The 57671-nt window shown below is 47.7% G+C and carries 50 protein-coding genes, 1 tRNA gene, 1 rRNA gene, 1 pseudogene and 1 riboswitch (1 of these 54 running past the window's edge); of the genes and pseudogenes, 31 read left to right on the forward strand and 22 right to left on the reverse strand.

Translation table 11 applies throughout. From position 1 onward, the window contains the following. From rrf to B9Y93_RS22910, 13 genes are all read left to right on the forward strand, one after another. A 5S ribosomal RNA gene (gene rrf, locus B9Y93_RS22850) occupies positions 1 to 95 on the forward strand; the annotation flags it as partial. A gap of 482 nt (positions 96 to 577) precedes the next feature. After that, positions 578 to 2041: an IMP dehydrogenase gene (guaB, locus tag B9Y93_RS22855; protein ID WP_085498634.1), complete on the forward strand. Its 1464-nt coding sequence runs from the start codon at positions 578 to 580 to the stop codon at positions 2039 to 2041. Between the two features lie 135 nt (positions 2042 to 2176). Beyond that, a complete protein-coding gene (locus B9Y93_RS22860; RefSeq protein ID WP_085498635.1) occupies positions 2177 to 3589 on the forward strand; it encodes a D-alanyl-D-alanine carboxypeptidase family protein in 1413 nt (470 codons plus the stop codon). 114 nt (positions 3590 to 3703) lie between these two features. Next, positions 3704 to 4585, forward strand: coding sequence for a pyridoxal 5'-phosphate synthase lyase subunit PdxS (pdxS, locus tag B9Y93_RS22865; RefSeq protein ID WP_085498636.1), 882 nt, complete (start codon positions 3704 to 3706; stop codon positions 4583 to 4585). A gap of 37 nt (positions 4586 to 4622) precedes the next feature. Beyond that, positions 4623 to 5219 (forward strand): pyridoxal 5'-phosphate synthase glutaminase subunit PdxT, encoded by a 597-nt coding sequence (gene pdxT / locus B9Y93_RS22870; RefSeq protein ID WP_085498637.1) that lies wholly within the window; start codon positions 4623 to 4625, stop codon positions 5217 to 5219. Positions 5220 to 5540: 321 nt separating this feature from the next. After that, positions 5541 to 6821, forward strand: coding sequence for a serine--tRNA ligase (serS, locus tag B9Y93_RS22875; RefSeq protein ID WP_085498639.1), 1281 nt, complete (start codon positions 5541 to 5543; stop codon positions 6819 to 6821). A gap of 77 nt (positions 6822 to 6898) precedes the next feature. Continuing rightward, positions 6899 to 6987: transfer RNA gene (locus B9Y93_RS22880), tRNA-Ser, on the forward strand. A 116-nt stretch (positions 6988 to 7103) separates the two neighbouring features. Next, positions 7104 to 7448 (forward strand): hypothetical protein, encoded by a 345-nt coding sequence (locus B9Y93_RS22885; protein WP_085498641.1) that lies wholly within the window; start codon positions 7104 to 7106, stop codon positions 7446 to 7448. A 23-nt stretch (positions 7449 to 7471) separates the two neighbouring features. Further along, the gene (locus B9Y93_RS24730) at positions 7472 to 7639 is read left to right on the forward strand and encodes a hypothetical protein (protein WP_170936664.1); all 168 of its coding nucleotides are present in this window, start codon (positions 7472 to 7474) and stop codon (positions 7637 to 7639) included. 30 nt (positions 7640 to 7669) lie between these two features. Continuing rightward, on the forward strand, positions 7670 to 7828 hold the full coding sequence (locus B9Y93_RS22890; protein WP_085498643.1) for a small acid-soluble spore protein P: 159 nt from the start codon (positions 7670 to 7672) through the stop codon (positions 7826 to 7828). A 249-nt stretch (positions 7829 to 8077) separates the two neighbouring features. Next, positions 8078 to 8923 (forward strand): YitT family protein, encoded by an 846-nt coding sequence (locus B9Y93_RS22895; protein ID WP_370739041.1) that lies wholly within the window; start codon positions 8078 to 8080, stop codon positions 8921 to 8923. 340 nt (positions 8924 to 9263) lie between these two features. Then, positions 9264 to 10361, forward strand: a complete 1098-nt coding sequence (locus tag B9Y93_RS22905; protein WP_085498648.1) for a hypothetical protein — start codon at positions 9264 to 9266, stop codon at positions 10359 to 10361. A 253-nt stretch (positions 10362 to 10614) separates the two neighbouring features. Continuing rightward, positions 10615 to 10791, forward strand: a complete 177-nt coding sequence (locus B9Y93_RS22910) for an aspartyl-phosphate phosphatase Spo0E family protein (protein WP_139829215.1) — start codon at positions 10615 to 10617, stop codon at positions 10789 to 10791. 19 nt (positions 10792 to 10810) lie between these two features. Here the strand turns inward: B9Y93_RS22910 and tadA are convergent, their stop codons facing one another. Next, complete coding sequence (gene tadA / locus B9Y93_RS22915) at positions 10811 to 11299, reverse strand: tRNA adenosine(34) deaminase TadA (RefSeq protein WP_085498652.1); 489 nt, start codon at positions 11297 to 11299, stop codon at positions 10811 to 10813. Between the two features lie 379 nt (positions 11300 to 11678). Between tadA and B9Y93_RS22920 the strand changes: the two genes are divergently transcribed. Continuing rightward, positions 11679 to 14003 carry an ATP-binding protein gene (locus B9Y93_RS22920; RefSeq protein ID WP_085498653.1) on the forward strand — a complete coding sequence of 775 codons (2325 nt, stop codon included), beginning with the start codon at positions 11679 to 11681 and terminating at the stop codon, positions 14001 to 14003. Positions 14004 to 14102: 99 nt separating this feature from the next. On the opposite strand, the gene B9Y93_RS22925 is transcribed toward B9Y93_RS22920, so the two are convergent. Beyond that, positions 14103 to 14936, reverse strand: a complete 834-nt coding sequence (locus tag B9Y93_RS22925) for a flagellar motor protein MotB (protein WP_085498655.1) — start codon at positions 14934 to 14936, stop codon at positions 14103 to 14105. Next, positions 14929 to 15720, reverse strand: coding sequence for a flagellar motor stator protein MotA (motA, locus tag B9Y93_RS22930; protein WP_085498657.1), 792 nt, complete (start codon positions 15718 to 15720; stop codon positions 14929 to 14931). Before motA ends, B9Y93_RS22925 begins: the two co-directional genes overlap by 8 nt. 236 nt (positions 15721 to 15956) lie before the next feature. Between motA and B9Y93_RS22935 the strand changes: the two genes are divergently transcribed. Then, the gene (locus B9Y93_RS22935) at positions 15957 to 16262 is read left to right on the forward strand and encodes a hypothetical protein (RefSeq protein WP_085498658.1); all 306 of its coding nucleotides are present in this window, start codon (positions 15957 to 15959) and stop codon (positions 16260 to 16262) included. A gap of 74 nt (positions 16263 to 16336) precedes the next feature. On the opposite strand, the gene B9Y93_RS22940 is transcribed toward B9Y93_RS22935, so the two are convergent. Next, entirely contained in the window at positions 16337 to 16873 is a 537-nt protein-coding gene (locus B9Y93_RS22940) for a GNAT family N-acetyltransferase (RefSeq protein WP_085498660.1), read from the reverse strand. A 388-nt stretch (positions 16874 to 17261) separates the two neighbouring features. Here B9Y93_RS22940 and B9Y93_RS22945 point away from each other — a divergent pair, with 388 nt between their 5' ends. Beyond that, a complete protein-coding gene (locus B9Y93_RS22945; RefSeq protein WP_425320365.1) occupies positions 17262 to 18170 on the forward strand; it encodes a sulfurtransferase in 909 nt (302 codons plus the stop codon). A gap of 281 nt (positions 18171 to 18451) precedes the next feature. After that, a complete protein-coding gene (locus B9Y93_RS22950) occupies positions 18452 to 19348 on the forward strand; it encodes an AraC family transcriptional regulator (RefSeq protein ID WP_085498661.1) in 897 nt (298 codons plus the stop codon). Between the two features lie 243 nt (positions 19349 to 19591). On the opposite strand, the gene B9Y93_RS22955 is transcribed toward B9Y93_RS22950, so the two are convergent. The 4 genes and pseudogenes from B9Y93_RS22955 to B9Y93_RS22970 all read right to left on the reverse strand — a co-directional run bounded on the left by B9Y93_RS22955 (position 19592) and on the right by B9Y93_RS22970 (position 22476). Further along, positions 19592 to 20272 carry a hypothetical protein gene (locus B9Y93_RS22955; protein ID WP_085498663.1) on the reverse strand — a complete coding sequence of 227 codons (681 nt, stop codon included), beginning with the start codon at positions 20270 to 20272 and terminating at the stop codon, positions 19592 to 19594. Between the two features lie 217 nt (positions 20273 to 20489). Then, entirely contained in the window at positions 20490 to 21170 is a 681-nt protein-coding gene (locus B9Y93_RS22960; protein ID WP_085498665.1) for a hypothetical protein, read from the reverse strand. Between the two features lie 20 nt (positions 21171 to 21190). Beyond that, positions 21191 to 21331, reverse strand: a pseudogene (locus B9Y93_RS25280) (matrixin family metalloprotease); the annotation flags it as partial. Between the two features lie 239 nt (positions 21332 to 21570). Next, positions 21571 to 22476, reverse strand: a complete 906-nt coding sequence (locus tag B9Y93_RS22970) for a phosphotransferase (RefSeq protein ID WP_085498668.1) — start codon at positions 22474 to 22476, stop codon at positions 21571 to 21573. Positions 22477 to 22820: 344 nt separating this feature from the next. Between B9Y93_RS22970 and B9Y93_RS22975 the strand changes: the two genes are divergently transcribed. Further along, complete coding sequence (locus B9Y93_RS22975; RefSeq protein ID WP_085498670.1) at positions 22821 to 24221, forward strand: cryptochrome/photolyase family protein; 1401 nt, start codon at positions 22821 to 22823, stop codon at positions 24219 to 24221. Positions 24222 to 24339: 118 nt separating this feature from the next. Here B9Y93_RS22975 and B9Y93_RS22980 read toward each other — a convergent pair whose 3' ends face one another. Continuing rightward, positions 24340 to 24774 (reverse strand): MarR family winged helix-turn-helix transcriptional regulator, encoded by a 435-nt coding sequence (locus B9Y93_RS22980; protein ID WP_085498672.1) that lies wholly within the window; start codon positions 24772 to 24774, stop codon positions 24340 to 24342. Positions 24775 to 24897: 123 nt separating this feature from the next. Here B9Y93_RS22980 and B9Y93_RS22985 point away from each other — a divergent pair, with 123 nt between their 5' ends. Further along, complete coding sequence (locus B9Y93_RS22985) at positions 24898 to 25485, forward strand: NAD(P)H-dependent oxidoreductase (protein WP_085498674.1); 588 nt, start codon at positions 24898 to 24900, stop codon at positions 25483 to 25485. A 215-nt stretch (positions 25486 to 25700) separates the two neighbouring features. Here the strand turns inward: B9Y93_RS22985 and B9Y93_RS22990 are convergent, their stop codons facing one another. Then, the gene (locus tag B9Y93_RS22990; protein WP_085498676.1) at positions 25701 to 26891 is read right to left on the reverse strand and encodes a coenzyme F420-0:L-glutamate ligase; all 1191 of its coding nucleotides are present in this window, start codon (positions 26889 to 26891) and stop codon (positions 25701 to 25703) included. Positions 26892 to 27176: 285 nt separating this feature from the next. On the opposite strand from B9Y93_RS22990, the gene B9Y93_RS22995 reads away from it, so the two are divergent. The 4 genes from B9Y93_RS22995 to B9Y93_RS23010 all read left to right on the forward strand — a co-directional run bounded on the left by B9Y93_RS22995 (position 27177) and on the right by B9Y93_RS23010 (position 35095). Next, positions 27177 to 28238 (forward strand): serine hydrolase domain-containing protein, encoded by a 1062-nt coding sequence (locus tag B9Y93_RS22995; protein WP_244903545.1) that lies wholly within the window; start codon positions 27177 to 27179, stop codon positions 28236 to 28238. 550 nt (positions 28239 to 28788) lie between these two features. After that, positions 28789 to 31269, forward strand: coding sequence for a GH39 family glycosyl hydrolase (locus B9Y93_RS23000; RefSeq protein ID WP_425320366.1), 2481 nt, complete (start codon positions 28789 to 28791; stop codon positions 31267 to 31269). Between the two features lie 266 nt (positions 31270 to 31535). Then, positions 31536 to 32765, forward strand: coding sequence for a PTS sugar transporter subunit IIC (locus B9Y93_RS23005; RefSeq protein WP_342351868.1), 1230 nt, complete (start codon positions 31536 to 31538; stop codon positions 32763 to 32765). Between the two features lie 17 nt (positions 32766 to 32782). Next, complete coding sequence (locus B9Y93_RS23010) at positions 32783 to 35095, forward strand: beta-glucosidase (RefSeq protein ID WP_085498680.1); 2313 nt, start codon at positions 32783 to 32785, stop codon at positions 35093 to 35095. A 160-nt stretch (positions 35096 to 35255) separates the two neighbouring features. On the opposite strand, the gene B9Y93_RS23015 is transcribed toward B9Y93_RS23010, so the two are convergent. Both B9Y93_RS23015 and B9Y93_RS23020 read right to left on the reverse strand, forming a co-directional pair. Then, a complete protein-coding gene (locus B9Y93_RS23015; RefSeq protein ID WP_085498683.1) occupies positions 35256 to 37031 on the reverse strand; it encodes a sensor histidine kinase in 1776 nt (591 codons plus the stop codon). Further along, a complete protein-coding gene (locus tag B9Y93_RS23020) occupies positions 37028 to 37786 on the reverse strand; it encodes a response regulator transcription factor (protein WP_085498685.1) in 759 nt (252 codons plus the stop codon). The genes B9Y93_RS23015 and B9Y93_RS23020 overlap by 4 nt, the downstream gene beginning before the upstream one ends. Before the next feature lie 226 nt (positions 37787 to 38012). Between B9Y93_RS23020 and B9Y93_RS23025 the strand changes: the two genes are divergently transcribed. Then, positions 38013 to 39047 (forward strand): M23 family metallopeptidase, encoded by a 1035-nt coding sequence (locus B9Y93_RS23025; protein ID WP_244903547.1) that lies wholly within the window; start codon positions 38013 to 38015, stop codon positions 39045 to 39047. Between the two features lie 131 nt (positions 39048 to 39178). On the opposite strand, the gene B9Y93_RS23030 is transcribed toward B9Y93_RS23025, so the two are convergent. Continuing rightward, complete coding sequence (locus tag B9Y93_RS23030) at positions 39179 to 40810, reverse strand: helix-turn-helix domain-containing protein (RefSeq protein ID WP_085498689.1); 1632 nt, start codon at positions 40808 to 40810, stop codon at positions 39179 to 39181. Positions 40811 to 41058: 248 nt separating this feature from the next. Here B9Y93_RS23030 and B9Y93_RS23035 point away from each other — a divergent pair, with 248 nt between their 5' ends. The 5 genes from B9Y93_RS23035 (at position 41059) to B9Y93_RS23055 (ending at position 45516) form a co-directional block, all read left to right on the forward strand. Beyond that, positions 41059 to 41541: a hypothetical protein gene (locus tag B9Y93_RS23035; protein WP_139829216.1), complete on the forward strand. Its 483-nt coding sequence runs from the start codon at positions 41059 to 41061 to the stop codon at positions 41539 to 41541. Between the two features lie 27 nt (positions 41542 to 41568). Further along, positions 41569 to 42855 carry a stalk domain-containing protein gene (locus B9Y93_RS23040; protein WP_085498693.1) on the forward strand — a complete coding sequence of 429 codons (1287 nt, stop codon included), beginning with the start codon at positions 41569 to 41571 and terminating at the stop codon, positions 42853 to 42855. A 111-nt stretch (positions 42856 to 42966) separates the two neighbouring features. Next, positions 42967 to 43980, forward strand: a complete 1014-nt coding sequence (locus B9Y93_RS23045) for a FecCD family ABC transporter permease (protein ID WP_085498695.1) — start codon at positions 42967 to 42969, stop codon at positions 43978 to 43980. Next, positions 43977 to 45014: a FecCD family ABC transporter permease gene (locus B9Y93_RS23050; RefSeq protein ID WP_085498697.1), complete on the forward strand. Its 1038-nt coding sequence runs from the start codon at positions 43977 to 43979 to the stop codon at positions 45012 to 45014. Before B9Y93_RS23045 ends, B9Y93_RS23050 begins: the two co-directional genes overlap by 4 nt. Positions 45015 to 45189: 175 nt before the next feature. After that, complete coding sequence (locus tag B9Y93_RS23055; protein WP_085498698.1) at positions 45190 to 45516, forward strand: ArsR/SmtB family transcription factor; 327 nt, start codon at positions 45190 to 45192, stop codon at positions 45514 to 45516. A 126-nt stretch (positions 45517 to 45642) separates the two neighbouring features. On the opposite strand, the gene hemH is transcribed toward B9Y93_RS23055, so the two are convergent. After that, the gene (hemH, locus tag B9Y93_RS23060; RefSeq protein ID WP_085498700.1) at positions 45643 to 46593 is read right to left on the reverse strand and encodes a ferrochelatase; all 951 of its coding nucleotides are present in this window, start codon (positions 46591 to 46593) and stop codon (positions 45643 to 45645) included. A gap of 386 nt (positions 46594 to 46979) precedes the next feature. Between hemH and B9Y93_RS23065 the strand changes: the two genes are divergently transcribed. Beyond that, the gene (locus tag B9Y93_RS23065; protein ID WP_280522914.1) at positions 46980 to 48761 is read left to right on the forward strand and encodes a SulP family inorganic anion transporter; all 1782 of its coding nucleotides are present in this window, start codon (positions 46980 to 46982) and stop codon (positions 48759 to 48761) included. A 309-nt stretch (positions 48762 to 49070) separates the two neighbouring features. Here the strand turns inward: B9Y93_RS23065 and B9Y93_RS23070 are convergent, their stop codons facing one another. The 4 genes from B9Y93_RS23070 to B9Y93_RS23085 all read right to left on the reverse strand — a co-directional run bounded on the left by B9Y93_RS23070 (position 49071) and on the right by B9Y93_RS23085 (position 54215). After that, entirely contained in the window at positions 49071 to 50480 is a 1410-nt protein-coding gene (locus B9Y93_RS23070; RefSeq protein ID WP_085498703.1) for a hypothetical protein, read from the reverse strand. A gap of 400 nt (positions 50481 to 50880) precedes the next feature. Next, a complete protein-coding gene (gene hmpA / locus B9Y93_RS23075) occupies positions 50881 to 52104 on the reverse strand; it encodes an NO-inducible flavohemoprotein (protein WP_085498705.1) in 1224 nt (407 codons plus the stop codon). Positions 52105 to 52374: 270 nt separating this feature from the next. After that, positions 52375 to 53253 carry a cation diffusion facilitator family transporter gene (locus tag B9Y93_RS23080; RefSeq protein ID WP_176229013.1) on the reverse strand — a complete coding sequence of 293 codons (879 nt, stop codon included), beginning with the start codon at positions 53251 to 53253 and terminating at the stop codon, positions 52375 to 52377. Positions 53254 to 53459: 206 nt separating this feature from the next. After that, positions 53460 to 54215, reverse strand: coding sequence for an exodeoxyribonuclease III (locus B9Y93_RS23085; protein ID WP_085498709.1), 756 nt, complete (start codon positions 54213 to 54215; stop codon positions 53460 to 53462). Between the two features lie 255 nt (positions 54216 to 54470). Between B9Y93_RS23085 and B9Y93_RS23090 the strand changes: the two genes are divergently transcribed. Beyond that, a complete protein-coding gene (locus B9Y93_RS23090; protein ID WP_085498711.1) occupies positions 54471 to 55037 on the forward strand; it encodes a hypothetical protein in 567 nt (188 codons plus the stop codon). A 71-nt stretch (positions 55038 to 55108) separates the two neighbouring features. Here the strand turns inward: B9Y93_RS23090 and B9Y93_RS24420 are convergent, their stop codons facing one another. The 4 genes from B9Y93_RS24420 to B9Y93_RS23105 all read right to left on the reverse strand — a co-directional run. After that, complete coding sequence (locus tag B9Y93_RS24420) at positions 55109 to 55369, reverse strand: hypothetical protein (protein WP_139829217.1); 261 nt, start codon at positions 55367 to 55369, stop codon at positions 55109 to 55111. A 338-nt stretch (positions 55370 to 55707) separates the two neighbouring features. Then, complete coding sequence (locus B9Y93_RS23095) at positions 55708 to 56172, reverse strand: C40 family peptidase (RefSeq protein WP_085498712.1); 465 nt, start codon at positions 56170 to 56172, stop codon at positions 55708 to 55710. Between the two features lie 5 nt (positions 56173 to 56177). Next, a riboswitch (cyclic di-AMP (ydaO/yuaA leader) is annotated at positions 56178 to 56323 on the reverse strand. Between the two features lie 252 nt (positions 56324 to 56575). Further along, positions 56576 to 57403, reverse strand: a complete 828-nt coding sequence (locus tag B9Y93_RS23100) for a carbamoyl transferase (protein WP_244903549.1) — start codon at positions 57401 to 57403, stop codon at positions 56576 to 56578. Between the two features lie 3 nt (positions 57404 to 57406). Next, positions 57407 to 57671: the end of a M1 family metallopeptidase gene (locus B9Y93_RS23105; RefSeq protein ID WP_085498714.1), read on the reverse strand. The gene runs 1727 nt beyond the window's last position; the window shows 265 of its 1992 coding nt (coding positions 1728–1992); its start codon lies off the right edge, out of view — the gene reads right to left on this strand; its stop codon occupies positions 57407 to 57409.

The raw sequence follows: 57671 nt of genomic DNA on the forward strand, positions 1-57671 counted from the left end.
TTCCACGCGTACCCATCTCGAACACGACCGTTAAGCCTTTCAGCGCCGATGGTACTTGGACCGCAGGGTCCTGGGAGAGTAGGACGTTGCCAAGCAAGAATTGCCCACTGACAACAGTCAGTGGGTTTTTCTTTATACCTCCATATGTCTCGCTTATTTTTGCTGCTGTGCTGAACTCATTGAATCTTTATTTTAAGTACCAGAATGCGGGCGATCTTATTCAAATTGGTGAAGTGTATGGTTATATACGATGGTTTAGTTCGTATCTTGAAACTGCTTAGTTATGAAGGGGATAACAATCAAGGAATCTTCATATCCTTATGGAGATGGTAGGACCCCAATATTGAATAAATGATGCATAACTATTCATGGATGAGATGAAGCTCCGCTGCGCATGGTATGAATGTGCAGAATGGCTCACTTTTCCCTTAAGGACAGCCTTGACACGCTTCATAGGCTTTGCTAAAATCGGCATAATATCATTCAGGGCTCAATAGACAAATCGCTTATTTTGTATTTGCTCACTAGACAGATATAACGAAATTTAAGAATGGATAAGTAAAGGGAGGAACTTCTTGTGTGGGAGTCTAAGTTCGCTAAAGAGGGTTTAACATTTGACGATGTATTGTTAGTACCTCGCAAATCCAGTGTATTGCCGCGTGAAACGGATGTTTCGACGCAATTAAGCAAAAATGTAAAGCTTAATATTCCAATCATTAGTGCAGGTATGGATACCGTCACAGAAGCACCTTTGGCGATCGCGATTGCGCGTGAAGGCGGCGTAGGTATTATTCATAAAAATATGCCGATCGAACAGCAGGCAGAGGAAGTCGATCGTGTTAAGCGCTCCGAGAGCGGCGTTATCACGAATCCATTCTCCTTGTCACCTGAGCACAGCGTTGCTGAAGCGGACAAGCTGATGGGCAAATTCCGTATTTCCGGTGTTCCTATCGTTGATGAGGATCAAAAGCTGGTAGGGATTCTGACGAACCGCGACCTTCGCTTCGTCCATGACTTCAGCATCCAGATCAAGGAAGTTATGACACACGAGAATTTGGTTACAGCAGCTGTGGGAACAACGCTTGCTGAAGCTGAAGTTATTCTTCAACAGCATAAGATTGAGAAGCTTCCTCTCGTAGATGACGATAATACATTAAAAGGTCTTATTACTATTAAAGATATAGAAAAAGCGATTCAATATCCTAACGCCGCCAAAGATGCGCAGGGACGCTTGCTGTGCGGTGCTGCAGTTGGTATCTCTAAGGATACAGCAGATCGCGTAGCTGCCCTTGTGGAAGCTGGAGTAGACCTCATCGTCGTTGACTCCGCTCATGGTCACCATATCAACATTATTAATGCGGTGCGCGAGATTCGCAATAACTATCCAGAGTTGACGATTATCGCGGGTAACGTAGCTACTGGGGAGGCAACTCGTGACCTAATCGAAGCTGGCGCTTCGATCATTAAGGTTGGTATTGGTCCAGGTTCTATTTGTACGACACGTGTTATTGCGGGTATCGGTGTTCCACAAATCACGGCGGTATACGATTGTGCTACAGCAGCACGTGAATACGGCATTCCGGTTATTGCAGATGGCGGCATCAAGTACTCTGGCGACATTACAAAGGCTATTGCAGCTGGCGCAAGTGCGGTTATGCTCGGCAGCTTGCTTGCAGGTACGGAAGAGAGCCCTGGAGACTCTGAGATCTACCAAGGCCGTCGCTACAAAGTGTACCGCGGAATGGGTTCCCTTGGCGCTATGAAGCATGGTTCCAAAGATCGTTACTTCCAAGAGAGCAGCAACGAGAAGAAGCTTGTTCCAGAAGGCATTGAAGGCCGTGTTGCTTATAAAGGACCATTGGCGGATACGATTCATCAATTGCTTGGCGGTTTGAAAGCAGGCATGGGCTATTGCGGCACTTCCAACTTGAACCAGCTCCAAAACGATACACACTTTGTGAAAATCTCTGGTGCAGGCTTGCGTGAAAGCCATCCGCATGATGTACAGATTACGAAGGAAGCACCAAACTATTCCTTGTAAGAAGAATTGGCGTACATCAAATTACCATATTTTCGACAGTAAAAGACAAGGATTGTATCCTTGTCTTTTTTTTGTCTGCTGGGCTATGTTAGAATAACTTCATGTGGTTTATTAGATGGGAGAGGAGTTGACGAGGTGTTTAAACACAGCGATACAACTAGAAAGACGAACAAACGTAAATGGAAGCGCGCGGTTGCCTTTGTAACTGCGGTTCAAATATTATCTTTTGCATTACTTCCAACGGCGGGAATGGTGGCAGCCTTGGGAGATCAAGTTCTTGTCGCGCAAGGGGAAAAGGCGACGGAGAATAAGCCGGCACCAGGTCAGAATGCTGCCGGACCGACCAAAGAGTCCTTAGGGCTTAATGTCAAATCGGCGATTCTGATGGAAGCAAGCACAGGGCAAATTGTTTTCAACTATAATGCTGACAATGCGCTTCCTCCAGCAAGTATGACAAAGATGATGTCCGAGTACATCGTGATGGAGAAAGTAAAGAGCGGTGAGATTACTTGGGAAACAGAGGTTACCGCGAGCGAGAACGCGTCTTTGACAGGGGGCTCTCGTATTTTCTTGGCTCAAGGAGACAAGCATACCGTCAAGGATCTGTATATTGCGATGGCGATCGGCTCAGCCAATGATGCGACCGTGGCGCTTGCAGAGCAAATTGCAGGCTCAGAGCAGGAATTTGTGAAGATCATGAATGACACAGCCAAGAAGCTTGGCATGGAGACTGCTCACTTTATTAATTCTACAGGCTTGGGACGCGATGATATGCCGGACAAGTTCAAGCCGCAATCCAAGGAAGAGACCGTTATGTCGGCAACAGACGTTGCAAAGCTGGTCCGTGCTATTGTGGTTGATCATCCTGAGTTCAACCAATTTACTACAATTCAAAATTATAAATTCCGTGAGCGCGATCAATCCCCTATCGTCAACCTGAACTGGATGCTAGAAGCGAATAAGGATGTGCCAAGCTTCAAGCGCTATGCTTATCAAGGCCTTGATGGCATGAAGACAGGCTTTACGGATGAAGCGATGTACTGCTTCGCAGGAACGGCAATGCGTGATAACATGCGCCTGATCTCCGTTGTAATGGGCACAGAATCCACAGGCGCGCGTTTTACCGAGACGGCTAAGCTGCTGGACTATGGATTTGGCAATGTAGAAGTCAAGCAAGCGGTCGCCTCTAAGCAGGCCGTTCAAGGGCATGAGACTGCTCCGATCAAGAAAGGGGTAGATACTGAGATTGCTGCAGTTACTGAAAGCAATGTCAGCTTCGTTACAGACAAGGGAACGAACTTTGATGATTCCAATCTGACGAAGGAAGTAAAGCTTATCCCAGAGGACGAGCTTGTGGCTCCAATCAAGAGCGGACAGAAGGTCGGTACGGTTACGTATACGTACAAGGCTAAAGGCGGCGAACAAAAGCAAACCGTCAATCTTGTTGCGGCTGAAGATATGGAAAAGGGCTCATGGTGGAGACTCTTCTTCCGCGCAATCAAATATTTCTTCGTGGATTTGTTTAAATCCATTGGAGATTTGTTCTAAAACGCACAATTCCGACAAAAGCAGTTGTGTATATGACATGCTTCATGTACAATTAGGGCGAAATCTTAGGCTAACCTGATCAATCAGGAATGTGATGGTAGGAGGCAGGCAAGAATGGAAACAGGAACTTCTCGTGTAAAACGTGGTATGGCAGAAATGCAAAAGGGCGGCGTCATCATGGACGTCATGAATGCAGAGCAAGCGAAGATTGCTGAAGCAGCAGGTGCGACAGCAGTTATGGCGCTTGAGCGCGTACCTTCTGATATTCGTGCAGCTGGCGGCGTAGCTCGTATGGCTGATCCGACGATCGTAGAAGAAGTAATGAAGGTTGTCAGCATCCCCGTAATGGCTAAAGCTCGTATCGGCCATTATGTTGAAGCAAAGGTATTGGAATCCCTTGGCGTAGACTACATTGATGAATCGGAAGTACTTACACCTGCGGATGAGGTGTACCATATTGACAAGAATGAGTTCACAATCCCATTCGTTTGCGGCGCCAAAGACCTTGGCGAAGCCCTCCGTCGTATTGGCGAAGGTGCGGCAATGCTTCGTACTAAGGGTGAGCCTGGAACAGGCAACATTGTGGAAGCGGTTCGTCATATGCGTCTTATTAACAGCCAAATTCGCAAAGTACAGAACTTGTCTAAAGATGAGCTCTATGCTGAAGCAAAGAATCTTGGCGTATCCTACGATATCCTCATCGGTGTGCATGAGACAGGCAAGCTTCCGGTTGTTAACTTTGCAGCTGGCGGTATCGCTACTCCTGCAGACGCTGCCTTGATGATGCATTTGGGCGCTGACGGCGTCTTTGTTGGTTCTGGTATCTTTAAGTCGGACAGCCCTGAAAAGTTCGCTAGAGCGATTGTAGAAGCAACGACACACTATACAGATTACACGCTCATTGCACAAATATCGAAGAACCTCGGTACGCCAATGAAGGGTATCGATATTGCGAAGCTCGATCCATCCGAGCGCATGCAGGATCGCGGCTGGTAATCTATCGCGATTGTGCCAGAAAGAAGGGTAATAAGCAATGAAGATAGGTGTATTAGCGCTGCAGGGAGCTGTAGCAGAGCATATTCGAAGCCTTGAGTCTGCTGGAGCGGAGGCTGTGGCCATTAAGTGGCCTGAACAGCTTCATGATCTGGATGGCCTCGTTATTCCAGGTGGAGAGAGCACAACTATTGGCAAGCTGATGCGCAAGTATCAATTTGTCGAGCCCATCCAAATGTTTGCGAAGCAAGGCAAACCTTTGTTTGGCACTTGTGCAGGCCTGATTATTTTGGCGAAGCACATCTTAGGCAACCAAGGACAGGAGGAGCCGCATCTTGGTCTTATGGACATTGAGGTGCGCCGCAATGCATTTGGCAGACAACGCGAGAGCTTTGAGGCAAGCCTGGCTGTCAAAGGAATTGATGAGCCTGTCACTGCGGTGTTTATACGTGCTCCATTAATTGAGGCCGTACATGGCGATGTAGAGGTGCTTAGCACGGTGAACGACGAGATCGTGCTGGCTCGTCAGGGTCATCTCCTAGCGTGTTCCTTCCATCCTGAGCTGACGGAAGATAAGCGCCTTCATCAATATTTTATCGAGATGGTAGAAGAGTCGAAAAAGCGTTTGTCGGTATAGTCGACTGACAAGGCTTTAACGGCGCAAGCGCAAGCTTATTTAGTTTGCAGCGTATCGCTTGGACTCTGCCTAATGAACTGGCAAAAAACACCTTGACCTTGTTTCCCTTTTTAGGGTAGGGTTAAGGTGTTTTTATTTGACACACACTTTATAATAAGAAGATATGAGTGTTGGGCGAGACAAGCCCTTTTTGTTACCATAATCGAATGTCTAAGGCCTAACATGGACAATGCTTCGATTTGGCGATAAAACCTACCTCTAATCGTGGGCAATGATATTTGAATGGCCGCGAAAGAAGTTTTTTCATAGGAGGGAATCCCTTTGTTAGATGTCAAATATTTGCGCACAGACTATGCGCGTGTGGAGCAAGCGTTGAAGAATCGCGGTAAATCTCCGGAGTTGATTGCTGAGTTCCCTGAACTCGATGCGAAGCGTCGTGAGATGCTTCAGGAGACTGAACAGCTGAAGAACCGCCGCAATACAGTGTCGCAAGAAGTGGCGAAGCTGAAAAAGGCTGGCGAGCCTGCAGATGATGTTATCGCTGAGATGAGACAAGTTGGCGATCGCATCAAGGAGCTAGATGAGCAGATTCGTGAAGTGGAACAGTCCATTAATGAATTGATGCTGTCCATTCCGAACATGCCGAGTGATTCTGTTCCAGTGGGACTATCCGAAGAGGAGAATGTCGAGCTTCGGAAGTGGAATGAACCGACAACATTTTCGTTTGATCCGAAGGCGCACTGGGATCTTGCCGCGGATTTGAACATGCTCGATTTCGAGCGTGCAGCCAAGGTAACGGGATCCAGATTTGTATTCTATAAAAATGCAGGAGCTCGTTTGGAGCGTGCATTGATTAATTTCATGCTGGATGTACATACGAATGAGCATGGCTATGAAGAAATGATGCCGCCATACATCGTCAATCAGGACAGCTTGTACGGCACAGGCCAGCTTCCGAAGTTTGAAGAGGATCTCTTTAAGCTCAAGGATACAGAATATTATCTGATTCCTACTGCTGAGGTTCCGATCACCAACTATCACCGCGATGAGATCTTGAATGGAGAGGAGCTCCCTCGCTATTATGCGGCATTCAGTGCATGCTTCCGTTCTGAAGCAGGTGCAGCAGGCCGTGATACACGCGGGTTGATTCGCCAGCACCAATTCAACAAGGTTGAGCTTGTGAAGATGGTTCGTCCTGAGGACTCCTACAATGAGCTTGAATCGCTTACGGCGCAAGCAGAGCGCATTCTGCAGCTTCTGAAGCTGCCATATCGCGTGATGTCCTTATGCTCGGGCGATATTGGATTTAGCTCTGCCAAGACGTATGATCTTGAAGTATGGCTGCCAAGCAGCGGCACCTATCGTGAGATTTCCTCCTGCTCCAACTTCGAGGACTTCCAGGCTCGCCGTGCCAATATTCGCTTCCGCCGCGATACGAAGTCGAAGCCTGAATTCGTGCATACCCTGAACGGTTCTGGCCTGGCTGTGGGCCGTACAGTTGCTGCGATTCTTGAGAATTATCAGCAAGAAGACGGCTCTATCGTGGTTCCAGAAGCGCTTCGCCCGTATATGGGCGGACTTGAGATTATCACCAAAAAATGATGCAGTAAACGACTTGCTATGAAAGTAACTGCGTGCTATAATATTGATTGTTCGACTCGTTCTTACAATCAATATATGGAGAGGTACCGAAGTGGTCATAACGGGGCGGTCTTGAAAACCGTTAGGGTGCAAGCCCACATGGGTTCGAATCCCATCCTCTCCGCCATACTTAAACCATTCAGCCACACTGTTCATAACAGTGTGGTTTTTTGCTGCATTTCGAGGTATAAAAGGCTTGCTACGTCCACACACTGTAACTGTGACCAATGGAGGTGTTTGCAGATGCATAGTGAGTTTGAACGATCAATTGAACAGACACAACTGGTGGCGGCTTGGCAGCAGACCTTGCCTACTACACTGGATCCAAGTGACCGAGCAACGGTGATGGCGGATGAGGCTATTCCCCAAGGCCTTCGCATTCATATTGATGCAGCTGGTCATCAAGCGTACTCGTTCGACTTCGAATGTGCTTATGTCGATCATCATGAGGTGCAAGTCAAGCTTGTTGATGTTGAGAAGGACGGCCGCCACATCGATGAGCGTACAGAAGTAATCCAAGAGCTAACGCAGAATTATATTCGCCATATCCACGAGTGTGCGCAAGCACTTCAGAACTTAACCCATTAATGCTAAGCGAGAGGAGCATCAAGATGACACGTGCAAAAGGAAATGTAGACAAAAATCTTAGCAACGTAGCAGCTGATCTTGAAGAAGCACCAGTGAACAGCCACCATGCTCAGCAGCTTCAGCAGGATCATAATGACCGCAGACATCAAGATGCGCTGAATCATGATCATCCTGCATCAGACAAGGTATAGCGTTGTTAAAGACCTGAAAGGAGGCCTATGATGAGCAAGCCAAGAGCTGTACCCGTTCCAGAAGCTGAGGCCAATGGTCAACAGCATCATGCAGGCAACGATCGTGGTGCTGCTGTGCAGGAGCCGCTGTCTGGCTCTAAGAAAGTAAAGAATCGCAATCATGTCGACCATAATAACCCTCAAGGTTAAGCCCATCTTAACTTGAATGCAACCTCGATGCATAACAGCAAGAAGCACACGATGCCTCTCGCTTATGCTCGGGGTTCTTTGTGCGCTGCGCCGTAATCATGCATACAGGGCAAGAATCCAGTATAATAAGTACATATGGATTATTTAGTGAAGGACGAGGTGATTACGGTGTCAGAACATTCAGGCGCAGCAGCACAGGTAGAACAGACGCCAATCATGACCGGTGCGAAAGTCATCAAGCACAAAGGCATGCACTGGACGGATATCATTCGAAGGGTCATTTTTATCTCGATCGGTGCAATGTTAATGGCGGTTGGCCTTGAGCTATTTTTAGTACCCAACCAGATGACGGACGGAGGCATAGCTGGGATCTCCATTATTTTATCTCATCTTACAGGCATTCCTCTTGGAGTCTTTCTTCTTGTACTTAATCTACCCTTTCTTATCATTGGGTATAAGCAGATCGGCAAGACGTTTGCATTATCCACGCTCCTAGGCATTGTGGTCATGTCAGTCGGAACCATAATGCTCCATCCGGTTGAGCCATTTGTGACAAACAGCTTTTTGGCCGTAGTCTATGGCGGCGTCATCCTTGGGATTGGGGTAGGGATTGTGATTCGCTTCGGGGGCTCCTTGGATGGGACAGAGATCGTCGCTATTCTTTTTAATAAAAAGACGCCGTTTTCTGTTGGTGAGATTGTCATGTTCTTCAACCTGTTTATCATGCTGGTAGCAGGCTTTGTATTCACTTTTGAAAAAGCGATGTACAGTTTAATTGCCTATTATATCGCCTTTAAGATGATTGATATTACGATAGAGGGGTTAAATGACTCCAAATCGGTCTGGATTATTAGCGATAATCATAAAGATATCGGGGATGCACTGTTAAGCCGCCTTGGACGTGGAGTTACGTATATGAGCGGTGAGGGTGGCTTCTCGGGTGATGAGAAGAAAGTGATCTTTACGATTATTACGCGGCTAGAGGAAGCGAAGCTCAAGTCTATTGTGGAAGAGCATGACCCGCAAGCTTTCCTTGCTATCGGTAATATCCATGATGTTAAGGGCGGACGATTCAAGAAGAAGAATATTCATTAATCATTCTGATGTGCATATAGTTAGGATTCTACACAAGCTCAAGTCCGACATCGAAATAGTGGTTTTGCAGCATGAATGTAAAGACGATGAGTATTTTCAATGAAGTTACAATTTCTTGTTTTATTAACATTTTAATCATTCTATAAGCATTTATAGCAGCATTCGACAAAAATCCTTGATTTGTGTCGAATATTATGGGTACAAATAGGAACAATGTTGTGAATTTTCTTTTCATTTTCATGACATATACCCAGATGAACTATTTTCAAATGCAGGAAATTGGGTTAGACTTTATAGGTATGTTTGTTTAAATAGAAAATACTGGTTAGGGGAGTGTAACATGCGTAAGAAGTGGTTAACGGGTTCTTTAGCAGTCTTGCTGGCATTTGTCCTTGTATTGACAGGTTGCGGCGCTAAAGAGACTCCTAAGAATGCGCTGGAAGGTGCATTTATCAAGTCGACTGAAATGAAATCATATGCTTTCAAATCATCTATTACAGTGAATGACCTGCAAATGGACGGAGCGGATCTTGGTGATCCTAGCGTTGCCATGGTTATCAATATGCTTAAAAATGCAGAGCTTACAATCGATGGCGTAGCACAGCTTGATCCAATGCAAGTTGAAGCTACATTGAATGTGGCTCTTAAGGGAGATATGGCGTTCAGCTTCTCCTTGCCAATGGTGATTACACCAGATAAGATGTACTACAAAATTCCGAACATCCCTATGCTCGGGCTTCCAGCAGATATTGTTGACAAGTACCTTGTCTTGGATATGAAAGAGCTAGCTGAGCAAGCAGGCGAGCCTATCCCAACCGTTGATGTTGTGAAGACTCAGAAGTTCAGCAATGAGTTCCTAAAAGAAGTAATGGGCAAATTCGACGAGAAGACATACTTCTCTGAGATTGCGGTGAAGGATGCGAACCTTCCTGAAGGCGTTGAAGCGAAGCAAGTGGTTAAAGTGGCGATTACGAAGGATAACTTCGATCAAGCTGTAACGACGATCGTCAAAGATGCGCTTCCAGCTCTTATCGATCTTATGTCCAAGGATGAGTACAAAGAGTTGTTCCAAATCGACCAAGCAGATCTTGATCAGCTGAAGTCCGAAATGACGGCAACTGACAGCGAGCTTAAAGAAGGCCTTGAGGAAATCAAGAAGTCCCTTACGGTTAATGAGCTTAGCATGACAACTGCCATCAACAAAGACGGCTACCCAGTATATCAAACGATTATCGGGAACGTAGACTTCAAAGATGAGACAGATCAAATGAAGCTTGTGGTTCATGTCAACACAACAACTTCGAATATCAATGAAAAAGCTGAATTCAAGATCGGCATTCCAACAGATACGATTACCATGGAGCAATTGCAGGAGTCTTACTTTGGAGCAATGTATGATCTTAGCGAGTATGACGAAGAGTTAGACGCGATTGAATAGAAAAAATATGTTATAATAACATAACATCAAGACCTGTCATCTAAAGACAGGTCTTTTTTTCTTAACCAAATTAGGTTATCTTTGTAATAAGGAGAATTTCTTTTCCAAGGTTTGTTAGAGGAAATGTTATTTTGTCTCAAAAATTTAAGCGCTTTACAGGGATAACGTATTATCCCAATACAACCGATATATATGATAAGGCTTGAGCATGTGCATGATGGGATTCAACAAATTGAGATGCAAAGGTGATCGTATGACAAGAGAAGGCGCACAACGCATTGATGAACTGCGGGTTAAGCTGTATGAAGCAGCTCTAAGCAGCAGTAAGTTGACAGATCCGCATGTATTGCGAATCAGTGAAGAAACCGATCGGGCTATTGTGGATTTTTTGCTTAAGCAGCAAGCAAATAAAAAAGCAGCCTGTGAATAACAGCCTGCTGAAGTGGGTCTTAAGATTTGTTTCGAAGACGCCTGAAAAAGGATGTGAGCAGTTCTGCACATTCTTCTTGCAGTACACCTTCCACGACATCTGCTCGATGATTGAAGCGAGGCTCCTGAAGAAGATTCATGAGGGTGCCCCCACAGCCTGCCTTGGGGTCTCTTGTCCCGTATACCACACGCGGTACTCTAGATTGGACAAGGGCCCCAGCGCACATGGGACATGGCTCTAGTGTTACGTACAGCGTGCAATCCAGAAGTCTCCACGCTTGAAGTTGACCGCTTGCTTCACGAATAGCGATCATTTCCGCATGCGCAGTGGAATCTAGCGTGCTTTCTCTTAGATTGTAGCCCCGGCCAACAATTTCATGCCCCCTAACGATAATGGCTCCAATCGGGACCTCACCGATCGCTTCCGCTTTTTTAGCCTCCGCTATCGCTAGACGCATCCAATCTTCATCTGTATATGTCAGTCGTTCATCTTCTTGATTGTTCAACATATGTTGTGCTTTTCTCCTTAATAGTGAGTTTGTACGTACGGGGTTTGGAGAAGATGGCTGTGGAATAACGCCTTGTTTATTCTCCGAACAAATATTCGTTGTTAACATGTTGTGCACAAAATTGTGGATAACTTTATTTTTGTGCACATCTTTATACACATTTTATCCATAACTAATCACAATTTGTGCATAACCTGTTTATAACTTCGATATTATTTTAGGGGAATCGCCATTTATTTTCAAGACAAGGACATCAAGCCTTTATAAATATGTACAGCTGGTAATGAATGCATTAGAAAATTTGCTTTCTTATGATATGATCATTAGTGATAAAGTTGGACGGGCGCTGGTGTCCACGACGATATCGGCGAGGTGAATCATGAAACTATCTATTAAGGGCAAGCTGTCATTATCCATATCAATCATCATGTTCGTCGTATTGCTCACTCATATGATCTTCAATTATTATTCCATGCGCACTCGCTTAATGAGCGAGATGGAGGAACGTGCAAAGATCATCTCAGAGCAGGTCTCGATCTCGATGATTCAAGCACAGCGTGCTGAGCAGGCGATTGGAGACCTGCTTGCCGAGCAATTGTACGCAGCATCGGTATACGCGGCGGAGAAGCTGCCTCCGAAGCTGAGTGATATAACTCCCTATGACCTTTACAAAATAACCGGGGAGCTCAATATCTCCGACCTGTCGCTCCTGCAGAGGACGACAGACGGTCAGGACATCGTCATTAGGCAGTCGACAGAACCAAGGGAAATTGGTCTATCCACCAAGGAATGGGGTTATTGGTATACTGCTTTTGAACAGCTGCTGAGCTACAATCGGGTATGGGTCCCCATTGGTCAAAAAATGAAAAATTTCTGGTCGGGTCCTATTGAGATGTCTACTTCCATCCCTTCTCATCGAATGAAATGGGGTTATTATTATGACGGCAAACGTGATTATATTATTAACCCTTATATAAAGGATTCCAAGTTCAAAAATTCCTTTCAAATGACCAATCCGGAGCGAATTATTGAACGGATTCTTCATTCACAGGCAAATGTGCTGGAGATTACGGCCTACCAGCCTGATCGCTTCAACGATGAATCCATGGCAACAGCGAATGAGTCGGAATTCCAGCTTATTGAGGTGCCGGATCGCCCCATCTTATATGGGACGTATCGTTATCGCCATGATCAGGATTCGGAAATGGTCGGGAAGGCCGCCTATGAGGGCATCCCGATCTTTAAGGAATTCAAGTTTAATGACGAGCAGATCATTAAGAGCTATATGCCGCTTCGAGAAGGCAACAATCATTATGTGTTAGGTATTGTGCTGAATGCAGAACCCTTGCAGGCTGCACTGAAGGAACAACTGCTGAACAACATCGGAATCGGCTTTATTCTGCTGGAGATTGTTATTATTGGCAGCTATATTTTCTCTGGGTGGATCATTCGTCCGATCCAGTATATTTTGCAGAAAGTCAGCATGATGGCCATTGGCCAGTTCAATACCAACCTTACAATTACACGTAATGATGAGCTCGGGCTCCTCGCACGGCGCATTAATATGCTGGGTGTGAATCTGCATGAATCGACCGAACGGCTAAGAACGTTATACGAAGAGAACCGTGCAATGAAATATCAATTGGAATCGTTTATTAATCAATCCTCGGATGCGATTCATGTTACCGACCTTGATGGCAAGGTTGAGCGGGTGAACGAGTCCTTCGTACAGCTATTTGGCTGGACGGAGCACGAATTAATTGGCAAGCCGCTGCCGATCTACCCTGAGGCACCATCCGAAGATGGCGAGGGTACCAGCTATGATCGCGAAGAGGCGCTTGTTGGTGTTAAGGAAACCGTACGTGTAACCAAGGATGGACGGCGCATTGAGGTCAGTGTGAGCCGCTCGCCTATCTATAACGAGAGCGGGCAATGTATTGGCTGGGCGGGAATTACGCGTGACATCACACAGCGCAATCGCATGGAAGAGCTGCTGAGACGATCTGAGAAGCTCACAACAGTCGGCCAGCTGGCTGCAGGTGTAGCTCATGAGATTCGCAACCCGCTCACGACAATTAAGGGCTTTGTGCAGCTGCAGGCACACACGCTGAAGGTGAATCCTAAGCATACGACGATGATGCTCTCTGAGCTTGATCGCATCAATCTCATTGTGAGTGAATTCCTGATCTTAGCGAAGCCGCAAGCTGTGCGCTTCCTAGAGAAGGATATCCGTCCTATTCTAGATGAGGTCGTGTCGCTGCTCAACAGCGAGGCGCATTTGCATAATGTGCAGGTAACGACAGCTTATGGAGCTGTGCCGATGATTCTATGTGAAGAGAATCAGATGAAGCAGGTCTTTATCAATCTGATTAAAAATGGGATCGAGGCTATGCCTAGCGGAGGCTCGCTCCAGATCAAGGTGAATGCGGTGAACGAGGATGGAGTTTCGATTACAGTCAAGGATCAGGGGATCGGCATCCCTCAGGAGAATCTGCCGAAGCTTGGAGACCCGTTCTTTACCAATAAGGAGAATGGTACAGGCTTGGGACTCATGGTCTGCCATCGAATTATCGATAGTCATCACGGTAATCTGTTCATCTCAAGCGAGGTTAACGTAGGTACCGAGGTGAAGATTGTGCTGCCAGCAGCACATGTATCTAAGGAGAAGATTGAGCAGGAAAAAGGATATATTTCCATACGTTAACGGCATAGCAGCATGAGAAAAGGGATCGTCCAAGGAAGCAAACGCTTCGCTAGGGTCGATCCCTTTATTCTTGCATGAATATGCTTCAGACAAGAGGTTCTACGGCTTAGGGTTGGCCTTAACCTCGTTCGAATTATTGTTGCTCGTATACTTGCGAATAATCGATACTTCTACCCGGCGATTGGCCGCCTTCCCCTTCTCCGTCTTATTGGAGGCGACAGGGTGATATTCACCCATCCCTACAGCTTGGAACTGCTTAGGATCAAGTCCAGATTGCTTAAGCACGATCTTCATAAAGCTTAAGGCACGAGCGGAGCTTAAGTCCCAGTTGGATTCAAAATTGCTGTTCTTGATGGGTACATTGTCAGTATGTCCCGTAATGACAATCTGATAGCCTTTATATTCCTTAATCATATCGCCAATCGTATAAGCCAACTGCTTGGAGTCCTCTTTAAGCTTAGCGCTCCCTGAAGCAAACAAGGCGCTGTCATGAATCGTAAGCTTCAGCTCCGAATGGTTAAGCTTGGTATTGAGCTGATCGGACAATCCGTTCTGGGCGATGTATTCATTAAGCTGGCCCTGAAGCTCTTCAAGCTGCTCTTGTTCCTTCTCCGCCTGCAGGGCGTAACGATCCTGCTGCTTATCGGCAGCTGAATCGTACTCGAAATCCTTCTCCGCCAGCTTGGATTCTTCACCCGTGGTTGGCTGCAGGGCAGGATGCTCCAGTACACCAGCTCCGCCGCTGCTGCTTTGCGTCTGAAATACCGTTTGGAAGGCGTCGCTCATCGACTTGAACTTCTGGGCATCAACAGATGACATGGCGTACAACACGATGAAAAGAGCGAGCAGCAGCGTTAAGATATCGGCATAAGGAACGAGCCAGGATTCATCCACATGCTCCTCATGGTGCTCTCTCCTCTTCTTGCTACTCATTCTCTACTTCCCCCCTATCATCCAATCGAGTACGTTCCTTCGGTGTAAGGAATACCGCGAGCTTCTGATTAATAGCAACGGTAGATACTCCAGATTGAATGGATAAGAGACCTTCAACCATCATGAGGCGAACTTGAATCTCACTAGCAGACAACCGCTTCAGTTTGTTCGCGATCGGATGCCATAAGACATAACCTGTAAAGATACCTAGGAGTGTTGCAACGAAGGCTGCTGCAATCGCTTGTGCGAGAACGTCCATGTCAGACATTTCTCCGAGTGCCGCAATAAGACCGATAACGGCACCGAGAACCCCTAGTGTGGGTGCATATGTACCGGCTTGAGTAAAAATAAGAGCACCGGCACGATGACGATCTTCAGTAGCATGAATATCTTCCATTAGCACATCGCGGACAAAGTCTTGGTCATTGCCGTCGATGATCATTCGCATGCCGCCGCGTAAGAAATCGTCATCAATCTCCTCGATGCGAGACTCCAAAGCGAGCAATCCCTCGCGACGAGTAATGGATGCCCACTCCATAAATAATTGAATAAGCTGTACGCGATCGACAAGCTTCTGCTGCTTGAAGATCATCTTGAACAGCTTCGGAATCTTAGCAAGCTCCTTCATAGGAAAAGCCATAAACAATGCGGCTATTGTTCCCACAATAATAATCATAAAGGCGGCCGGGTTTATCAGGCTGGTCAGCGGCGCATGCTTTAATACCATCCCAAGTAAGACAGCGCCGATCCCTAGCACTAGGCCAATAACTGTTGATTTCTCCATTCGTTCCATCCACCTCATCCATGAGTATAATGGTGCTTCCCTGCATGTTGAATTGACATCTGCTGACATCAATCCTGCAATTGCGCATTCTGTTCTTATATATCGGCATATTACGGGATTATTTTTAGTTGAAAAGCGTCTTCAGACGAAGCGGGAATAATTGCGTGTTGGTGAATGAACAAGAAATTATGCTACAATACGAATAAAACACGGCATGAAGTTGAGGAGTGAGAACCATGGGAATGCCATTTACGAGACCTTATAAAGATATATTACAGGACTTGGTGGCGGGGTTGATTCAAATTCCGGACTGCTATTCGTTCTTTGAAATGGAAGCGTCGGATTGGGAAGCGATGAGCACGGAAGAGAAGCACGAAGTATTGGAAGCGCTAGCAGATGATTGCTTCTATGGACTTGGCCAGGAGAAAATCCTGTTCGTCGGCAGCGGAAGCCTCCAGCATGATCCGAAGTTCCATCATATTGAGATCATGAAAGAGAATACGGTGATTGCGACCGTACAGCTCCTCGATTCAGAAGCATAGTAGCCTGATAATTACATAAGAGCACCTAAGTAAACACAACAAAGAGCGGTTCTCTCACAATGGAGGACCGCTCTTCATCCATGGCCGTGCTGAGCATGAGGCCTATAGCACATGGCATGAATGGGCTCATAGCGGCCTTCAATACGCCGCTGCAGGGTGCTTGTAACGACAAAGCCGGCTTTCTTGTAAGCCCGAATCGCACGCTTGTTCCAAGTGGCAACATGGAGCTCAAGCTCCTGCCATGGTGCACGGCGGCGAGCTTCGCGAACCACGAGCTCCATAAAGGGAGCGCTCAGTCCTTGTCCTGTGCAATCAGGTCTGATGCCAAGACCGATTCGGAGGCATGCTTCCTTCCACGCATATTGCACAAATCCTATCATGAGGCCGTTGGCATCACAGATGCTCATGAACTGCTCCTTGCGGGTTAGCGCATCGGCAAAGTATTGGCGTCTTGCCTTCAACTTCTCCCAGTGCGGGAGATTATAAGCATCATAAGGCGGTTCATAGCGCCAATGGGTAATGTCAATTGCATCCGCTTCGGACAATCTATGAATTTGAAGGGGAAGAAGAATCGTGATCGGCGAGGTGGTATTTGTATCGATGTGATTCATATCTAAGATCTCTCCTTGATGCAGCTGCTTCGCTTACTCTGATTAAAAAAGTAGAAGGGTTGTCCCCATCGGAGCCATCTTGGGTACGGAGTCCGCACTGTGTCCTAAACGTTATCTGATGTTACTTAACTTCAATAGATGAGATAACGCTGTTCTTTTTCTCATAGCATAGAGTGCTGGGCGTGGATCGTACTATGACCTTTTTTACGAAGTGATCGATTAGGTGTTTGGACATAAGTTGAACAAGTAATCAGATTGTGTATGCAATCCTCGATGAGATGCCATTCTCGAATTTACAAAATTTGTTCTTATATGCTTTTTTATATTTCAATATTTACATATATATTTAGTGGAATCAAACCTTAGATATCGAAAGGGGTACACGAGAATGACAGCACAACGATCATGGATCATGGAAGGCAAGGAATTGGCACAGCGGCTCCAACAGCAAGGAGCAAGTGAGCGCATCGCTATTGCTGATTGCAGATTCTGGCTGAGCGAGCCAAGTCGCGGCAAAAAGGCGTTTGAAGAAGGTCATCTTCCCGGCGCGGTATACTTTGACTTAAATGAGGATTTGTCTTCTCCTGTAGAGGAGCATGGAGGACGCCATCCACTGCCTGATCCCGTTTTCTTTGCAAATAAGCTCAGTGAGGCAGGCATAACGCCGGACAGCACCATCGTGCTCTACGACGAACAAGGCGGTTCTATGGCCAGCCGGATGTGGTGGCTGTTGCAATGGGTAGGGCATAGCGGTAAGGTCTATGTTCTGGATGGTGGCTATGGGGCCTGGAAGCAAGCAGGCTACCCTGTAGAAGAAGGTGATGCGAATCAGCCAACTCTTCGTGATGAATCCGTGGAGGAGAAGCGGGCTCACATAGAGGGTTCTTACCCTGTGAAGCTGCGACCGGAGCTGGTTGTAACGATGAACGAGGTCCGAGATCGGCTGCACGAGCCGAGTGTACGGCTAATAGACTCACGCGAGCTGCCGCGCTATCTGGGCGAGCTGGAGCCGATTGATCCGAAGGCAGGGCATATACCCGGCGCGGTTAATCGCTTCTGGATGATGAGCTTGAATGAAGCGGGACAATGGAAGGCATCTGAGGAACAGAAGCCAGAGTGGGATGCCCTGATTGGCGATGCCAAGGAGATCATCGTATACTGCGGCTCAGGGGTAACCGCCTGCCCGAACGTGCTCTCGCTATGGCAAGCGGGCTATACCCATGCGAAGCTCTATGCCGGCAGCTGGAGTGATTGGGTCAGCTACGAGGAGAATCCGGTGGCAACGGGCGAAGAGTAAAAGCTGAGAGGCTGCGTCGGACGCGGGTTTGGGGGCTGTGACAGGTTGCCGGGCGGTGGGCTGTTGCAGCCCTGTTTGGGCTTCTCGATGTATAGCTTGCAAACAACAGCGCTGCACTCCCATCAAGGCCCTCCGAGTGCCATCCAAGGTTCAAATGTACAACTATATTAATGTTCATTCGGTATGCTCAATACAACCGAGGAAGCAACTTCTTCGTGCACAAATCGTTGCGAAGCGATGTTCTGCTCCGACTATACTTGAACTCGAGAGGAGGGAATAAGATGGAGTGGTTGGAACGGATGAACAGGGCGATAGACTACATTGAGGAGAACCTAACCGGAGATATTGAGCTTAGTGAGGCGGCTCGCATGGCCTGCTGTTCGTCTTACCATTTCCAGCGAATGTTCTCATTCATTACGAACGTGACGCTGTCGGAGTATATTCGGCGGAGACGGCTGACACTTGCTGCGCTGGAGCTGCAGCATAGCGGAGTGGCGAAGGTAATTGATGTCGCGCTTAAGTATGGTTACGACTCTCCTGTCTCGTTCGCGAGGGCGTTCCATGCATTGCATGGGATCACTCCGGCCATGGCTCGTCAAGACGGGATCGCACTCAAAGCCTACCCCCGTCTGTCCTTCCTTATCACGATCAGAGGGGCAGATGCAATGAATTATCGGATTGAGACGAAGGAAAGTTTCGAAGTATTTGGAATTGAAGGAATTTTCCGAACGGACGGAGACGGGGAGGCACCGCAAACGCCAGCCAAGCTTTGGGAGCAGAGTCATGCGAACGGAGACGTGAAGCAGCTTGAAGCACGTGCAGGCGTTTTGCCATCATTCGTGAGCCAGGATCTATACCCTGTCAATGCGGTTTGCAGCTACAGGAAGACAGGACCGGACACGTTTCCTTACATGCTGTGCGCATTCAAGGAAGAAAACAGCAACACGGACGGATACACCACTGTAACGATTCCCGCGTATACGTGGGTGATCTTTCCGTCGGAGCCGCATCAATGGGAGCAGTTCGGAGATACGATCGAAACGCTTTACCGCCGCTTTTACACCGAATGGCTCCCTACGGCTGGCTACGAGCAGGTGGATGGAGTGGAGTTCGAAATGAACGGGACAAAAAATGGTCTAAACTATATCGAACTTTGGTTTGCGGTTCGCAAAATATAAGTGTTTGATAGGATGAATCCATAGGGCTTGTATCATACTATCGTGACTTTCTCGACAGCTGCTTGTCTTTAACGCTTAATCTTGATTGATTTGAGGAGTTTGGGTGGCTGCGGGCAAGGAATAAACAGGCTTTATTTTGATTGCTTCATTATTCAATTTATGAGAGAACAACTGCATTAGTAAGGCTACAATAGGAAAAGGACGAGAATCCAACGGGTATCGTCCTTTTTCCTGTTCCTTTTCTTATTGTTCTGCTGCTTGCTTTTTCACGATTTCTTTTTTGATTTCGTGAAGGATTTGATCTTTGGATAAGCCCGTTATTTTATCGAACTGTGAGATATCTGCACTTTCCAATGTGAAAATGACTTGATCTCCTCTTTTATTTTTTTCAATAGCGGTAGTTTCGGGGTTAAACTTAAGTGTAGCCATATCATTGGCATCAAGCTCAATATGATTTGGCACAACAACGGAGGTGTAAATATCTTTATCTTTTAAATAACCTAACATAATTATATATTTTTTGCTCATGTCAGGCTTAAGGAAGTTTGGCAGTGGCACATCTGCCTCATACAAATGCCCATCAATCGTTTCACTTAGTTTGCGATAGTGAGAGATGAGAACTTGAATTTCATCTTGAGCATGTCCCAGCAGCGTCTCTTCAACTTGAAATGTATAGATGTCTCCCCAGTAACCACTTCCTGCATGATCGTTTCGAACATGACTTTTATAATGTCCTAGGACAATATCACTTGCAAAGCCAACAGACTTCTCAATATCGCCCCCAAGCGCCATATCTTGATAAGAGTTAACATTGTAGGTTTTGGGTTCATATTGATTCTTGCTTTGAAATATGAGCCAACTTGTCACTCCAATAATCAGGACTGCAATCAACCCGAACAGAACGTATTTTCTTGTATTCATCATAAGAGGATGCCTCCCAATCATTCATTGGCTATCTTGCTTTTACAAACTATAGGTTCCGACATTAAAAGGATTGTATGTATTTTATCAGATAAGTTAAATGATATTCTGCTTGGAGATGAATTCCAATCGGACACAGCTCAAGCAAATACCCCGCGAAAAAGGATATATGAAAAGGGCAATCATCCAGTGAGCATCGTCCTTTTTCCTGTTCCTTTTCTTATTGTTCTGCTGCTTGCTTTTTCACGATTTCTTTTTTGATTTCATGAAGGATTTGATCTTTGGATAAGCCCGTTATTTTATCGAACTGTGAGATATCTGCGCTTTCCAATGTGAAAATGACTTGATCTCCTCTTTTATTTTTCTCAATAGCGGTAGTTTCGGGGTTAAACTTAAGTGTAGCTATGTCATTGGCATCCAGTTCTATATGATTCGGTACAACAGCAGGGCTATAATTATTTCTATCTTTTAAGTAAGCCAACATAACAATATATTTTTTGCTCATATCAGGCTTAACGAAATCTGGTAGTGGAACGTCTGCCTCATATAAATGTCCATCAATTGTTTCACTTAGTTTGCGATAGTGAGAGATGAGAACTTGAATTTCATCTTGAGCATGTCCCAGCAGCGTCTCTTCAACTTTAAATGTATAGATGTCTCCCCAATAACCGCTGCCCATATGGTATTCTTCCTCATGTTTTACATAGTGTCCGAAGACAATATCTCTTGCAAAGCCTACAGACTTCTCAATATCGCCTCCAAGCGCCATATCTAGATAAGAGTTAACGTTGTAGGTCTGGGGTTCATATTGATTCTTGCTTTGGTATATGAGCCAACTTGTTACTCCAATAATCAGGACTGCAATCAATCCGAACAGAACGTATTTTCTTGTATTCATCATAAGAGGATGCCTCCCTACTATTAATTTGGATATCTTGCGTTTACACCATTGATATCATCCGTTTGAGGAGTATAAATAGTCTCTCGGTTTCTATTTTGATTCATTAATGCAATAGCAACACTATTTTCTTCGTGCAAACCAAGAGCATGACCTAGTTCATGCCCAGCTACACTTCTTCTTGTTAAAAAATATCCTTACTAATGAGTTTATTTAAAAGAAAGTAAATTACATACATGTTACCACAATTAACCATGTTTAAACGTGCAAACTTTATTAGTATTTTCCGCAACAATTATGTGATGCAAGATGTAATTTACTAAATATACTTGTAAGATTAGAGTTATCATGATTATCAGTTTAAAATTGTTATACAGTTCAGATATAAATTCAAACTGTAATTTCATAAATTCATATTTTGTGCGAGTTGCTCCATATCCTTCATCAAGTCAGGTATCCAATCTTCTGAGCCAGGGATGATCGACGTGCCGCCATCTACCAGCCACGCTAGTGTTTTGATCAGCCAGCATATTCCTCCTATATCTACCTGCCAACCTAATTGTTCCATGGATGTATGTTGACCCAGTTCGTGCTGGTAAGCGGTGATAATCTCCTCTCGCGTTACCTGACTAAGCGCGCTGGCCTCTGTCGTTAAGCAGTATAAATCCCCAAGGTGGGGGCTCAAATAGGCGGATGACCAGTCAATGGGCATTACTCGATTGTCTTGAATGACGAGATTCTTAGCATGATAATCATGATGGACAATGGTGATCGGGATTGTTCTGTATAGTTTGTCTAGTTGATCAGGCAAATGGATACGCAATTGCTTCAGTGTACTGTTTCCCGCTAAATGCTGTGATTGAAGAAGCTTATCCAACAGACTGAGAAATTCGGACGCAGATACGGTGTATGAACGAATAACACTCGTAGGAATGTCATTCAAGTTAAGCGAGGCGGTGGCTCGGATTCTAGCTAACTCGCTTGCTGCTTGCAGAAATTGATTGGCGCTCGGCTGCTGCTCCAGGTTATAGCTCCCGCAATCCTCCATGACCATGAGTGAGCCCTGCTGCTGCTCGACAACATGATAGATGCGAGGTGCATGTATCTGTAAAGGAGTGATGAGCTTCCTGTAAATGTCGGCTTCCCCTGCCATTTCTTGTCCACCCCATTTGAGGATAAGTGTGCTGCCTGATTGGAGTGTTATTCGGTATACCTCTGATAAGGTCCATTTACGCAGAAGTTCGCACTTGGTGACTTCATGAAGGGATGGAATTGAGTCAAGATATTCAACTAGGTGATCTGAAAGCATAATGAATCCCCCTTTGTTAACAACGGCTTGTAGTGATATTGTGGCATGGCGAGGGGGAAATTTATAGACTTATCTTTATCGTTTTGTTATGATGTCGAATGAGGTCTGGATTGAATCGTTCAGACTGTGATTGGTTCATAAACAGGGACAGTAAATCCACGAATGGATGATTGCTGTCCTTTTTTATATGATGCATATCTACGAACGGTTACTGTTATGTTATTTTTTATCATGAGGTTGCAGCAGCAGTTGATGAGAATGCCCATTGACACATAAAGGTGTAACATTAGATCAAGATACGGAATACGACTGACGCCTTTTGAAAAGTAGAAAGGAGATAGATGATGTACGTTTGGTTTCATCGACGCGATTTGCGTACGACTGATCTTACTGGATTTGATACCCTTGCAGAGCTGAACATGCCCGGACTGCATGTAATGGTGCTCGACCCAAAGCTGATTGATGAGCGTCGGGTCCGCGAACATAGCGGCCGCTTCTTTCTCAAGCAGGTACAGCGCCTGATGAAGCAATATCAAGGCCATCGTCAAACCTTAAACGTATTCTATGGGGCGCCTGATCAGGTTCTGCTGAAGCTCGCTTCCTGCCATCCGTTAGCGAAGGTGGCCTACCATCAGGATGTAACACCTTATGCCAAGCAGCGCGACCGATTGCTGCAGGATACCGCACAGGCATGTGGCTTAGAAGTGGTTGCCGCCATGGACCATATGCTGATTGATGCGGATGTGCTGGATCATGCTGCTAATCGTGAGCAGCCTTACAAAGTGTTTACGCCCTTCTATAACAAATGGAAGCAGGTTATGGCTCAATTTGCGGAGCCTCCTAGAAGAACGGCCCTGTCGGACCTTAAGACGATAGCGGCTGGTCTTGAAGTGACAGAGGCTTTCCGTCTGCCATCATGGCTCGAAGATGTATTGTATTCCACATCCGACGCTGACTCGGTTTTTTCACAGGAGGAACCACTTGAGAGACTAAACATCTTTTTAACAGAAAAGCTTCCAGACTATGAACAGGGAAGAGATCGATATAACTGGAGCCACACTAGTGAAATGAGCGGTTTCTTCAATACAGGGACGATCTCGATCCGACAAGGGTACAACTCAGCAACACAGCTTGGTGCTCGGCATCATGTGGAGAGCTGGCTTAGACAATTGGCATGGCGGGACTTCTACCTGTATCAAGCCCTGCGCAATCCAGATTACTTCAGCTACGAGCAGCAGTTCAACTGGACAAGCTTTGATGATTCTGCCTTTATTCGGTGGAGCGAGGCTGACACAGGCATTCCGATCATAGATGCTGCCATGACAGAGCTGAATATGACTGGCCGAATGCCCAATCGCTTGCGCATGGTAACAGCGATGTTTCTGACTAAGCAGCTGTTGTGCCCCTTTATGCATGGCGAGGCTTACTTCCGAGATAAGCTTGCTGATTATGATCATGTGCTCAATCGCGGGGGCTGGCTATGGAGCTCCTCGCTAGGCTATGATGCAGCGCCTTACTTTCGCGTTATGAATCCCGTGCGGCAGTCCGAAACCTATGATCCTAGCGGGTCGTATATCCGGCGCTGGCTTCCCAAGCTTGCTCATTTGTCCGACAAAGCGATTCATAAGCCGCAGGGACACGCCATCGTTGATCTGAAGCAGGCAAGACTGCGGGCCATCGAGCAGTACAGGATGCTGCTGCAGCAAAGAAAACAGTTCAATGAAAGTAAAGGAATAGAAGAATAAACAGGAGACGGTAAGAGATCATTCGCTAAAGAAACATTCTCATTTTTCATTAGGTTAGCCTTAAAACATAAGCAAGGCACCCCTTATTCCCAAGGGAGTGCCTTTTTGTGCTGCATGCTTATTGTTCGTAAAAGACTTTTGATTGAAGCAGAATCAAGGCTTCCTCAATACTCGCCAACTCCTCAGGGGAGATGTCCTTCATTCGTTCCTTAAAGCGCTCTCCGATTTGTTGGAAGGCGTTATCCATCATCGACTGTCCAGCAGGAGTGAGACGGATAAGCTGCTTGCGGCGATCTTCTGCCACCTCGAACTTTTCACATAATTGCTTCTCCGTCAGCTTCTTGAGCTCTCGACTCGTATTGGGCATGGAAATATGCTTGCAATCGCTGATCTGGCTCAAGGTAACGGGCTGACTCACGGCGATATATTCCAAAATTCCGTATTGTACAGGTGTAATATCATCTGGCTTCACATCTTTAGTAAGCTCATGAGTCACTTCATGTACAGCCGTAGTAAAGGCCACAAATTGCTGAAAAAGGGCTGCTGTGTCCATTGTGCTATCACCTCATACTGCAACCATAACAAACTAATTATCATTAAACAATTATCAATTGACAATTAAAAATAAAGTGTGCTACTATTTGGTTATCAAATGATAATAAAATGAGGTGTTCGCATGAAGGTGTTGGCTGTACTTGCTCATCCGAATCATAAGAGCTTAAGCTATGCTTTTTTTCAACAAGTGATTCAAGGCAGTCAGGAGAATGCGCATATTACCGAGATTCAGGTGCTTGATCTCTACGAGGAGGGATTCGATCCCGTTTTGGTATTTAATGAGGAGAAGAGAAGAAGGGATATGCATCTTGACCCGAAGCTTGCCTTATACCGCGAACAGATCCTATGGGCGGATAAGCTTGTATTTGTGTATCCGATCTGGTGGGGAAGGCCCCCTGCCATGCTGCTTGGCTATATTGATCAGCTATTTGCGTCGAATTTTGCGTATCGTGATCATGGAGGATTGCTGCCAGAAGGGCTTCTGAAAGGTAAATCAGCCGTATGTATTTCTTCCATGAAAGGTCCAGCGTTCTATCCGCTTTATTGGCTGGCCAATGCTCATAAGATGCTGATGAGGAAGGCGCTCTTTCGTTATGTGGGCATCAAGCAGGTAAAGTTTTTTGAGTTTGGCAATATGGAAAGCAAACAGGGCAAGCAGAAGGAGAAGTTGGAGCGGGTATACCGTTATTTCAAAGCAGTCGCGCATTAATACATCTGAGTGGAATAGAGCGGTTCGGTTACGGTTAGGACCTTGCTTGTCAGTAGGAGCTCGCTGTAGTATGACAAATAACAAAAAGAGCCTCCTTGCCCACGAATTGGTGGAGCGGGAGGCTCGGCTTGTGCCAATTATTAAGGATGAAAGCAACTCCTATTAGAAGGCAAGGAGCAGATCGCAAAGCGGCGCTCCATTGTAGACATGCAGACTTATTTCGTATAGTTGTCAAAATAGCCTTGGATGTAAATGATCGGCGTCCCTTTATCCCCGCTGCCGGATGTCAAATCAGACAAAGATCCAATCAGGTCGGTCAATCGTCTTGGCGTTGTGCCTTGGGCTTCCATGGCGCCTACGAGATCAGCATCCTTTTGATCAATGAATTGGGAGATCGCTTGCTTCAGCTCTTCGCCGCGCAGCTCTGCAAAGTTGTTATCGGCCAAATATTTTAGTTTGATCTCATTTGGCGTACCGTTCAGCCCTGCAGTGAAGGCTGGAGACACCACGGGATCAGCAAGCTCCCAGATCTGCCCTACAGGATCTTTGAATGCGCCGTCCCCATAGATCATGACTTCCACGTGCTTGCCGGTCTTCTCAAGCAGCATGTGCTGAATCTGATCCACAACAGGCTGGCAATTGCGAGGGAACAGCTTTACGCTTTCCTCTGTTGCTTTATTCGATCCAAGCAGCCCATACGCTTCATTGAAGCCGCTGCCGTCGATCGGCGCTGCCAGGATGTTGTCGAGACTGTAGATGTTCTCGCCGCCATTAGCCTTAAGCAGACGTTTGGTTCTATGGCGTGAATGAATATCACAGGTTAGGACATTCTTCGTATAGTCCAAAATCGTTTTTGGGTTGTTTGAGAAAATAACCTCGCACTCCACGCCGTACTCTTCTATTAAAGATTTATAGTAATCAATATAATCGACACCTGTGAAAGGATGCTTGTTATAGCCGAAGTAGTGTCTGAATTGTTCTTCTGTAAGCACATCCGTCCAAGGATTGACCCCTTTTTCGTCCAACAAATCAAGATCAACCAAGTGGTTGCCCACTTCGTCTGATGGATAGCTCAGCATAAGGACAATCTTCTTCGCTCCCTTTGCAATTCCGCGCAAGCAAATGGCGAAGCGGTTGCGGCTTAGAATAGGGAAGATAACACCGATCGTATCTTCGCCGAATTTGGCGCGAACGTCTGCCGCAATATGATCAATCGTTGCATAGTTCCCTTGAGCACGGGCTACGATGGATTCGGTCACCGTAACAATATCTCTGTCTTGAATGGCGTATCCCTCAACCTCAGCTGCTTTCAGCACACTATCTACAACGATGTCTTCGATCTGATCTCCTTGGTTAATGATCGGGCAGCGAAGGCCTCTAACCACGGTTCCGACTACTCTTTCCAATCTAATCGCTCCTTATGTCAAGTTCTGACCCATTTTATCTCTACTTTGACTATACCTTGATTGTGCATCATAAGTAAAACTAATAAAGTTAATGTTTGATATAAATCAAATTAATGTTGTGCTAACAGAGCACTCCCATGCCTATGTATTCCCCTCTTGATTGCAGGCAGAGGCATAAGGTTTCGACGATAAAGGAGCAAGATCGGATATAACCAAGTTTTCTCAGGACGGCTTTCTAAATGCGAGTAAAATGATAGGAAAGAACATGGATGATTGGAGGTCCACATGATGAAAACACAGTTGACTGCATTATTTGATCAGTATGCGAGGGAGCATCATTTTTCAGGTGCGGCTCTCATTCAGAAAGGAACGAATCCATTATTCGCTGGCGCTTATGGCTTTGCCCATCGAGGCTTTCACATCCCGAATCAGCTTCATACGATGTTTGATACGGCTTCAATTACGAAGCTGTTCACAACCGTTGCGATCTTGCAGCTTGTCGATCAAGGCAAGCTTAGCATCGATGACTGCATCACGGATATTATCGATTTGACAGGAACTTGTATTCCAACAGATGTGACGATTGCCCATCTCCTTACACATACCTCAGGTATTGCAGATGATGCAGATGAGGAAGAAGGAGAGAGCTATGAGGATTTATTTATCCAGAAGCCGAACTACTCGATACGCCATTGTGGCGATTTTCTGCCCCAATTTGCTTACAAGGAGCCGAAATTCAAGGCAGGCACGAGCGTGAGCTATAATAATTGTGCTTTTGTGCTGCTGGGATTAGCTATTGAGCAGGTGGCGCAGGTCGATTATCGGAGCTACGTTCAGCAGCATGTTTTTCTTCCAGCAGGCATGAACAGTACCGACTTTTGCGCAAAGGATGAAGGAGATGCTCCAATAGCAGAAGGCTACTCTCTGGTTCATACTGCATCGAATGAGATAGCGTGGAGAAAAAACATTTATTCATTTCCGCCAATTGGCACTGCGGATGGAGGCGCCTTTACCACAGTTGGGGACCTTGATCGGTTTATGCGGGCAATCATTGCGTGCAAGCTATTATCCGAGGTGCAAACGCAGGAATTATTGAAGCCGCACACCACGCTGGAGCGGCGGACTAGTAGAGGAGAAACCATAAGAAATGGCTATGGCTTTCACTTTTTATACGATGCTAATGGCCAGTTGATTCGCTTGCACAAAGAAGGGGCCAACGCGGGTGTGGCCGCGATGTTCGCTTATTATCCGACGCTTGATGCAACGAGCACGATTCTAGCCAACCAGACGTGTAATGTATGGGAGCTTCATCGGCAGGCAGAGCAGATTTTACTAGAAAAACATTGAAATAGCGATAGAAGGACAGAAGCCTAAGAACGTCCGGTCGTAGTATGCGTGGGCTTGCTTAGGGCAGCAAGCTGCTATTGATCGGACAAGTCGGAGTGGCACGATGACAAGAATAGAAAAAGTAAGGCTGCATTTGAGTTAAGGTATTACGCAGAGATGAATAAGCTGCCATCGACATCTAGATGGCAGCTTATTCGTCGTTGTCTACGCGCTGTGCGATTCAGCAATTAACCTTGTGAAAGACGATCCAACTTCGAAGCGGTCAGGCTTAAAAGCGCCTTTGATTGGAGTCCACTGCGTTAGCATCAGAATATTGTTGAGCATCTCGGATCTCTTCCAATGGAATAATCGAAATGCGCGTTTCGCCTTCTGCTGGGATATGGACCCAAGTAATATGCGGCTATTCGTCAGCGCTGTCCCAGCTATTGGAATGTCAAGTAGACGAATAATTACATTGCATGTCTTCTGCGCTTCGTCACATAATAAGGTACGTAAAAAGGGGGCGCGTGATATCCGATACTTATATGAGTTTATACAGCACCAAGACGACTTGCCGATCAAGTTATTCGTAAACAGCGTGAAGCATATCCATTTTCATTGGCATAAAGAAATTGAGATTCTTTATGTTCTTCAAGGATCAGTAGTGATGTATCTGGATCAACGCCAATATACCCTTCATCAGGATGATGTGATCGTCGTCAACAGCATGTCCGTCCACAAGATTGAACGCACGAGTGAGGATAACGTGCTGCTGACGCTTCAATTTGGCCCGGAGTGGCTGGATACAAATGCCTTTGTCCACTGCAATTCCAGCACGCAGACCGAAGATAATCGCCGCAGCTACGATGCCATCCGCCATAATCTAGCGAAGATGGTCTATGAGATCAATAAGAAGGCTAGCGGGTTTCGCAGCTATACCCTTGGCTGCTTGCAGATGCTGTGCGGGTATCTGCTTCGGTACTTCTCATCGGGGACAAATGAGGCTGCTCAAGAAGATGCAAAGTCATATGACTATAAGCGGCTTAATCGGGTGCTCCATTATGTCGATCAGCACTATAATCAGAAGATTACGCTTCAGACGATGGCGGATCAGGAGCATTTGAGCCTGCATTACTTTTCGCACTTCTTTAGTGATAAGATCGGGATCCCCTTTCAAAAATACTTGACGCTTGTCCGTCTTGAGAAAGCCCAGGCGGAGCTCGCTAATTCAACCAAGAGCATTACAGAGATCGCGCTTGATTGCGGCTTTGCCAATGTAAAGTTGTTTAACAAATACTTTAAGGAAAAATACGATAGCACCCCGAGCGCTTATCGTGAAGCGCTGGCATTAGCGGATCAGCCTGATCCAGATCGCAAGCCGCTGACCTATGAGGAGTCGTCAAGCGGCGACTATTATGAGACAGATACGATACAGGCCATGTCCTCGCTGTACCGTTATCTTCATATCGATACGGACGAAAGTATGGAAACGATTCTCCACTCGCCAGCATCAAGTTCGGCATCGGCAACCGCATCAACCGTGGTAGACGTAAAGGTTCGTACGAATGGCAAGGGTACGCCTTTTAATAAGCACTGGAATGTCGTCACAACTGCAGGTCGAGCCGTAGAGGGGCTTAGAGAGGACTGGCAGCACCATTTTAGCGAGATGCAGCAGCAGTTTCCTTTTCAATATATTCGCTTCCATGGCATCTTTAATGATGAAATGATGGTGTATAACGAAGGAGATGACGGTACACCGATATACAATTGGTCATACGTGGACAAGCTGTACGATAAGCTGCTTCACCAAGGCATTAGGCCGTTTGTCGAGCTGGGGTTCATGCCAAGTCTCTTGAGAAGGTCGAATGAGACGGTCTTTTGGTGGAAGGGAAGCATCTCCCCGCCTAAAGAGCAGACCAAGTGGGATGCGCTTGTCCAGGGCTTTGTCCGCCACTGCTTGAACCGTTACGGCTGGCAAGAGGTGAGTCAATGGTATTTTGAAGTGTGGAATGAGCCTGACCTTTCTGGCGTCTGCTGGGCAGGGACGAAGGAGGAGTATTTCTCGTTCTATGCTTCTACGGTGAAGGCAATCAAGTCGATCTCACCTGCGCTTAAAGTTGGCGGCCCTGCGCTTGGCTACGGCTCGCTGTGGAACGACACGTGGATGGAGGAATTTCTGGCGTACTGCCATGAGCACAAGGTGCCGCTCGATTTCTTCTCCTTTCACGTATACTCCGAGTATCCCTTCTTAAAGGGAGAGACCGATCGTCTAACGACGATTATGCCGCCATCCTTTTATAGGGAAAGTATGGATCGTATACATGCTAAGCTATCGTCAACCCCTTATTGCGACGTTGAACTGTTTATGACCGAGTGGAACTTCTCGCTCTATGATCGCAATCTGGTGCACGATACGATGTTCATGGCTCCCTTCGTGATCTATCATGCGCTGGCGACAATTGGCTCCATGAAGGGGCTTGCCTACTGGAGCTTTACGGATGTATTCGAGGAAAGCGTCGTTCCGCCGGCCCACTTCTATGGCGGATTCGGGCTCGTCAATCGGGATGGACTGAAGAAACCCAGCTACTATGCCTTTAAGCTTCTGCATAAGCTTGGGGAGGAGATGATTGCCCGTGGGGACGGTTATATCGCAACAAGAAAGAGCGACGGCAGCCTTCAACTGCTCCTGTATCATTATGTGCATGTCGACCAGCTGTTCGCGAGCGGGGATTGGTCGGAGCTGTCCGATATGAATCGATATGCGGTATTCGAGGAGAAGGGCAGCAAAGCCTTTCGTCTGCATGTAGAAGGCCTTGCTGGTCGTTATAAAGTGACAAGCTATCTGCTGGACCGTGAACATGGTTCTGTATTTGATGATTGGGTGCGATTAGGAGCGCCAGACTTCCTTTCCACAGAAGAGATTCGCTACTTGGATGCTAGAAGCGGGCCTGCTATGAAGACGGAGATCATACATGATGTACAGGACTGGCAGCAAGAAGTGACCCTTCCGCCTCATGGCGTGCTGCTGCTTACGTTTGACAGGCAGTATTAGTTCGTCCCACGCCTGCTGCTAGAAACCAACCTTTCACACAATTGAGCACGATATAGCAGCGCGCACCCCTCCTATGAGGGGTGTTTTTTGTTGTGTAGGCCCCTCCTATGCTGCATATGCTAAGTCCGTCAGGAGAAAGGGAACAAGAAACAGCCCTAATCGCGACAAAGAACAACAAGAAAGCGCTACCAAACAGCATTTATACTAAAGTCACGGCCGATGAAAATGACAATGCAAGGGGGAATGAACATGGACCGTCTCATGAAATGGATGACGGAAAAATTTGCGCCACGCTTAGAGACGTTTACAAACAACGTATGGGTATCTTCCATACAGGAAGCCATTATGGTTACCCTACCTATGATTTTATCGGGTCCATCATCACCTTAATCTCGATTCTAAAAGATTTCATTCCGGGGATGCCGGACTTAACCCCGATAACCACATTTAGCTTCGGACTTTTAGGTATGTTTATTGCTTTTCTCACGCCTTATACGGTCATGCAAAAGAAAGGGCGCGACAAAATCAAGCTGATTGCTGGAGCTACAGGTCTATCCTTGTTCTTAATGCTGCTGAAGCCCGTTCTGAATGAGGACGGCACGATTACCTTCATTCTGGAGCGTTTTGGCCCTTCCGGCATGATTACTGCACTGCTGGTTGGCATCGTGGTAGCTGTAGTCTTGAATGTATTCAACAACTTTTCACTATTCAAAAAGGATTCGTCTTTGCCCGAATTTATCATTGATTGGTTTGACTTCCTTGTTCCAATCGCGATTATTCTGACGATGGGCTGGGTGCTCGTTTATCAGCTGCACTTTGATATTTTCGAGCTGATCGTAAGCGTCTTCGAACCCATTAATACGGTAGGACAAAGCTTATGGGGCTTCTTGCTCTTTAACTTGATTGGTGTTGTGCTCTACTCCTTCGGCGTAAGCCCATGGGTGATGATGCCGATCTGGTACGCGATCTGGATTCCTGCGATTGAGCAGAATGCAGCCTTGGTGGCCCAAGGGCTTGAGCCAGTCAACATCAATACCTTTGAAACCTTCTTCTCAGGCTGGCTTGGTGTCGGCGGTCTAGGTGCGACCCTGCCGCTCGTCGTATGGTTCCTATTTGCACGATCCAAAAAGCTGAAGTCGATTGGCAGAGCGACAATCGTACCCTCTTTATTCAACATCAACGAGCCGGTCATCTATGGAGCGCCGATCGCTTTTAAACCGATTCTTATGGTTCCGATGTGGATTAACGGGATCATTACGCCGATTATTGTGTATTTCGCGCTTGATATGGGATTCGCAGAGATTCCAAGCAAGGTGTTCCAGCTGTGGTATACCCCAATTGGCATATCGACTTACATTATGTCTGGATTGAACGGAGTTATCCTGCTTGCACTCGTGCTGGCAATCATCTTTGCCGTCTGGTATCCATTCTATAAGATTTACGATGCGCAGGAGCTGAAGAAGGAGCAGGAAGAAGCTGAGCTGCAGCAAAGCTAGGAAAGTGGGGATCAATCATGAATCACAAAATAGAGCATTGGATGAAGGAATTAACACTGGAAGAAAAGGCATCCCTGTGTGCGGGTCTGAATATGTGGATGACGAAGGGGATCGACCGCTTGAATATCCCAGCGATCCATATGTACGACGGTACCAATGGCATTCGCAAGACGAGCAGCGATGAAGAGATGGGCATCACGTCGGAAAATATACCAGCGACGTGCTATCCCACAGGTTCCGCAATTGGATCTTCATGGAATATTGAGCTCTTGCATGAGATCGGTGTGGCGCTTGGTATTGAAGGCAAGGAGATGGGTGTAGAGCTTCTGCTCGGCCCCGGCATCAATATGAAGCGCACACCGCTTGGCGGCCGCAACTTCGAGTATTATTCGGAGGACCCTTGTCTATCTGGCGAGCTAGGAGCAGCCTTCGTCAATGGACTCCAAAGCCAAGGCGTCGGTGCTTCTGTGAAGCACTTTGCCTGCAACAATCAGGAATACGAGAAGATGGTGACAAGCTCAGAGGTGGATGAGCGTACGCTGCGCGAGATTTACCTAAGTGCTTTTGAGCGAATCGTGAAGAAGGCCAACCCGTGGACGATGATGTGCTCCTACAATCTGCTTAACGGCTCTTATGCAAGCGAAAATGAGCATTTGCTTGATGATATTCTTCGTAAAGAGTGGGGGTATGAAGGCGTTGTGCTATCCGACTGGACAGCAGTTAATGACCGCATTCGCGGACTTAAGGCAGGGCTTGATCTGGAGATGCCGGGACCTGCGCATTACAATGCCGCAGCAATTGTAGAAGAAGTGCAGAAGGGGACACTCTCAGAAGAGCAGCTTGATAAGAGCGTACGAAGAATTCTTACACTGGTAGAGCAGGTCACGGATCATGAAGTAGAGTCTCCTGAGACCGCACTTGACTACCATGAGCTCGCTAGAAGAGCTGCTGCTGAGAGCATCGTACTGCTCAAAAATGATAACGGCATTCTGCCGCTTGATCCTGCTAAGGTAAAATCCGTTGCCGTCATTGGCACGTTCGCGAAGAAGCCGAGAATTCAGGGCGCGGGTAGTGCTGAGGTGACGCCAACATCTGTTGATATCCCATGGGAAGAGATGCAGAAGATTGCCGGCGAGGCTGTACAGTTCCATTATGCGGAAGGCTGCCCTAAAGATGATCGCATCGATGACACGATGATCGAAGAGAGTGCAGCGCTTGCCGCAAAATCAGAACTCGCGATTCTGTTCGTCGGGCAGCCGGAATACGCAGAGTCCGAGATGCATGATCTAAATGGCATTGATCTTCCTGAGCATCAAGTGAAGCTGATTGAAGCCGTAGCGGCTGTACAGCCGAAATGCATTGTCGTGACGAGCAGCGGTACCGCATTAGCGATGCGTCCGTGGATCCAGCATGTGCCAGCCGTGCTTCATGCTTGGCTGACCGGACAAGGCTCAGGCCGTGCGGTTGCCGAGATCCTATTCGGCTTGACGAATCCATCGGGCAAGCTGTCCGAGACGTTCCCTGTGAAGCTCTCCGACAATCCGTCTCATATGCGCATTCGTGGAGAGAATGGCAAGCTGTACTACCGTGAGGGATTGTTCGTAGGATATCGCTACTATGACCGCAAGGAGCTTGCGCCGCAGTTCCCGTTCGGGCATGGGCTGTCTTACACATCATTTGCCTATTCCGATATGCGGGTGACCCAGCATGATCACAGCGTGACGGTGTCCCTGCAAGTAGAGAATACCGGAGCGATAGCAGGCAAAGAGGTTGTTCAGTTGTATGTTCAAGACGAGGAGTGCAAGTGGACGCGTCCAGAGAAGGAGCTTAAGGCCTTTATCAAGATCGAGCTTGAACCGCATGAGAAGAAGGAAGTTGTGTTTGAGCTTGAGGAGCGGGACTTTGCTTACTACAATACGAAGTACAATCGCTGGATAGCGGAGACAGGCTACTTCAAGCTTGTGGCAGGCAGCTCTTCACGAGACATTCGCCTGACAGAACGCGTTTTCTGCGACTTTGGCAAGGAAGAGGCATCCTTCCACAAGTTCAGCCTGCTGAACGACTGGGTTGAAGATCCAACAGCCAAGTCGGTACTGGAAAAGTGCTTACATGAGATGAACGAGCATGTAACCGACAAGGTGCATTTGAATGAAGAGTTCATCGGATTCTGGGGAGACTTCCCAACGATTAAAGTGCTGCAAATGTTTGGACAAAATTGGCTTATTCACCGCACGCCCGATCAAGTGATAGATGAACTTATCGCAGAAGTGGAGCGTGTGCGCCAAGCAGCGGCAGGAACGAATACAGCAGCCGCGCAATCTCAGGAATAATAAACAACAAAAAGAGGCCATCCATTCGACCATGCTTCCTTGGCAGAAGGAAGCATGGCTCACCATCACGCTCCTGAACAAGGGGAGAATCGCGATGAATGGGCATAGGCCTCTTTTTGTTGTGGACATCCATATATATGTGCGGAGAAAGGAAAGGGGATTAATCCCCACCCGTTCGTTTGGCTGCAGGGAACACAACCCGGATCACTGTCCCTTCGCCGAGCTTAGACTCCGCAGTGACATGACCACCTAATGCTTCCACCAGCCCTTTGGAAATCGCCATGCCAAGCCCAGAACCTGCTGAGGCATGGACGGTATTGGTTCCCCGATAATAGCGTTCGAACAATCCATCGAGGGTACGCTCGTCCATACCGCTGCCATTGTCAGAGAAGATGATGCAGATGTGCCTGTGATCGGTGCGCCATTCAAGGGAGACCGTCAGCAGGGTATCCGCTGGATTGTGCAAAAAGGCGTTGGCGACCAGATTGGTCACGATCCGACTTAGCCACGGGGTATAAGTGCGAACGACAACTTCCTCTGCTAGCGGATGATAGGAGATGCGCGCTTCTCCGAAGGCAGGGTCAGATGCAGCCTGGCCCAGTGTATGCGTGAGCCATGAGCAGAGCTCAACCTCTTCCGTCTCAGGTGGGAATAATCCCGATTGAAGACGATAGGTCATGGCCAGATCATTGATCAGCGTATCCATATGGGTTGACTTCTCCAGCATGATATTGGAGAAGGAACAAACCTCCTCCTTGCTCCAATCGTACCCATCATTAGCCAGCAGATGGGCATATCCCTTGATTGCGGACAATGGTGTCTTGAGATCGTGGGTAATGCCGCTGATCCAGGTCTCGCGCAGCTCTTGGGTCTGCAGCCGCAATGTCTCATCTCGATGCAGTGTCTTCGCGAGTTGATCGAGCGACTGCATCACATCCGTGTACATCCGATATCGTCTTCGCCATTGCCCAGATGAGTTGCGGCTTCTTGGCCGCCCCTTGCGATCAGCCGGCTCCTCATATACTTTGTTGCTTAACGCTTTAAGCCAAGCCAGCATGTGCAGCATCGGCGCTCCGAAGCGATGCGCACTCCAGAGCGACATGATTATAAACACGAGCAGCATTGCAGCAAGCATGGCGCTCACTCCCACAATCATGACCCTTGTCTCAGGAGGGAGCAGACTGCTTGAATTAGCGTTGCTTCTTGCTTGATTAGGCAGCGCGATGATCCAAGTATCCTTGGAATCTTTATTGTAAGAGGTCGCAATGCCATAACCGTATCTTTCTTTGTATATCGTCCTCAGCGCCAAGTCCTGAATCGTGTAAGAACGGGGAATCTGTTCCGGCTTGTTATAGGCGGCCATTTCATTGCCGGAAGCGTCCAGCCATTGCACGTATCCTCCAAGTGATTGTAAGCGAGCAGCAGCCTGATCAGGGAGTAGAAGCTGTCCAGATTCATCCCTCGAGGCCCCACCCTTTACTTGTTCGAGCAGCAGTTCCAGCTCATTTTTAACGCCATAGACCAGAGTGAACAGCTTGCCGTCCTTCTCTTGTATGTACAAATAAAGTCCATAAGGGAAAGGCTCGGTTCTATTCCAATAAGCAAGCAGCTCTCCTGGATCGTAATGCTTGGGAACATCAGGGGGCGTATTGTAAGACAGCACAACGCGTCCTTCTTCATCTAAGCTTTGCAGCCATCCTTGGTTAGCCTTGACTTGATCCAACAGCTTAGGGTCGAATACGAATCCATCTGGACCAAGCTTAGATGATTCGACGAGCTTCTCGAGTCCGACGGAGGCAAAGTCATGGGAGAGCTGTATTTCCTCAAAGCGCTGCAGCATCCACTGAACGCTTAATCCTGCTGCGGCAAGCACAAGGATACCGGATACGGCAAGCTGAATGACAAATCGTACGGTCAGCCGATGCTTGATGTTCATTGCGATGCATTCCTTTTATCCGAATGATGAACGAGCTTGTAGCCGAGGCCTCTCACATTCACGATCAGCTTAGGCTCAGATGGATCCGCTTCGATTCGCTCTCGAATGCGATGGATATGAACCATCACGGTATTGTCATCCGAGAAAGCCTCTTCCCCCCACACTCGCTCATACAGTTCGCGTTTGCTGAAGATCCGATTCGGATGCTTGCAAAAAAAGAGCAGCAGCTGGAAGACAAGGGTTGGACAAGGCACAAGCTTGCCATTAACCGAGAGCTCCCCAGCGGTCTCATTGACTTGGAATCTTCCGAAGTCATAGATGCGAAAGGCAGTAGACGATTCATTGTGAATGTGATTGTGTAGTTTTAGCCCTTTCTCTTTGGCTGCAAGATGCCGTCGTAGCTGAGAACGGATACGCGCCACGACCTCCATCGGGTTGAAAGGCTTCGTAATATAATCATCGCCTCCCACTGCAAATCCCGTCAATTTATCAAAGTCAGAGCTCTTGGCGGTCAAAAAAAGAATGGGTGCTTCTGTCGTCACTCGTATAAAGGGACAGATATCGATGCCGCTACGACCCGGAAGCATAACGTCAAGCACGATGAGGTCATAGGTCTTCTGCTGGCACGCTTCCACCGCCTCTTCTCCAGTAGATGCCGAATCAACCTGTGTATAACCCTCTTTATGTAAGACCGTTTGAAGAAGTGTAAGAATAGCCGGTTCGTCATCGACGAGCAGAATGGCCGCGTCATTCATCCTAATGGCCCCTCTCTATATGGCGTTTATGCCCTTATATTACCACAATTCATCTTGCGCATCGGCGAATCGCTATCTTAACGCTGTCTTAATTCTGAGCCTTGGGGAGGCAAGAATGTGAGGAATCAGCTGAACATCATTAAGCTAATGTTAAGCCTCCGTTACAAGGGATGTAACGATCGTCCTCTACAATAGAGGTATCAAACAAAGAGAGGCGGGGGTTCGCATGACATCACGTGGAGTAGAGCATCCCAACAAGAAGGGGGCATACAGCCTTATGATTCTGCTGCTTAGCGCGGCTGTTGGTCTGAGCGCATGTGGAGGAGGAACAGCTGTACCGAAGAAACAAGATACGCCTGAACAGGGGGCGAAGGCAGAAAGCGCCGTTAAGTCAGAGACGAAGCTTCTTCAGCCAGAGGAGCTGCCGAAGGCAATGGTTGAAGGTCGGACGGACGTGATATACAGCCAGTTTAGCTCAGACTTTAAGGCTCAGGTAAGTCAAAAGGACTTCAAGGATATGGTTGCTGAATTTGTTAATGGGGCATCTGCCTTTCATGAGGAGTCGAACTTCCTCTTGAACGATCTTGATCATCGCATCTGGATCGATCCTGCCAGCAGAAAGGGCATCTTGGCTTTGTTTGATGGGCAGGCAGCTATTGTTGGCTTGCAGATTCTAGAGCTCGGCAAGCCGCATGCATCGGATGAGCAGTATACCAATACCACATTCCGCCTGCCATTCAAGGGGGACTGGTTCGTGTTCTGGGGAGGAAATAATGTCTTGTTTAACTACCATTACGAGCATGAGATTCAGCGCTATGCCTATGACTTCATTCAGGTACAGGATGGGCGCTCCTACCAAGGGGATGAGAAGAAAAATGAAAGCTACTTTGCCTTTGGAAAAGAAGTGCTTGCTCCTGCGGATGGTGTGGTTGTTACGGTGGTTAATGATATCCCCGACAATGTACCTGTAGGGGTAATGAACGAGCAGAACCCTGCCGGCAATCAGGTCATTATTGAGCATAACGGCGAATACAGCATTCTCGCGCATCTGAAGCAGGGGTCGGCGACAGTGAAGGAAGGCGATACGGTGAAACGAGGTGAGGTGATTGGCCAGCTTGGCAATTCAGGCAACTCTAGCGAGCCGCATCTGCACTTCCAAGTATCGGATGGCAAGGATTTGTTCCAATCACGAGCGATTGCAGTGAAGTGGGAGCAGGGACTGAACCCGCAAAGAGGGGAAATCATTCAGGGGGGAGAGTAAGCCAGGGTAATACGATTGGACAGCAATGAATTGGGGAAATAAGACTTTATTCCAATAGATCGATATCGATAGGTTTAAAAGGAGAGGCAGCCATAGGGCTGCCTTTTCCTATCATTAGGGCTGTTCTTCCATTATCTCGTGACAGAAGGTAAACCTACGAAATACGCCACCAACTCATGAATCATATATTCCCGGCCGATTGGCCCCCAAGGGTCCCATTCTCTTGATTCTGGTATAAAGACACGATTGTTGCGGACGGCTTGAAGCTTCAGCCATCGCTCATCCTGATAAGCTTGTTGGACCTCATCCTGCTCGCTCCATAGGATAAGGATCTGTTCTGGATCAAGCTGAACAATGTCCTCGAAGGCATAGCTGCGGTAAAAGCCATGCTTTACCCTTGGGTCTGGTTGAAAGCCGAGTCCTGTATAAATGAGATCGGCCAGTGCATGCTCCTTGCAGCCGTACAGACGGCAGTCACCAGGCAGCAGTCGAATAATGACCCAGCTTCCTCGCGATGTAACTGGCAGAAGCTTTACTTTGGCCTCCTCTTCAAGCGTTTCTACCCGTTCGATGATTCGTCCAGCGGCTTGTTCCCGATGGACTAGGCCTGCAAGCTCTCGCAAATACTGCTCCCATCTTGCAGAAGGGTGGATGAAGATCGTATGGGGATTCGTCTTCCATTGACGGTCATTTGGCATATGAAGAGATTGAGTCTTAATAATCGTATCCGGTGATAGCCGCATCACGGTGCTTGACGACAGCGGACGCTCAGCAGGAAGCGGGAGCGTGCCCTGCAGGCGGTCATGCAGGTAGCTCGGGAAGCCCGAGGAGGTATGGTAGTATTTCGGGTAAGCGGGAGCCGCAATAGGCTGTATGCCAAGGGCAAGCAAATGGTCCTGCAGAAGATAACTGCTAACCACCGCAATTTTTCGATCTTTTCGTTTCATATAAGCGGAGGGCGATAAGCCTTCCGTCTTTTTAAAGACACGGCTAAAATACAGTTCGTCTTGATATCCCACGCATTGGGCAATATCGCGAAGCGTCACTTGGCCCTCACCCATTAATTCCTTAGCCCGCAGCATGCGGATCCGTGTCAAATAGTGTCCAGGCGTCATGCCTGTCAGCTTCTTAAAGGCGCGGCAGTAGGAGCTTGGCGTCATGCCTGCGAGAATTGGAAGTTCGCTCAGAGCAATCGGCTTCGCAAAGTTGTCCTCCAGGTAATCAATGGTCTGCTGAAGGGTATCTTCTGCTGTCAGGCCTTGCATCTGATGCTGGGCTTGCAGATGCAGCAGCAGCTCTAAGAAATGAAGCTGCCGTCTCAGCTTTCCCTTCTCGCCTTCTTCCTTAAAGGACTGCTCCAGCGGCGTTAACAGATGGTGGAGCGTAACCCCAGAACTGTGCTGTATTTGATGCTGGCTGTGAAGGTTATGGAGGCTATGAATTCGTCCGTGCGCTTCGGATGAGGGCATGATTGAAGTCTTCGCTATCATCAGCTGCACGCAATGATAGTGAAGGTAGTGGAGCCGCACGGAATGGTCGGTATCATTGATCAGCTCAAGGGTTCCGTTAGTTCGAAGAATCACAGAGCTTCCCATCTTAAGGGGATGGGTGCTGCCATCAAGAACGACCTTCAGGGTGCCGCTCGTAATCAAGAGAATAGCAGGACGCTGGATCATGAAGGGCTTGGTGCGGTATCCGGCTCGAATATCATGCTCTTTCAAGGACAAGGGGAAATAAGAGGAATAATGCTGGCTTTGAGTCAAGCGTAAGCAGCTCCTTTAACAGCTTTTTCTCATTGATAATCATTATCATTTATATTGTATGTTATCAATAAATGGATATTTTTACAACAGCAATTGTCGAGTTTCAAGGCGAAGCTGCATATTTTGTCCATATGAATCGGACAATGGCAGCTATACAACAACAAAATTGGGCTCGTTACAATGTAAATGAAAATCATTATCAGTCAAGGTGGGGGTTACATATTATCCAAGGAGAGAAGAGGCAGTCGTTGTTTATGCGCTTAAGGCGATATGGAGTAGGAGCACTTGTTAGCTTAAGCGTGCTGTTAAGTCTAATGGCCTGCAGCTCTTCATCGGACAAGCCTGCAGGTCAGGGGTATAATGCCGTTGCCGCGATAGAGTCGAGCCATAGCGAGGAGAGTTGGGATGCGATTGAGCCGATTGAGATCAAGGATCTGCAGACAGGCGCAGCAGCCATGATTCAAGCGGTAAAGGACTACAAGCAGGCTGTTGAATCTGAGGATCAAGAATCGGCAGCTGCTCTAGCGCGTGAAATTGTCGGGTTGTGGAAGGCGATGGAGGCTAAGGTCAAGACAATGGATCGAGTGCTGCATCAAGAACTCACATCAGACATCGTGCTATTGCTGGCAGAGACGTCAACCAAGCCATGGGATCGTGACAGGCTGATCCAGTTGGACTATAAGCTGTACCAGAGCTTCCGAGATGTGAAGCAGAAGATTCAACATTCTTAAATCCCAGAAAAGGTTGGTGATAGGTTCATGCATGCATTCAAAATAAGATTTACAGCATTCAGCTTACTGTTAGCCCTCTTATGCACCTTCATTCCTCTATCTGCTGTACAGGCAGCTGGCAGCAGCGTGAAGGTGACGATCAATGGCCAATCCCTTTCCTTCGATGAAAAGCCTCGAATGGTTAACGGTCGGACGATGGTCCCTTATCGCACGATTGCTGAAGCGCTGGGCGGTAAAGTAAAATACGATTCCAAAGCAAAAAAGGCAACCATTACAAAGGGAAGTCAAACGGTAGAGCTGACGCTTGGCAGCAAGACGGCAAAAATTAACGGCAAATCAGCTTCACTCGATGCCGCACCATACAATGCGAATGGCACCGTTCTTGTGCCGCTGCGCTTCGTGGGCGAATCGCTTGGCGTATGGGTGAACTGGAACAAGTCTACGACTACCGCTTCTTTGCTGACGAAGAAGACCATTAAGCACACGCTTGGCTCTACCACGCTAAACAGCGTGCCTAAACGTGCTGTGATCCTGTTTAATGGCGGAGTGGATATCACGGTCGTGCTTGGCGTGAAGCCGGTTGGTGCCGTTGAATCCTATGTTCAACAGCCATTCTATGAGTATATTCGCTCAAGCCTTGTAGGGACGAAGACTCTTGGTGATGAGACGCAGCCGAATCTTGAAGCTATTGCCAGCTTGAAGCCGGACGTTATTATTGCAACCAAGGTTCGTCATGAGAAGATTTACAGCCAGCTGAATAAGATCGCTCCAACGATCGCAACGGAGGATCTTGCAGATTGGCAGGATAATCTTCAGGTTATGGCTGCTGTGTTCAACAAGGAAGAGAAAGCAGATGCTTTCATGGCCGATTGGAAAGCTAGAGTAGCTGAATTCAAGAAGAAGCTGCCTGCAAAGGATAAAGGCGCTGCCATTTCCGTCATTCGTATTAATCCAAATGGAAGTGCTAGAGCTTACAACACGGGCTTTGCCTATCAGATCTTCCAAGAGCTTGGCTTTACAGTTCCGAAGCAGCAGGCTGCATTGAAGCAGGAGCTTGTGACCGTAACGTCCAAGGAGCAGGTCAGCCTGCTGGATGGCGACTATATCTTCGACTTCACCACGGACTGGGATGGTGATGGCGCAATTTTCAAACAACAGAAGGAGTGGACGGATTCTCCGCTTTGGAAAAATCTAAAGGCTGTGAAGAACAAGAAATACTATAAAGTAAACGCGGTGACATGGAACTTGTCCGGCGGCGCGCTAGCGGCGAAGCTGATGCTGGATGACTTGTATTTCTACTTTGATCTTGAATAGAAATCAAGCCAGTTAGCGTATTGGATACAGATATTACAAGAAAGAATGGGCCTATTGGGTCCATTCTTTTCTGCCATCAACATGGTGTAGAGGAGAGGCGGTAAGGTAAGGATGGAAGCTAGACAAAAGAACGCTGCCGCTCAAGTGTTGGGATTGGCCATCGGTGTTGTGCTCCTTGCAGCAAGCGCAGCAGCAAGTATTCGCTTCGGATTCCAGACCATATCCTGGTCGGATATGATGGGAGCGTTTACTCATTATCGCGAGGATTCCATGGAGCAGGTTATTGTTCGAACGGCAAGACTGCCAAGAGCGCTCATTGCGATCTCGGTTGGTGCAAGCCTTGCGTTGGCGGGCGCACTTATGCAGGCCGTTACGCGCAATCCGCTTGCATCTCCAAGCGTGCTGGGCATCAATCAGGGGGCAAGCTTCGCGATTGTTCTAGCCATCACGGTGTTCGGCTGGAGCAATGGCCAGATGCTCGTATGGGTGTCCTTTGGCGGGGCCTTTATAGCTGCCGCAGCAGCGTATGTGCTTGGTTCCTTAGGAAGAGACGGCTTGTCACCGCTTCGTGTCATATTAGGGGGATCCGCGATTGTTGCACTCTATTCCTCTGCTACTCAAGGGCTGCTTGTTCGCAATGAAAATGGACTTCAAGACGTCATGTTCTGGCTTGCAGGCTCTATTGCTGCAAGGGATCTCCAGCTCTTGGCCATGGTTATCCCGTATATGATAATAGGCTGGGCTGCCGCGATGATCCTATCCCCGCAGTTGAATATTCTTGCGCTGGGGGAGGAATTGGCGCGGGGGCTCGGACAGCGAGTAGGGTTGATTCGCCTGGTGGCAGGCTTTATCGTTGTCTTGCTTGCGGGCGGATCTGTCGCCGTCGCTGGTCCGATCGGGCTTATCGGAATTATCGTGCCGCATATTGCCCGCTATCTGGCCGGTCAGGACCACCGGTGGCTGCTGCCGTATTGTGCGGTATATGGGGCGGTACTGCTGCTGCTAGCCGATGTGCTGGCCCGCTTTATCATTATGCCTGAAGAGGTGCCAGTAGGCATTATGACTTCTGTCATTGGCGCTCCTTTCTTTATCTACATTGCGAGAAGGGAGCTGAGAAATAGATGAAGCTTGGAACACAGGGACGTGGAAGGGTTATCGTGCCCCAAGGCATCCATCTTCCCACCATGCGCGCTATAGCTGCGCTGCTCGCCGCATGGCTGCTTCTGGCGATCGGCAGTCTTGTATTTGGTGAACAAACGATCGCTTTCCCTCGAGCATGGCGCAGTCTGCTTGGACGTGGGGCAAGCGATGAGATTTTTATCGTGCAATCCCTACGAGCACCGCGCCTTCTAATGGCATTTTTAGTCGGTTCGTCTCTTGCGCTGTCCGGTGCGATCCTGCAGGCTGTGATCAAAAACCCACTTGCCGCTCCAGATGTCATCGGCATTAGCGGAGGCGCGTCAGTGGGCGCAGTGGCTTTCATTACTTATTTATCAAGCCATGTGAGCATTCATTGGATGCCTGTGGCCTCCATGATCGGTGCTGTTGCTGCAGCAGGTCTTGTCTACTGGCTAGCTTGGAAGGATGGGGCTCAGCCGCTTCGGCTTGTTCTAGTGGGGATTGGCATCGGTTCTTTATTATCAGCATTAACATCCTTTATGCTCGTCTTCAGCCCCTCGTACTCGGCCAGTTCTTCTTACATCTGGCTGACGGGCACGATCTATGGCTCCACATGGGTCGAAGTCACGGTGCTGCTTCCGTGGGTGCTGCTTTTTGGCGTGCTGCTGTATGGATTCAAGGGAGCAATGAATGTCCAACTGCTTGGAGATGAGCTTGCAATAGGGCTTGGAAGCCGCGTGCAGAGGAATCGAATGGTGCTGATTCTGATCAGTGTGGGGTTGGCTGGAGCCGCAGTGTCGATGGGAGGCGTCATCGGATTTGTCGGTCTGATTGCTCCTCATATTGCTAGGAAGCTGGTAGGGCCTGTCGCTCATCGTCTGCTTCCTGTTGCAGCGCTAACGGGTGGAGTGGTCGTTGCGTTCGCTGATCTAGTGGCCAGAACGATATTCCTGCCGCTAGATATCCCAGTTGGAGTCTTTACGTCGGGCATCGGTGCGCCCTTTTTTATTTATTTGCTATATCGAACAAGAAAGCAATAAGTATGTTGATCCTCAAGAGAAATGGTTATAGCTCAATGACATCTATTTTAGGCAAGGCTCCAGTTTAGATTCGTCCATTAGCGCCTGCTCTGCTGCCTTCCCGATTATTCCTTTCTCCTTTATTTGTGTTATCATAGTACTATCTTTAAATCTTCAGATATTAGGAGAGTATGTGATGTATCAAGAGGTTCAGCAGTTTAAAGCTGATTTTTTCAAGGCGTTGGCTCATCCTTTACGTATACGAATTCTTGAAATATTGTCCGAGGGCAGCAAGACCGTCAATGAGATTCAAGCCATTCTTGGAACGGAGGGCTCGGCGGTATCCCAGCAGCTTGCAGTGCTGCGCAGCAAGAATGTAGTGATTGGCGTCAAGGACGGCACATCGGTGATCTACTCGCTGCGTGATCCATTAATTAAGGAGCTGTTGCAGGTAGCGAAGCAAATTTTCGATAATCATCTTATTAGTGCGATATCCTTGTTGGAAAATATGAAAAATCAGTAAAAACCCTTGCTGCTCATAAATAGGGGAAAGAGAGCTTGCTGGATAGGCTGAGTATCATTTGCCCGTATGCAGTAAGCTCTTTTTGCGATACCCGTTTATTTTTATCCTTCTATTCTATTGCTGTATTCAACTGCAATTTTCCACGAGCTCCTTCAAAATGCCTGCAAGAGCAGGATCATCATTGAACGGATGGACATAAGTAAAGCTCTCCCCGCCATGATCCAGGAAGTAGGCCTTATTCTCGCCTTCAATCTCTTCTATTGTTTCTAAGCAGTCGGATACAAAGCCTGGTGTAACCACGAGCACATGCTTAATTCCCTCCTGCGGGAGACGTTTCATCGTCTCGTCTGTAGCAGGTGTCAGCCATTCGTCAGGACCGAACTTGGACTGATAGGTTAGCTGGTAAGGGACATCCCCTACTTTTTCCATCACAAGCGCTGTGGTCTGCTCACAGTGCACAGGATAACAATCCCCCTTGTGGACATAAGACACGGGTATGCCGTGATAGGAGAAGAGGATCATATCAATCGTCTTCTGCTCGTCGAGCTTCTGCTTAATGTGATCTGCGAGCCATGAGATATAACGCGGATGCTCATGAAAGGCGTGGATCATATGCAGGCTTGGGATTGTGTTTTGCTGCAAAAAATATCGCATGGCTTGATCAAAGACAGTAGCCGTCGTCGTAACGGAATATTGCGGATAGAGGGGAATGATGACGAGATCCGTAACGCCAAGCTTTATCATATCCTCTAATGCGGCTCCCAGCAGAGGATCACTGTAGGACATGGCATAGCGAACAATTCGGTCTGGAAGCAGCTCCTGCAGATGCTTTGCTTGGGCCTTCGTGTAAATAAGCAAAGGAGATCCCTCTTCTCGCCATATTTCCTGATACAGCTTGGCTGATTTCTTCGGTCTTGTCTGCAAAATGATGCCGTGAAGGATCGGAAGCCACATCCAGCGCGGCTTGTCGATGACACGAGCGTCGCTTAAAAATCGGCGCAAATAACGCTTTACCGCAGCCGGTTCTGGTTGATCCGGTGTGCCTAAATTTACGATGAGTACGCCCTTGTTGGACATTGAAATTTCCTCCTGTAGTTAAAGATCTATCATGTTCCAAGCACAAAATGGTTAATAGATAAATGGCTATATAGTAGCCAGATCGTGTGGATGAACGGCATGTACTTGTCCATCTGCTAGGCTCTCTTTATTCTAAATCATACAAGCAATCGGATCATATTGGAAAAAAGGACAGGCTGTCTTCTATTTTAGGTCTAAAAATCTTAATGGGATATGAAAAATGCGAGTGGCGAGGGCTGGCGGAAACTTATCTTCAGTTTGCCGCTGTTCTTGCGTATTTTTGCATATTATCAGGGGTAGGGACAGATTGACTATTTAATGGTTCATAAATATGATTTTATATATATTCAAATAATTAAAGATAAAGATAAACGGAGCTGATTACGATTTTTTCTTTTGACGACAGGTTCAAGGGATACAGTGTCAAGTCCTTGCAGAAGGATCTTGTCTCCGGTCTCATTGTAGGTATTGTTGCCATTCCGCTTGGAATGGCCTTTGCTATTGCATCAGGGGTGAAGCCTGAATATGGGCTGTATACCGTCATCGTAGCGGGGATTCTGATCTCGCTCTTCGGGGGTTCGAAGTTCCAGATCGGTGGTCCAACCGGAGCATTTATCCCCATTCTGTTCGCTATTGTGATGCAATATGGCTATGAGAACCTGTTGATTGCAGGTTTTATGGCTGGCGTGCTCTTATTTCTGATGGGGCTGTTTAAGCTTGGCGGATTAATCAAATTTATCCCCCGTCCTGTAACCATAGGGTTTACGACAGGGATTGCAATCACCATTTTCACAGGCCAGATTGCAAACTTTCTTGGATTAACCGGATTAGAGAAGCATGAGTCCTTCATCATGAATATGAAGGAGATTGCGGTTCACTTGGGAGGAATGAATGGCTACAGCATCCTGACTGCAGGGATCTGTCTTGCCGTCATTCTGCTCGCGCCTCGGTGGCTTCCGAAGGTGCCGGGATCTCTGCTTGGTCTCTTGATCTCTACGCTGCTCGCGATGCTGTTGTATCCTGATCAAGTGGCTACGATTGGCACTGCTTACGGCGAGATTCCGAACCGTCTGCCGAGTCTTGCGTTTCCTACGATTACGTGGCAGTCGATTCAGCATATGATCAAGCCTGCACTCGTGATTGCCCTGCTTGGCGGTATTGAATCGTTGCTGTCTGCGGTTGTCGCAGATGGAATGACGGGCACACGGCATCACAGCAACCGTGAACTGATGGGGCAGGGGATCGCCAACATGGTGACGCCGCTCTTTGGCGGCATACCCGCTACAGGCGCCATTGCCCGTACTGCAACCAATATTAAGAGCGGCGCAGTTTCTCCGCTGTCAGGCGTTATTCATGGCGTTGTCGTGCTTCTGGTGCTGTTTATCCTGGCTCCGTATGCGTCAAGCATTCCACTTGCCAGCATGGCCCCAATCCTGATGGTTGTCGCTTGGAACATGAGTGAGCGCAAGGCCTTTGCTCATGTGCTTCGTACGCGTACAGCTGACTCGCTGGTGCTGTTGATCACCTTCTTGCTGACGATCTTCACCGATCTGACGACGGCGGTAGAGGTTGGCTTGGTGGCGTCAGCCATTCTATTTGTAAAGAACATGAGCGAGCTGCTGAGAACCTCCAAGGTGCTGCCTGATCATGATCAAAAAGGAGAACGCGTATCCTCACGCGTGATCCATGAGCAGCATAACTGTCCGCAGGTCAGCATTCATACGGTAGAAGGGGCGCTTTTCTTTGGCGCAGCAGCGCAGTTCGAGCAGCGCCTTGCAGAGGAGCTCAAAGAGCAGCCAAAAGTGCTCATTCTTCGGATGAATCATGTGCTGTATATGGATACGACAGGCGAAGCTAATTTTGCTGCGATCGTGAAGCAGGTACGTAAGCAGGGAGGCACGGTCTTGATCTCTGAGATGAGACTGCAGCCGGAACAGATGCTGAGGAAGACAGGGCTCGCCGCTTCGCTTGGCGAGGAGCATTTCTTTGATAAGACGGGTGAAGCGATCAGCTATGCGCTGACGAAGCTGAATCGTCATCAATGCCTGGGCTGTCCGATTAGGGCTTTTCGGGAATGCGAGCATTTATCTGATCCGAACCATGCAGTGACCCCTCATACCGATAAGAAGGCTGCTCCGTCAGGAGCAAGATCACAAACGGTGTGCTAGACAAAGAGAATACACATGACTGTCGGTTGGAAGATATGAAAAGTGGCAGGTTGGTAATATAGAAATGGACAAATCAAGCGCTCACTTTACCATGCGAGGCTCGCTCCATATATTAAAAAGAAATGGTTCTAACATAATCGCATAGCTTGGAAAGACTCCGTTTAACTCGCCATAGGACCTCAGCATCCACTGCTAAGTGGTGGCTGAGGTCCTTTTTTACCGGAATGTATCAGTCGTCTATTGAAGAAGGCTATTTCCTCTTCCCAATGGCAAAGTTTGGATGGATTTAGAATGCCGTTGCAGGCCCCGCTAGATGAGAAACATCGCGACGACGGTCGTGACCGCAAGCCCAATCATTACGGGCTTAAGGTTGCGTCTTGCAAGCTCGAAGGGGCTTACTCCGCAGATTGCAGCAGCGGGTATAAGCGCCCAAGGAACGAGTGTTCCGCCGCCTACCCAGATGGCGGATACTTGCCCGAGGGCGGTGAGCGTCGCTGCACCAGAGCCAATTGCGGTAGCGAACAGCTGCGCGATGGAGCCTGCTAGGGAAATGCCTGAGAAGCCGGAGCCATCCAGGCCTGTGATGGCCCCGATGACCGTCAGCGTGACAGAGCCAACAGCGCCATTTAGCGGAACAGCGCCCGCAAGCGCCACCCCGAGATCGTTAACGATGCCATGTGACGCTTCAGGCAGCACCTTGCCAAAGAGGTCCGTGAAGGCGGCATCGCCCAGATAGAAGAAGGCGGCAATGGGAATAACCGGTCCGAATACCTTGAAACCGAAGACAAAGCCATCGATTAAGTAGGCGGTCACCTTCTCAAGGCCTTGATTGCGGTGCGAGATGAGCGTAATCGCAATTAGAATGAGCACCGCTGTTCCCCCGACAAGAGCAGTAGCATCCCCACCTTGAAGCTTCAGCACAAACATGGCAGCTACATCGAGCGCAAACAGCAGCAAAATGCCAACGGCGAGCCACTGCTTAAGCCGAGGTGACAAGTTTACCGTGTGCTCATTGTCTGATGAAGCAGTAAGCTGCTGAGCACCTTGTCCCGATACGAGCCCGTCACGGAAAGTTCGGTTCTTGATATCCCTGCGCATCATCCAGTAAGCTGTGATGGTTGTGACTAAGCCCATGACGATCACGAGCGGCACACTGGCGCTCATGACGCTTGACACCGGCAGTCCTGCGGCATCGGCTGTCAGCTTCGGCGCCCCTTGGATGATATAGTCGCCAGACAACGCAATGCCGTGGCCGAACAGATTCATTGCCATCGCTGCACCTAAGGCAGGCAGGCCGACACGAAGGGCTACCGGCAGCAGTACGGCCCCAATTAAAGCTACCGCTGGCGAAGGCCAGAAGAAGAAAGCGGTTACCATCATGATGATGCCAATACCCCAGTAAGCCATCGCAGGCGTGCGCAGGAACCGAGTCAGCGGGGCCACCATTGTCTCATTGATGCCAGTTTGGATAAGGACCCGGCTCATGGCCACGATGATGGAGATAATCATGATGGTGCTCATCAATTCTTTAGTGGCATAAATGAAGGACTGAAACACTCCGGATACGGAGCCGCTTAGCGTCTCTGTAGCCAGCAAGCCGAGTGCAAAGATCCCCGTGACGCAGATCATCGTCGTGTCACGACGCCGAATCATCAGCCCCATAATAAATACGATGAACACGAGGTACACCCAATGGATCGCAGTTAATGAAATGCCCATAGGGTCACGTCCCTTCTCCCTTAACAACAGGTAGTGAATACATGTTATGCCTGGGCGTGGGCAATGGTTCATGCCTACATCAAGCTAGGCCAGGACGCAGCGAGAATAATGCAAGGTCCCCTTTTCTAGGCAGCAGCGTATAAAATGAACCCTAAAACCCTAAGATCATGTAACGGACAACGGGCATCCTAATACATCCAACACAGCTAAACGAACCCTTCACGTAATGACACAAAATAGCGGCAGCCAGGACCTGATCTGCTGTCCCGGACTGCCGCTATTTATCGTTTATAGATTAGAAGAACGCCAGCTGTCTTGCTTCATACGCTATAAGTAACTTGTATCGTGATCCTATGTCATTTCGCTTCATCATGCTTACGACGACTAGTGAGATGCGTGATCACGCCAGCTTCAAGCTGCCTTTAGGACCAAAGTATTCCGCGCAAATATCAGACTCCTGAACGCCTAGCTCTTTCAAATCACTTACCATCTGTTCCATAAAGGCTGCGGAACCGCAGACATAGTAGACGGCCGACTCAGCAGGCAGTAAGGTTTGCAGCCACTCTGCGTCAATACGGCCTTCATGCTGATAGCGCTGTTCTTCTCGGTCCATATCCGTTGGGTTGGAGTAGCAGAAGTAGATCTTTGCGTCTGTCGTATGCTCCTGCCAACTGGCGACCTCCTCGCGAAAGGCATGGGACGGGCCATCTGCTGCTGCATGAATAAAGACAGCTGGCGGCCGGACGGCTTGCTTGCTGTGCGCTTCGATCATGCTGATCATAGGTGTAATGCCAACCCCTGCGCTTATCCATACACGCGGACGGTCATCTTGCACCTTCAGTGTGAAATCTCCTGCGGGTGCAGACAGGTAGAGCACAGCGCCTTCTTGTACCTCATCATGGAGAAACATCGATACTTTGCCCGCAGGGCGTCCTTCCACGGCTTCCTCGCGCTTAACCGAGATTCGGTAATACGAGGCGTCTGGTGCATGGCTCAGGCTGTATTGTCGAATATGGGTATAAGATTCCTCGGGCATTTCTACTTTTACACTCACGTATTGTCCCGGCTCAAAGGCGGGCAGCGTTCCTTCATCTTGTGGCACCAGGTAGAGCGAGATAATCTGCTCGCCTTCAGGCTGCTTGCGCTGCACAATGAAAGGACGGAAGCCTTCCCATCCGCCGTGCTGGTTCTCCGCTTGTTGATACAGATCGGACTCGACCGAAATAAACACATCCGCAATGATGCCATAGGCTTCTGCCCAAGCCTGCAGGATATCCTCTGTAGCGGCTTCTCCCAGCACCTCCTTGATCGCCCCAAGCAAATGATGCCCAACGATAGGATAATGCTCCTTCTTGACTCCAAGGCTGCGGTGCTTATGTGCAATTTGCTCCACAACAGGGACAATGGTGCTTAATTGGTCAATATGCTTAGCTGCGGCAAGCACAGCATTGGCCAGAGCCATCTGCTGGCGCTCCTGATGCTGATTGGCGTGGTTGAACACGTGAAGCAGTTCCGGATGTTCGGCAAACATGTTGCGATAGAAGCATTTGGTTATGGTTAATCCATGCTGCTCTAATACGGGTACGGTAGACTTAATGATACGAATCGTGTTTTCCTTTAACAATTTCATTCCCCCCAGGCACGAATAAATACGTTACTGGGATTAAGTATAAAATTGGAAGGGCAGCACGCGAGTGATTACGATCACATTAATTTTTAACAATTAGCAACAATTAACCGATTCTGGCTCCCCTATCGAAATAACCTATTCATTAGGGGACATGGACGCACATCAACAGGATTGAATCGAACCCCATCTTCTCTTTTTAGCATACGGCCTACTTTTAATTTGCGGACGCTTATCTTTGGAACGAATGGTCCAGCCAAGCTTCTCTCATGACGGATGGAGATCAGATCTCTCATGCTCAGGCTCCACATGAATCAAGACATGAGCGCGTTGAAACAAAGCTTTGATATCCTGCTCGATCTGATCGCAAAGACGATGCGCACTGCCTATGCTGACGGTAGAGGCCACAACAAGGTGAAAGTCGATATATTCAACAGGGCCGGAGCGTCTCGTACGCAAATCATGGAACTCGATAAAGAGCTCGCGATAAGCTTGAATAAGCTCAATGATGTGTTCTTCCTCTTCATCGGTTAACCGTGCATCAAGCAGGGGAGGAAAGGACTCCTTCATCAAGGTATAGGCTTCCTTCATAATATAAATGGCAAGGACAATCCCGATAATCGGGTCCAGGATGGTCCAACCTGTGAGCGTGACCAAGAGCAAGCTGAAGCCAACACCTAGTGAAGTATATACATCCGTCAGAAGATGGAGCGCATTGGACTTCATCGCGACGGAATTCATCTCTTTGGCGGTCTTGCTCACTTTTTTAGAGACGAAGAAATTGATGCCTGCGCCCGCCACCATGACAAGAATGCCGAGATACGGCATCTCAATCGGAGTCGGATGCATGATCTTGTGGATGCATTCATAAATAATCCATATGCCTGCGACAAAGATTAGCAGTGTCTCAATCGTCCCTGAAATATTTTCTATTTTTCCATGGCCATACGGATGATTGCGGTCTGCGGAGCGGCCTGATAAGCGGACGGAGAAAAAAGCAATCAGCGATGCGGCCAAGTCCAAAGACGAATGAATGGCCTCGGAGACAATGGCGACAGACCCCGTAAGCATGCCGACAGCGAGCTTTAGAATAACCACGAAGCTGTTGCTGATGACAGATAGAAAAGCGACACTTGTTCCTTTCAATGGAATCACAACCTTACACATAGATTTTGCAACACCATAACAAATGAAAGTGGAGTGGGTCTAGAGAAACCTATTTTCACCATAACAGGTATTATGCTCAGGCTGAAAAGTGTTGATGCCCTTCAAAAATAGTGCAGCAGGGCTCCATTTATGCTCAAGAAAAAACGGGCCGTCCATTTGGACAACCCGTGATCTTGCCTATTGGCTTATAGATTGATTTCAAGCATAATCGGACAGTGATCGCTGCCTAGAATCTCTGCGTGAATGTCCGCGTTTTGAAGATGTTCCTTAAGCCTCTCGGATATTAGAAAATAGTCGATGCGCCAGCCGATGTTTCGCTCTCGTACTTTGGCCATGTAGGACCACCAGGTGTAGGCATCCGTTTTCTCCGGATATAGGGTGCGGAACGTATCCAGGAAGCCCGCTTTTTGCAGCTCAGTCATCTTGCCGCGTTCCTCCATTGTAAATCCGGAATTTCCTTGATTGGACTTTGGATTTTTCAGATCGATCTCCTGATGGGCTACGTTCAGATCCCCACAGACAATAACAGGCTTCACTTGGTCGAGCTCCATCATATACTGCTTGAATCGATCCTCCCATTCCAAGCGATACGCGAGCCGAGATAGGTCGCGCTTGGCATTAGGGGTATATACCGTAATGAGATAAAACTCTTCAAATTCAAGGGTGATGGTTCTCCCTTCAGGCTCATAATCGTCTTCGATGCCATAGCGAACAGACAATGGCTTTTTCTTCGTGAACACGGCTGTGCCGGAATAGCCTTTCTTTTCCGCATAGTTCCAATACTGCTCGTACGATTCATCGATCAAGAGATCAATCTGGCCATGCTGAACCTTTGACTCCTGAATACAGAAAATGTCTGCATCTACCTCTTTAAAATAATCATAAAATCCTTTATTTACACAGGCTCTTATCCCATTGACATTCCATGATATCAGCTTCATATGAGGCCTCCTAGCTGCTTAATCTATCAACATAGTGTAACATAGATCGCTAGTATTCGGGTTGGAGGCAGCTGACCTATTTTTACGTTATTCTCACTTTAAAGACATCCATATTTGCCAAAGTCGTTTGCAAAGAGTAATGGTCGAATCGTGCTCTTACACCTAGCTGAAGGAGAATTAACTCATTTTTCAGCTTATTTTCAGAAAAGCTGTCGATAATAGGATCAACCCCATGAAAGGGAGGTGACCATATCGATGCAAGGAAAAACATCTAAGATGCTCGCGATGACCATTGCGCTGATGCTGCTTGCTGAACCAGCAGTATCTCAAGCCACGGCGCGGAATACAACGACAGCTAATCCTTCGGCTGTAGAGCAGAAGGAAACCAACTCTGCAAAAGAGCAAGCAGAGAGCCAATCCCAATCACCAAACGATGCTTCTTCCAGCACAGCTGAGACGGATACGGAGTGGCGCAAGCAGCTGGAGTCTATGAAGAGTGACCCAGAAATGAAGAAGCTTCATGCTGAAATGAAAGAACTGCGAAGCCAGATGCGCACGCTGCATGAGAAGAAGGTCAAGCTGATTGCTGCTAAGCTTGGCATATCGACAGAAGGCAAGACAATAGAGCAGATTCGACAGGAATTAAGTGACAAAACCGAAGGAAAAATTGGAATGTTCCACGAGAAACATGTCGGATCGAAGGAAGAGCGCATGGAGCGTTTGAAGCGATTCGCCGAGAAACAAGGCATTTCGACAAACGGTCTAACCGAGGATGAGATTAAAGCGAAGCTGAAGGAATGGCGTCAACAAAAGTCGGAATAGCGGGAATAGATTGGAGGGGTTGCCCATAATGGCAATCCCTTTTTTGCGATCAATCGGTGTTGAGCTGGAATTTAATGATGGATACCAACATCATTTTTGTAAAGGCGACATGGAACGCAATAAAGAATGGTTAAGGCTTTAGCTGTGACGCCTTTATTTGATCCATATGAGCAAGTTCTTAATCTTAGCCATCTGAGTTCGTTGACCAGACCGTTTTCTTCAAGCAAGAAATTGTAGGTGAAGCATGCGCTTTTTGTTATTTGAATTTGCCTGCCGGCAACAGTCCATCCAGCAATCAGCGTCATCGTGGTTGCAGGAATGGAAGCGAGCATTAATGGTCATCCGCTTGCTGTGCCATTGAAATGACATGATAGGGAGGTATGCTATATAGAGAGCTCGCTTCTTTGTCTGGTGAAGGGATGAGGTGTCCGTTTACGTCTTATTTATATTAAATCTTAAGAAATTTGATTGATTTGCCCATAAAATGGGTATAAACATAATGTGGCGCTAGACGTTATTTGGGGATTCTCATTAGTGAGTGGAGAACGGGTTATAGAATCGGATCGAATGGCAAGCAGACTCGGAGACACACTAAAAAACCCGATCGGTTCTGCTCAACCAATCGGGCTTATTTCAAAAGATATTCACATATGTACGGCGTACACTTGACTTATTCTGCAGCGATCGATTTGTATTGAGTATCACTAAGGATGCGTTTAGCGCCAACATAACGCTCTGCATAGTAGTTCATGCTCAATTTGTCGATGCGTGTCCCTTTGCTGGTAGAAGCATGAGCGAATTCGCCATTGCCTACATAGATACCAACATGAGAGATACCATTACCGCTAGTGTTGAAGAACACAAGGTCGCCAGGACGAAGATCGTCTTTGGCTACTTTCGAACCTTCTTGATACATCGAGGAAGAGGTACGAGGCAGATCAATCTTGTATTTGTCGAATACGTACCCTACAAAGCCGGAGCAATCAAAACCGTTTGTTGTTGTTCCGCCATACTTGTAGGAAATCCCCATCAAATCATCAATTGTATTGCTCATCTTCGTTGCGGCGAAAGCGCTTCCTGTACCTAGAGAAAACAAGAGTCCTACGCCGACCATCGCTGTAATAATCTTCTTCAACTTAAATGTTCTCCTTCCGTGCCTGCGAGGTTAGCTGGAGGGTTCGGTTGAAGGTTCCCTATGATCTCTGCTTCAGGCGAGATCAATTCACCCAGTACTAATTGGTTCCCCCGCTTCTCGGCTGTGTCCGAGAATTCGGCAGTCTCATCATTTCATCTGTTCCGGTTCAAGTTACAATTTTGCTAGTTCCGTATTGACTTCATGACAAAGTTGTAATAAATCTGTTCCTATTGTAACAGAGCATTAATATTATTACAAACCTTTTCGACCAAAAAAATGAAAAAAACTTGCTCAAACCTTCAAAAAAGGTTCAAGCAAGCGTTTTCTTCGTCAATATTTGGCTTTGTTTTGTGTTAAAAGCTCGATTTGAGGCTGTAATCATTTGCGTTAAAAGTTACAATTGTTAACGATTATGCTCCGGTGAATTTTCCCAGGCATGATAGCGGCTGGACAAGCTCCACAGCTTGAGCAGTGCGCGGAGTGCAGGATATGCCTGCTGCAGAATGAGCGCCGTCATGCCCGTCCAGAACATGGCAGCTGCGGTCACCATGATGCTGCTGACAAGAGAGATACACGCAAATACGAGAGAGATGCCGAGTACAGGCAGTGCGCGAAGGCAGCCAAGCTTCAAGGCTTGAAGAAAGGACGTCTCAGATGAGATCCCGAACTGCCAAAATAAGAACAAGTGGTGAACGATCCACCCTCCGATGATCCAGCCTAGCGTAATGGGGAGTGCGCCAACCGCAAGCGCCTTCCAACCAGAGCTGTTCGCGAACTCACCTGCTAGATAAGGGATGACCCAGTAGGCAGGCGCTAATAGGACGAGTGTCTCCAGAATATAGATAAGAGACATCCTTTTCCAAGCCGCGCGAATACCACTGAAAAAAGTAAGGCCAGAGTCGTTGCGATGATGAGCCATCGAATAGAAGGTGCCTGCTTGAATAAGCGGGGTGAGCAGCATGCGTATGCCGATAAATGCCACGATGGCCCATAGATAAGGCATATAGTGATTCGTCTTGGTAAGCTGGAATTGACTCTCCATCCAAAACAACTGCGAGCTCAGCTCAGTCGGTGCAGGGTTCGGGTAACGGTGCAGCAGCGGAACGATGAGGGATTCGAGAAATCGATATAAGAAGAATCCCCATAACAGCTGGTACAAAAACAGCATGACCCAAATGTACACATGGCTTTTGCACCAGATCCAGCCGGCATGAATATAGCCCTTCAACATTGCTCACCACCCTAAAATGTTGCTAATAATTTCAATTGCTTTAACCGCAGTCCAACTGACTCTTGTCTTTACGGGCTCTTCCACTGTTACTTTCATATAATTGTTGATATGGCGATTCTCGACTGCGATAGAGTATAGCGGGTCGATCATTACCCATTCCAGTGGAGAGGTATGCTTCAATTGATATTGGATGCGATCCCCGTCCACCTGCCATACCTTTCTGGTCGTTGTTCCATCCTTAAAGTGGAATACAATCGGCACACTAGGG

The sequence above is a fragment of the Paenibacillus aquistagni genome, from assembly GCF_900177815.1.
In the GTDB taxonomy this organism is placed as follows: domain Bacteria; phylum Bacillota; class Bacilli; order Paenibacillales; family Paenibacillaceae; genus Paenibacillus_B; species Paenibacillus_B aquistagni.

Excerpts from the sequence above, each read along its gene's own strand:
- pdxS (WP_085498636.1), top strand. The coding sequence starts at position 3,704 with ATGGAAACAGGAACTTCTCGTGTAAAACGTGGTATGGCAGAAATGCAA.
- pdxT (WP_085498637.1), top strand. The coding sequence starts at position 4,623 with ATGAAGATAGGTGTATTAGCGCTGCAGGGAGCTGTAGCAGAGCATATT.
- B9Y93_RS22885 (WP_085498641.1), top strand. The coding sequence starts at position 7,104 with ATGCATAGTGAGTTTGAACGATCAATTGAACAGACACAACTGGTGGCG.
- B9Y93_RS24730 (WP_170936664.1), top strand. The coding sequence starts at position 7,472 with ATGACACGTGCAAAAGGAAATGTAGACAAAAATCTTAGCAACGTAGCA.
- B9Y93_RS22890 (WP_085498643.1), top strand. The coding sequence starts at position 7,670 with ATGAGCAAGCCAAGAGCTGTACCCGTTCCAGAAGCTGAGGCCAATGGT.
- B9Y93_RS22895 (WP_370739041.1), top strand. The coding sequence starts at position 8,078 with ATGCACTGGACGGATATCATTCGAAGGGTCATTTTTATCTCGATCGGT.
- B9Y93_RS22905 (WP_085498648.1), top strand. The coding sequence starts at position 9,264 with ATGCGTAAGAAGTGGTTAACGGGTTCTTTAGCAGTCTTGCTGGCATTT.
- B9Y93_RS22910 (WP_139829215.1), top strand. The coding sequence starts at position 10,615 with ATGACAAGAGAAGGCGCACAACGCATTGATGAACTGCGGGTTAAGCTG.
- tadA (WP_085498652.1), bottom strand. The coding sequence starts at position 11,299 with ATGTTGAACAATCAAGAAGATGAACGACTGACATATACAGATGAAGAT.
- B9Y93_RS22920 (WP_085498653.1), top strand. The coding sequence starts at position 11,679 with ATGAAACTATCTATTAAGGGCAAGCTGTCATTATCCATATCAATCATC.
- B9Y93_RS22925 (WP_085498655.1), bottom strand. The coding sequence starts at position 14,936 with ATGAGTAGCAAGAAGAGGAGAGAGCACCATGAGGAGCATGTGGATGAA.
- motA (WP_085498657.1), bottom strand. The coding sequence starts at position 15,720 with ATGGAGAAATCAACAGTTATTGGCCTAGTGCTAGGGATCGGCGCTGTC.
- B9Y93_RS22935 (WP_085498658.1), top strand. The coding sequence starts at position 15,957 with ATGGGAATGCCATTTACGAGACCTTATAAAGATATATTACAGGACTTG.
- B9Y93_RS22940 (WP_085498660.1), bottom strand. The coding sequence starts at position 16,873 with ATGAATCACATCGATACAAATACCACCTCGCCGATCACGATTCTTCTT.
- B9Y93_RS22945 (WP_425320365.1), top strand. The coding sequence starts at position 17,262 with ATGACAGCACAACGATCATGGATCATGGAAGGCAAGGAATTGGCACAG.
- B9Y93_RS22950 (WP_085498661.1), top strand. The coding sequence starts at position 18,452 with ATGGAGTGGTTGGAACGGATGAACAGGGCGATAGACTACATTGAGGAG.
- B9Y93_RS22955 (WP_085498663.1), bottom strand. The coding sequence starts at position 20,272 with ATGATGAATACAAGAAAATACGTTCTGTTCGGGTTGATTGCAGTCCTG.
- B9Y93_RS22960 (WP_085498665.1), bottom strand. The coding sequence starts at position 21,170 with ATGATGAATACAAGAAAATACGTTCTGTTCGGATTGATTGCAGTCCTG.
- B9Y93_RS22970 (WP_085498668.1), bottom strand. The coding sequence starts at position 22,476 with ATGCTTTCAGATCACCTAGTTGAATATCTTGACTCAATTCCATCCCTT.
- B9Y93_RS22975 (WP_085498670.1), top strand. The coding sequence starts at position 22,821 with ATGTACGTTTGGTTTCATCGACGCGATTTGCGTACGACTGATCTTACT.
- B9Y93_RS22980 (WP_085498672.1), bottom strand. The coding sequence starts at position 24,774 with ATGGACACAGCAGCCCTTTTTCAGCAATTTGTGGCCTTTACTACGGCT.
- B9Y93_RS22985 (WP_085498674.1), top strand. The coding sequence starts at position 24,898 with ATGAAGGTGTTGGCTGTACTTGCTCATCCGAATCATAAGAGCTTAAGC.
- B9Y93_RS22995 (WP_244903545.1), top strand. The coding sequence starts at position 27,177 with ATGATGAAAACACAGTTGACTGCATTATTTGATCAGTATGCGAGGGAG.
- B9Y93_RS23005 (WP_342351868.1), top strand. The coding sequence starts at position 31,536 with ATGGATGACGGAAAAATTTGCGCCACGCTTAGAGACGTTTACAAACAA.
- B9Y93_RS23010 (WP_085498680.1), top strand. The coding sequence starts at position 32,783 with ATGAATCACAAAATAGAGCATTGGATGAAGGAATTAACACTGGAAGAA.
- B9Y93_RS23015 (WP_085498683.1), bottom strand. The coding sequence starts at position 37,031 with ATGAACATCAAGCATCGGCTGACCGTACGATTTGTCATTCAGCTTGCC.
- B9Y93_RS23020 (WP_085498685.1), bottom strand. The coding sequence starts at position 37,786 with ATGAATGACGCGGCCATTCTGCTCGTCGATGACGAACCGGCTATTCTT.
- B9Y93_RS23025 (WP_244903547.1), top strand. The coding sequence starts at position 38,013 with ATGACATCACGTGGAGTAGAGCATCCCAACAAGAAGGGGGCATACAGC.
- B9Y93_RS23040 (WP_085498693.1), top strand. The coding sequence starts at position 41,569 with ATGCATGCATTCAAAATAAGATTTACAGCATTCAGCTTACTGTTAGCC.
- B9Y93_RS23045 (WP_085498695.1), top strand. The coding sequence starts at position 42,967 with ATGGAAGCTAGACAAAAGAACGCTGCCGCTCAAGTGTTGGGATTGGCC.
- B9Y93_RS23050 (WP_085498697.1), top strand. The coding sequence starts at position 43,977 with ATGAAGCTTGGAACACAGGGACGTGGAAGGGTTATCGTGCCCCAAGGC.
- B9Y93_RS23055 (WP_085498698.1), top strand. The coding sequence starts at position 45,190 with ATGTATCAAGAGGTTCAGCAGTTTAAAGCTGATTTTTTCAAGGCGTTG.
- hemH (WP_085498700.1), bottom strand. The coding sequence starts at position 46,593 with ATGTCCAACAAGGGCGTACTCATCGTAAATTTAGGCACACCGGATCAA.
- B9Y93_RS23070 (WP_085498703.1), bottom strand. The coding sequence starts at position 50,480 with ATGGGCATTTCATTAACTGCGATCCATTGGGTGTACCTCGTGTTCATC.
- B9Y93_RS23085 (WP_085498709.1), bottom strand. The coding sequence starts at position 54,215 with ATGAAGCTGATATCATGGAATGTCAATGGGATAAGAGCCTGTGTAAAT.
- B9Y93_RS23090 (WP_085498711.1), top strand. The coding sequence starts at position 54,471 with ATGCAAGGAAAAACATCTAAGATGCTCGCGATGACCATTGCGCTGATG.
- B9Y93_RS24420 (WP_139829217.1), bottom strand. The coding sequence starts at position 55,369 with ATGCTCGCTTCCATTCCTGCAACCACGATGACGCTGATTGCTGGATGG.
- B9Y93_RS23100 (WP_244903549.1), bottom strand. The coding sequence starts at position 57,403 with ATGTTGAAGGGCTATATTCATGCCGGCTGGATCTGGTGCAAAAGCCAT.